Raw genomic sequence first — 57,671 nt, 5'->3', positions numbered from 1 at the left:
ACCCGATATGATCAGATCAGAGCTTGAAGAAGAACGAAACCATTGACTTGCGACGAAACACAACAAGCCGCACACAGCGACCCAACTTATTTTTCTCTGATCTTGCAGATTAACCTTCATGCCGTGTTGTCCTTCCCGGGATCACCTATCCTGAATTACATTAACCAAACTTAACAACTTACTACACAATTCGACAAAAAAACGTATTAACCAACGTTCAATTCACATGCATACACATGCTATCTGGTACATAATAACATTTAATTTTGTATCCGTGAACTAAAAATTAGTTACTCCTAGGAATATTTATTCATAAATCAAGAGATAAACAAGGCATTAAGAACTAAAAAAACATGGATCTCCAGTTAGAGTCCATGTTTTCCTAATTTGCAACTGTATTTTAGACTATATTATTTATCAAAATTCACTTCAGGTGTTGTCAATTTATCATAGAAATCAACCACATTGTCTTTGTCTTCCGATGAACGAAGCGCCATCGCAGAACGTGGATGCTCGTCCAATGCACCTGTGATCATGTAAGGCAGAATGTAGCCCCATTCTTCTTTTTCTCTAAGAGGTACCATCAGCTGTTCCAATACACCGAGTACTGGGCGCAGATTATATTTCGTACCTTTCAGATGAGCTACGAGCAATTCGGTTGGACAGTTTCCTGCCGCACGTCCCATACCATATACAGAAGCATCAAGCAGCTCAACTCCCAGTTCCGCCGCAACCAATGTGTTGGAGAACGCAAGCTGCATATTGTTATGGGTGTGAACGCCAAGACGCTTGTTAGGCAAGTGAGTCTTGAACTTCTCTACCAGGTATTTCACATCATTATGATCCAGGCTACCGTATGAATCGACAATGTAAACCACATCTACGGAGCTTTCTTTGATCAATTCAAATGCTTCCAGCAACTCATTCTCCATAACATTGGAGAGTGCCATAATATTCAGTGTTGTTTCATATCCACGATCATGGAATGTTTGGACCAGTGCAAGTGCCTTGTCTACATCTTTGCTGTAGCAGGCAACCCGGATCAGATCCAGCATGCTCTCGCTGCGAGGCAAGATATCATTCTCGTCCACACGTCCAACGTCAACCAGTGCAGACAGTTTGGTATTGCCTTTTTGAGGAATAACTTTACGCAGGAAATCATCGTTCAGGAAACGCCATGGTCCTGCTTCCTCGGCACCTTTCAGTAACTTCGGAGAGTTTTTGTAACCAATTTCCATATAATCAACGCCAGCTTCGTTCAACCCAGCATACAGCTGCTGAACAAAGTCCACGCTAAAGTCCCAATTATTCACCAGTCCGCCATCACGGATCGTACAATCTACAATTTTACAATGATTTGTCTTCATTAATGTCTGCTCCTTTTCTGACCAACTTGTGTATTCCTCTCATGATACTTGAACGTGACAAGAAAAGTAAAGGGATTCCGGACTTATTTACTTCGATAAGATTTCCAGATTCGATCAATCTCAACCATATCTGTTTGATCCGGAACCTTCCCTCCATACCGTACGCTGTTATACGTATCTGGCAGTCTCGCAGACAGTTCATCTTCTTCTAACTTCACACCATTCTGAATAATGGTCTGTGCAGCCTCGAGCGGAGTGTGCGTCCCCTGTATCCCCACTCCTCGATGAGTGGCTCTTTCTATCCAAGTCCGATAGTAATACCGAACACGTTCAGCATCCTGTGCAGGTATCATTTTTTTCTTCCGAAACCAATTCTTTCGAACTTTTGCTGGTGCATCAAGCGTCTCACTCACATCGATATATTCCGTCCGTGGTTCTGCCTTTTTTTCACCAGGTTGTAACATTCCCTTGAATCGGTCCATAAGTCTGTTTATCGTTTTTTGCCCCAACCTCAGAAGCAGCCATAGGATTGCTCCTGCTACAGCACACATCACTACCCATCCGAGGATGTTCCAGAAGACTGAGGGCTCGGATGGCGGCTCTCTCCAGTCATTCGGTATATTTAGCGGCTGATTGGGGTTATCCATTGGTAATTGTGGCTCCTCGCCGGATATCGGACCAAACCATCCCCTGATCCATGCAAGCAAGCGGTCACGTAGCGGCCCCAGCCAGGCAGCTAGACTTGGGAAAGCACCGATCGCGACGATGACAATAATCATCCACATGAACCGCTGATGATTCGCACGTGCAAAATCTCGTAATACCAATCTTCTCTTGCCGTCATTGAGCATTGCCTGATCTAGTTGCAACATATATCGTCCAACCAGCCAAAAGGCAAAGCTGATCACTCCCGCAATATAGATCCATATACTGTAAGTTCGAATCGGCTGCATGAATTCCAACGAGTTCGAAGCAATCATAAGCACGATCGCACTGATTACACCCATAATCTGCAAGCGCCATAACAACACAGAATGAAAGACTGGCTGGAAGGTCAGACCTGCATAAGCCGAGATGACGCCACACAGTACCAAGGTGATGATATCCGGCAACGGTAGAATGAGGCTCATCCCAACAACGAATGCGAAGATAAATCCTACGACGAGTGCCGTTACTCCACGAATGAATGAACTTTTCTCGCCAAAATCCGGAATTTTATGCTGAATGAATTGTCCCAGCCCACCCAGGAGTACCACCAGGATGAATAATATATACGGCAAATGTTCCATTGCATAGAATGAAGTGAGCGTAAATATCGGAAATAGGTATATAGCAGCCATCAAGACGGCAAGCATCGCTATAAGCCCCTTGGTTGTCGCTACATGTCTGTTCCTCATGCACTCACCGCCTTCGTATTCCCCTTAACGTCCTCTACTGGCAGAATCGTCACACGATGTCCTTGTTCGTGCAGACGCGCAAGCTCGTACTCCATAGCGGCAGACACATAGGATGTAATCAGCAGATAGCTGCGGATTTGCTGTGCTTCTTCATTCAGACGTACTTCATCACTCAGGAATTGCTCCATGGGCACCATGCATTTCAATTCTGTCTCAGCCATAGCTTCCAGTAACCGCTCCAGATGGGGCGTACCATAATCCGGCTCAATCCGAAGGGTATCGCGGCCTCCACCCACATGATAACCATTATGGGCAAAGCCTGCCGGCAATCCTCTACCAATGGCATCCACTGCAGCCGTAGCAGCATAACGAAGTGCCCGTTCAATCTTTTCCGGTCGCGTGACAACACTCCACATATCTGCTGATTCCTGAATGTTGACTACAATCCAGGATTGCGGATCAGCTGTCCATCCCTGTTTGTAGACTTGTAATTCACCTGTACGTGCACTCGCTTTCCAGTGAATACGATTCATAGGGTCGCCTGCGCCATAAGGCCGAACACCCAGAATCAAGAAAGGATCTTCAACGATCCATCGAGATACTTCCACTTCTCCCTGCCATACCTGATAAATTGCAGGAAGTTCCTCTACATTCACTAATGAAGGATACACGACCATAGACATTTGCAAAGGAATCGGTTTGGTGGAACGCCACACACCAAAGAGATCCCCCCCTGTCATCGTTGCTGTATTTAATGGATAAATTCCACGCTGAGTACATGTAAAAGGGTGTTTGCGCGTAATACGAGTAAATGGTTTTAACGTAAAAATACTCTTATGATTTTGATAAATTTCGCCTTGGCTAATATCCATACCTGAGCCGGAACGAAATACAAACGACACGGGCATCATCGATTCAAGTCTGAGCCACGGTACGGAGACTCGTTTCTCATTCGAGATCGTCTCCACCATCTCAAGTTCATCTCCAGCGTAACAACGCAGCTTGCTGAATTGTCTGCTGTACTTGAGGTTTCGCAGTGCAGGTCGTCCGAACCACACACCATGTATAACAACGACAATGCCTCCTACAAGGACAAGCCATAATAATGCCATAAGACTAACGCCCGCTTGTAGCGAGGTTCTCCGTTGGCACTTCTGTCTGATTCAGAAGTTCCTGGATGATACGCTCTGCCAAGCCTTCTTGTTGTCTGATCCGGTTACGGAATACAAGTCGGTGGGCGAGCACGGGTTCCGCCAGAACTTTAATATCATCCGGCAAAACAAAGTCTCTGCCATGAAGTGCAGCCCAGGCCTGACTCGCCTTGAGTAATGCCTGAGCTCCGCGTGGACTTACGCCAAGCGAGAGTTCGGGATGTTGCCTTGTCGCTTCGGTTAACTGAATGATATACCGCAGCAAATCTTCGTTGATTTGCACGGTTTTATACGTATCCTGCGCCTTCAAAAGTTCTTCACGACTGATCACTGACGTGAGATCATCAACAGAACGACTGGCTACCGTACGTCTCAAAATTTCTACACTCTCTTCACTGCTTGGATAACCCATGCGAATTTTCATCATAAACCGATCCATCTGAGCCTCGGGTAGTGGAAAAGTTCCTTGGTTATCCACGGGGTTCTGGGTGGCAATAACGATAAATGGCCGTTCCAGCTGTCTCGTTGAGCCGTCGATACTGATCTGGCGCTCTTCCATGCACTCCAACAAGCTTGATTGCGTACGCGGTGTAGCCCGGTTAATCTCATCGGCTAATACAAGATTAGCGAACAGAGGCCCCGGTCTGAATTCAAAATCACCTTCTTTTTGATTAAAAAAATGAATACCTGTTAAGTCAGAGGGCAACAAGTCCGGTGTAAACTGTATCCGCTGGAATGTGCAGTCCAATGAAGAGGCTACCGATTTGGCGAGCATCGTTTTCCCGGTACCCGGTACATCCTCCAGCAGCACATGTCCTGACGCTATGATCGCTGTCATCACCAACTCTATGGTATGCTCTTTACCCACAATTACTTTTCCCACGTGATCCATCAATTGTTGATTCATTCGTTCCATGTCTTGGATTTCCATCTGCATCTCATCCTTCCGTTATGGAGCTTATGTATTCGCATTCATTACTAACTATAACCCTAATTGGCAACATAAAACAAAGGAGTCGGCAAATGGCCAACTCCCTTATTCCCCGCTTTTCTCAATATACCAAGGGTAACATAATCATAAACCGTGTACCTTCGCCCTTTTTGCTATCGACAGAGATGGTACCTCCATGATTCTTGATGATCCGGTAACTCACCGAGAGTCCAAGCCCCGTTCCGCTCTCCTTGGTCGTGAAGAATGGATCAAACAGACGTACAAGCGTGTTATGGTCCATTCCTTGACCGTTATCCTCAATGGAGATCTGCACGAACTTGTTTTCCGTAGTGGTAGATATTCGAATTAGACCGGTATGCTCTTCGCCGACTTCCTCAATGGCATCCATTGCATTTTTTACCATATTCAAAATAACCTGCTTAATCTGTTTGACATCAATGGACACATTCAGCGGGGCATCCCCTTCATCCAGTATGATCTCGCACCCTTTCATTAAACCTTCACTTTCTGTCAGCAAGACCACCTCTTTGAGCAAAGAGTCAACGGACATCACGGTCTTCTGTGGAGCTGACGGTTTGGAAGAATTCAAAAATTCGTAGATGATGTCGTTCGCCCGATCAATCTCCGTTAGTATGATTCGAGCGTACTCGTCTTTGCCGAGCTGCAGCAAATGGGGTCTAAGCAATTGGATGAACCCACGGATTGCGGTCAACGGATTACGAATTTCATGAGCAATAGATGCTGATATCCGCCCCAGCATCGCAAGTTTGTCATTTTGATAAGCAGTCTGTTCAATTTGTTTATAATCAGATACATCCTTGACACTGAACAAGAAGTCGCCATCCATCTGATCACCATACGTTACAGTAACCAGCCAATGCCTTCCGTACTCATCAATCAATTCATGATAGCGCTTACGGTGAAAGATGGTTTCCCGATAGATTCGTAGAATTTTCTTTTTCTTGAATCGGCTCATTTGTGGATGATGCAGCATTTGCATCAGGGTACAGCCGCTCAATAGACTTCTTGGAAGCTCCAACAACTTTGCCATCTGAACGTTAATAAAGGTCAATACACCGTGACTGTCAAACAACATAATACCGCTATCCAGATGCTCCAGTACGTTTTCATACTTGTTGTAATCCAGATGCACAGGTGGGAATCCGTCCGTTGATTGAGGCACTGTATCCTGAAATTCACTAATCACGTCAGGTTCCTCCTTTTCACGTAAATGATAAACTTGCCATTCGGACATCATATCATCACAGAAACAGGAAGGGCCGATTTTATTTTTCATTACCGGTGCCCTTTCGTTGGGGGGTGAGCCGAAAATATGGATGGCATGTCCGGAACTCAAGCTGGACTATTCCCAAACACGAACATTTTTTGCTCCGCCTCTTTTGCAAGTCTGTTTTTATCATAGACAAGTTTATAGAAGAGAGTCAATCGGAGAAAGTGTCGAATGGAAATTATTTTAAAAAAAACCTCGAATTAGCCCCAGAACAAACGCACAAAAACGAAGCCGTCTCACCCCCTCGGGCAAATCAGCTTCGTTTTTAATATCTTTAACTTGTGATATATTCAAGATTATCTATAGTCCGGTCTTATTATGCTGAATTTTCAGTCTGCGCTGACTCATCACAGCTAATCGACGTTTAAGTTCGCTTTCCCACTTCTCGTCTTTGGTTTCTTTGGCGAGCCTTAGCAAATCCAGAGCCATATCAATCTGGCGCTGTACAATGACCATGGCGTCCTCACTCTCACGGTTCACACAGTTTTCGAAAATTGCATCCTCGTCTTCTGTAACATAATCTTGAAAGTCGATCTCAGATGCACCGTCACCATGCGCATATTCAGCCAGAATTTCATATTCGTTTTCAACTTTATAATGCACCTCAACCCGATGACACACCGGGCAAAACAGCAGGGGAACATTATGAACCTGGGTGCGGTAATGCTTCAGCGTGCCCTTCGTTCCAACCATACTTGCCCCACAACAGTAACTCATTTTTGTTCACCCTCCTTATTACGTGCCGGGACTTTTTTGTTAAAATGCAATCCCGTACACTTCCAGCACTTCCGAAAAGGAATAGTTCCATCAGTGTATCACATTCATGTACAGATTATAAATGCAGAGCACCGGAATATTTACCGGGTTTCCATACCCTATTCGCCTTAAAGGCCATCAATTCCTCTTTCAACAGATAAAAGAAGACTTTCTTCTAATATATTATTAACACGCTTAGCTGCTTGTTCAAACACTTTTGATTAACTTCGTGATAAATTTCGGCAAAAGGGTGCAAAAAGCCCTCAATCCCTAACGGGATGAGGGCTTGAACAAAAACCGTTCAAGTTAACCTGGCTTACAGGTTAGTGTCACCTGGTTTCCAGTTCATTGCACACAATCCGCCGGATTGCAGTGCTTGCAGTACGCGAAGTGTCTCTTCAACACTACGGCCTACATCGTTGTGGTTAACCACTTGATATTTCAATTCGCCTTCTGGATCGATGATGAACAAGCCGCGCAATGCTACGCCTTCTTCTTCGATCAGAACTCCGTAATCTTTAGCTACTTGCTTCGTGATATCGGAAGCCAGTGGGAAGTTCAATTGACCCAGACCATTGCTGTCTACAGGTGTATTGATCCATGCTTTGTGGCTGTGTACGGAGTCTACGCTCACGCCAAGGATTTCAGTATCCAAAGCTTTGAATTGCTCGGAAGCAACGCTCAAAGCTGTAATTTCAGTTGGGCACACAAATGTGAAGTCCAAAGGATAAAAGAAGAATACAAGCCATTTGCCACGATAATCGGACAGTTTAACGGAACCAAAATCTTGTCCATCTCCCGATACTGTTTCCATTGCGAAATCCGGTGCTGGTCTACCAACCAAACGTTCTGCCATAACTAAAAATTCCTCCTTTGGGATTATGTAAGCATCCTTACGGATTGCTCATCATCAAGAAAAACGCGAACGCTTTTCCTGTAATTAAAATGATTTGAACCTTGATAACAAGTACAAGTAAAATGTTATCATCCGGACTTGCCAAAGTCAAGATTATAAACATTATTTTTTTATAATAATTATAAATAAGGATTTTTCGTGGCAAAAATCAGAAAGGAACAGCCCTCTGTACATTCCATAACTGGAAACAAAGGGCTGCCATATTGGTGGTAATATAATTACGCCTGTTTCTGAATAGCCGCTACAATCAAATCGCCCATTTCAGTCGTGCTGATCGCTGTGCTCTTGTCTACAGCAATATCACTTGTGCGGTGTCCTGCGTTCAATACATCCGACACAGCTGCTTCAATGGCATCTGCACCTTCTGCATAACCAAAGGTCGTGCGGAACATCAACGCCAAAGAGAGAATGGTTGCAATTGGATTAGCTAGGCCTTGACCTGCGATATCAGGTGCAGAACCGTGTACCGGCTCATAGAGTCCGAAACTGCCTTCTCCCAGTGACGCAGATGCGAGCATACCGATGGAACCAGTCAACATCGCTGCTTCATCACTCAAGATATCTCCGAACATGTTCTCCGTTACGATGACATCGAAGCTGGCTGGGCGACGAAGCAATTGCATCGCGCAGTTGTCTACAAGCACATGCTCCAGTTCAACATCCGGATAATCTGGTGCTACCCGGTTAACGACTTCACGCCAGAGACGGGAAGTTTCCAATACGTTGGCTTTGTCTACAGAAGCCAGCTTTTTGCGACGTCCTTGCGCAATTTCGAATGCTTGACGAACGATCCGCTCTACTTCCGTTACATTATATGCACATGTATCTACAGCTTCTTCGCCCTGTGCACTTTCACGTCTGAACTTCTCACCGAAGTAAATTCCACCTGTCAACTCACGTACCACCATCAGATCTGTACCTTCAAGTACTTCCGGCTTCAGAGTTGAAGCATCCTTCAGGCAATCAAATACGACAGCCGGACGCAGGTTGGAGAACAATCCGAGTGCTTTGCGGATTCCCAACAGGCCTGTCTCCGGGCGAAGCTCCTTGCTGTTGTTATCCCATTTTGGACCGCCAACTGCTCCAAGCAAGACGGCATCTGCACTTTTACATACGCTCAGTGTTTCTTCAGGAAGAGGTGTGCCCTTCTCATCGATTGCAATTCCCCCGAACAACGCGTGCTCTGTCTCAAAACGATAACCGAATACTTCCTCCGTACGTTTAAGCACTTTCTCAGCCTCAGCTACGACTTCAGGGCCGATTCCGTCACCTGCAATAACTGCAATTTTTTTCACGTCTGCCATTGGGTTGTCCACTCCTTATATTTCACTCATTAATGATTCTTAATGAAACGTCTCATATTAACTCTCTCTTTTGTATCATATTCCAAGGTCATTTGACCAAGATATACAATCTATGACTTTAATAGATTTTACCTATAAGCCAATAGAGAATAGCCTTTCCAAGTTGTTCTGACCTCCCGGCTGAGTTAAAATATAGCTGAATTCAAATCAGGTACGCAGGAGGGATAAGCAACATGCAATATTCGTATTTGGGTAAATCTGGACTCAAGGTCAGCCGAATCTGTCTCGGTACCATGAATTTCGGGCCCGCTACAGATGAAAAAGAAGCTTTCCGCATTATGGATGCAGCACTCGATGCAGGCGTAAACTTTTTTGATACCGCTAACATCTACGGCTGGGGTGAAAATTCTGGGCTTACCGAAGAAATTATTGGACGCTGGTTCAATCAGGGCGGAGGCAGACGCGAAAAAGTGGTTCTGGCCACTAAAGTTTATGGCTCCATGCATGATGATACTGACGGTCCCAACAACGAAGCCGGCCTCTCTGCCTACAAAATCAGACGTCATCTGGAAGGTTCCCTCCGCCGCTTGCAGACGGATCATATCGAGTTGTACCAGATGCACCATGTAGACCCTGCCGTATCGTGGAACGAGCTGTGGGGTGCATTCGAGAATGCCGTTCACCAGGGTAAAATCGGTTATGTAGGATCGAGTAACTTTGCTGCATGGCAGATTGCAATCGCTCAAAGCGAAGCCAACAATCGTCACTTCCTCGGCCTGGTTTCCGAACAACATAAATATAGCCTCAACTGTCGTTTGCCTGAGTTGGAAGTACTGCCTGCCGCCAAACAGCTGGGTCTCGGCGTCATTCCATGGAGTCCACTGGATGGTGGATTACTGGGACGGAACGCTCTGCAGAAACTGGAAGGAACGCGCAGCGGAGGCATCGCTGGACGGATTGAGCAGCAGCAAACTCAGCTTGAAGACTTCGCTGCACTCTGTCGTGATCTCGGCGAACCGCAGGATACGGTGGCTTTGGCATGGGTTGCAGCCAATCCGGCAGTAACTGCCCCGATTATTGGACCACGTACACTGGAGCAGTTTGAGACCGCACTCAAATGTCTGGATGTGACTTTGGATGAAGCCGTGCTCAAACGTCTGGATGAGATTTTCCCGGGTCCAGGTGGACATGCACCTAATGCATACGCGTGGTAATCACTTGATAGCGTAATTCAATGCAAAAAGGTACCTATAAAATGTACTGTGTTTCATTGCTATAATCATATAAATACAAACAAAAGAGTCTGACCCTCGACAAGAGAGTCAGACTCTTTACGCTTCTCAGTGAACAGAGCATAGCAGGCAGAAAAATCCCTTATCCAAATAAGGAGTTAAGATAGATCATCCTGACAGATGCGTTCCAGCTTGAATTTCAGTTCACTAAAGAATTCGTGCTCACTGCACCGGAACCCTACAGGTTCACGTTAACACGGTTCGTATATGTCTTGCGTTTTTCAATCAATTGATTCAGGCCGTCCACATAAGCACGTGCACTTGCACCAAGTATATCTGTGCTTACGCCACGTCCTTGTACCGAAACCTGGTTTTGAGTCAGCACAACATGTACTTCACCCAATGCATCCTTACCATGCGTTACCGATTTGATGGAGTAGTCGGACAACGTTACGTCTTCCCCACTCACTTGGTCAATCGCATTGTAGATTGCATCTACTGATCCGTTACCCTCTGCCTGCTTCTCAAGCGTATCCCCATCAAGCATTGCAATGCGGACTTTGGCCGTTGGTACCGATTCATCTCCATACGTTACGAAGATGGATTCCAGTTTATACACCTCAGGTGCATCCTGCAATTTCTCTTCAATGACGGCGAGCAGATCTTCGTCAGTCACTTCTTTCTTCTTATCAGCCAAATCTTTGAACTGAGCGAAAGCACGATTCAACGCTTCTTCTTCCAACTCATATCCCAGATCAATCAAACGCTCACGGAAGGCATGACGACCGGAATGTTTACCCAGTACAAGCTTACTTTCCTTCAAACCGATAGACTCTGGTGTCATAATTTCGTACGTGGTTTTTTCCTTCAGCATGCCGTCCTGGTGAATTCCGGATTCATGTGCGAAGGCGTTCGCCCCAACAATGGCTTTATTGCCTGGCACAACCATACCTGTCAAACGGCTAACCAGACGACTGGTCCGTGCAATCTCAGACAACTGCAGTGAAGTTTTCGCCTGGAAAAACTCCTGACGTGTCTCCAGCGCCATAGCGATCTCCTCGATCGCCGTGTTGCCGGCACGTTCACCAATACCATTGATCGTACCTTCGATCTGATCGGCTCCGTTGAGAATAGCTGCAAGTGTATTGGCAGTAGCCATACCCAAGTCATTATGACAGTGGGCACTTAGCTGTACTTTTTCAATACCGTGCACATTCTCCTTGAGATGTTTAAAAATGTTTCCGTATTCATATGGGCTCAGATAGCCAACCGTATCCGGAATATTCACCACGGATGCACCTTCTTCGACAGCCATATTCACCATTTCCACGAGGAAATCATACTCGGTCCGACCCGCATCCTCAAGCGAGAATTCGATCTTCGAAAATGTTTTCTTCGCATAACGAATCGCGGAACGAGCCGTATCCAGGACCTGCCCTTTGTCCATGCGCAATTTATGTTGACGGTGAATAGGCGAAGTTGCCAGGAAAACGTGAATGCATGGGTCCTGTGCGCCTTTAAGTGCTTCCTTAACCGCATCAATATCTTGCTCTCTCGAACGGGACAAGCCAATTACAGTTACATTTTTGACCGCTTTTGCTACTGCATTGACAGCCGCCAGGTCACCTGGAGATGCCGCCGGGAAACCAGCTTCCATCCGGTCAATACCAAGCCGCTCGAGCTGATGGGCAATTTCCACCTTTTCACGAGTGTTCAGATTGACTCCCGGGGATTGCTCTCCATCACGCAGCGTTGTGTCAAATACATAGATTTTACGCACGCTTCGCACCTCCTGTACTTGTATTATAATGTTTCTCTGAACCAGCAATAGCGGCTCACGCATAAGCACGGCCGCTATTCCCAGTTAAAGCTCTAAGTTTACTTGAATACCTTAAAGTGCATATTCTATAAGTTAATGCTTACTTCTTGATCCAGTGCATCATCTCACGCAATTGTCCGCCAACCACTTCGATTGGGTGTTCAGCTTCGTTACGACGAGTTGCTGTCAAGAATGCACGTCCGGATTGGTTCTCCAAGATGAAGTCGCGAGCGAATTTACCTTGTTGGATATCCGTCAGCACTTCTTTCATTGCTTTCTTCGTATCTTCAGTTACAACGCGAGGTCCAGTTACGTAGTCACCGTACTCAGCTGTGTTACTGATGGAATCACGCATACTTGCGAGTCCGCCTTCATACATCATGTCAACGATCAGCTTCAGTTCGTGCAGACATTCGAAGTATGCCATTTCAGGAGCATAACCCGCTTCTGTCAATGTTTCGAATCCAGCTTTTACCAATGCACTCACGCCACCACACAGAACAGCTTGCTCACCGAACAGATCTGTTTCTGTTTCTTCACGGAAGGAAGTTTCGATAACCCCTGCGCGTGTACAACCGATACCTTTAGCATAAGCCAAACCGATTTCTTTCGCTTTACCTGTTGCATCTTGCTCGATCGCGATCAGGCCCGGTACACCAAAACCTTCCACATAAGTACGACGTACCATGTGACCAGGGGACTTAGGAGCTACCAGCAATACATCGCTGTTTTTTGGAGCAACGATTTGACCGAAGTGAACGTTGAAACCGTGTGAGAAGAGCAATGCAGCGCCTTCTTTCAGGTTTGGTTCGATTTCGTTTTTGTATACAGAAGCTTGAGTTTCGTCTGGCAGCAGGATTTGAACTACATCTGCGCGGCTTGTAGCTTCAGCCGGGGACAGAACTTCAAATCCGTCATTTTTTGCGGAGTCGAAGGATTTACCTTCACGAAGTCCGATGACTACGTTCAATCCGCTATCACGAAGGTTTTGGGCTTGGGCGTGGCCCTGGCTACCATAACCGATTACCGCAATCGTTTTTCCTTTCAATACGTTAAGCTCTGCATCCTGTTCATAATAAGTAGTTACTGGCATGTTTATAAGTCCTCCTTTTATTGTAAAGAACCCTTCATTAATGAGCGGGTGTCTCAAGGGACCGACTCGTTTGGAGTGTCCAAAGCATCGCTGGTCTGATCGATCCGTTCAGACACCCGCCCATTAATGCGGGAATGTAGCTATATTTTCAAGCGTTACATCACTAAAATGTTACATTACAACTGTTAAGGGACTGACATTCACCTAAGATCAACTATATATACGTTAGCTAACCGTCGTCCCTCTTCATTCATTATAACTTTATACGTTGCCACGTACCAATGCAGTTATGCCTGTACGGGACAATTCACGAATGCCATATGGCTTGAGCAATTCAATCATGGCATCAATTTTGTCCGTATCTCCGACCACCTGTACAATCAGACTGCCTGGCCCAACATCTACAACGGATGCGCGGAATGTTTCTACCACACCCAGAATCTCAGGACGCTCGGAAGGCTCTGCTTTAACTTTGATCAGGGCGAGTTCACGGGCTACCATCGGTTTCAGGCTAAAATCAACCACTTTAATAACATCGATGATTTTGTACAATTGTTTCTCAATCTGCTCCAGTGTTTTATCGTCACCAATGGTGACAATAACCATCCGGGAGAGTCCGGGTTCTTCCGATTGACCTACTGTAATACTCTCAATATTAAATCCGCGTCGACCGAACAACCCTGATACCCGCTGAAGGACGCCAGGCTGATCGTTTACCAGTATCGAGATCGTATGTCTTATCATTCGTCAGCATCCCCCATCAGCATTTGATCAATTGTCGCTCCTTGCGGAACCATTGGATATACATTTTCTTCCTTGCGCACTACGAATTCAACAACGACCGGTCCTGGTGTATCCAAGGCTTCCTGCCAAGCACGCTGGGCTTCTTCCTTGTTGGTTGCACGCAAACCTTTTACGCCATAAGCTTCAGCCAGTTTTACAAAATCCGGACTTCCTGCCAGATCAATATGGCTGTAACGGTTCTCATAGATGATCTCTTGCCATTGGCGAACCATTCCGAGTACCTGATTGTTAATGATCACAATTTTTACCGGTATATTGTTAATGGCACAGATCGCGAGTTCTTGGGAACACATCTGCATTCCGCCGTCACCGTTAATGGAGATAACGAGTCTGTCCGGATTGGCCATCTGAGCACCAATGGCAGAAGGGAATCCAAAGCCCATCGTTCCAAGACCACCCGAAGTTACCCATGAACGCGGTTGATTAAATTTATAATATTGTGCTGCCCACATCTGATGCTGTCCCACATCCGTAGTCACAATCGCTTCACCTTTGGTTGTATCATTCAGCATTTCAACAACCCACTGTGGTTTCAACACTTCGTCTGAATCGGTATAGCTATAAGGTTTCTCTTGTTTCCACTGTTTGATCTGGTCTCTCCATGCATCTGCACGCTCGGCACGTCCAACTTCTTTGTTGGCTATTTCCAGTACGGTCTTCACATCACCAACGATTGGAATATCGGTTGCAATGTTTTTACCAATCTCAGCCGGATCAATATCGATATGAACGATCTTGGCATGTGGAGCGAATCCATCCAGCTTACCTGTAACCCGATCATCGAAGCGTGCGCCGATATTAATCAGCAGATCCGCTTTTTGAATAGCTTGATTGGATGTGTACGTTCCATGCATACCTGGCATACCCGTCCATAATTCATGACCGCTTGGGAATGCGCCTAGACCAAGGAGAGTCGTTGTGATTGGAATACCTGTCTTCTCAACAAACTCGAACAGTTCTTCATGTCCTCCCGAGTATACCACACCGCCACCAGCCAGAATCATTGGACGCTCTGCTTCCTGAATGGCTTGAGCCAAACGGTCAACCTGCAGTTTGTTTGGTACTGTCCGTGGATTGTACCCTCTCAATATAACAGGTTCAGTTGTCGGTTCAAACAATGTTTTGTTCGCCGATACATCTTTTGGGATGTCGATCAGTACAGGACCTTTACGACCGGTATTGGCAATATGGAATGCCTCATGAATTACGCTGGACAGATCTTTTACATCTTTCACCAGGTAACTGTGTTTCGTGATTGGCATTGTAATCCCGGTAATGTCCGCTTCCTGGAAAGCATCTGAACCGATCAGGCTCGAAATAACGTTCCCCGTAATGACTACGAGTGGTACTGAATCCATATACGCTGTTGCAATACCCGTAACCAGATTCGTTGCTCCTGGTCCGGAAGTAGCGATGCAGACACCAACTTTGCCACTTGCACGTGCATATCCGTCAGCTGCATGTATTGCCCCTTGTTCGTGACGAGTGAGAACGTGTTTGAAATCCTCAAAACCATACATCGCATCGTAAATGTACAACACTGCGCCGCCCGGGTAACCAAATACGCACTCGACACCTTCAAGTAACAAGCTTCTCAGCAGAATTTCGGATCCGCTAATGACCTCCGGCTTCATCCATTTTTCACGTAATTCATCTGTTGACCGTACTTCTGGAATTTGAGCTCCCATCAGTCATCCTCCTCTCGGAATTTACACCATTCTGACATTTAAAGTTACAAAAAAAACCTTCCATCCCTGCAAACAAGTTCATGCTTGCGAGGGACGAAAGGTTATCGCTTCCGTGGTACCACCCAACTTTGCCCGAAATTTCGCAATAACGGACCTTACCAGGTATAACAAAACGATAGCTCAAACGAACACAGTCGTTTCCCATACCTGTTGTCTGTAACGCAGACATACGATTTTCCCTAATACGCGAAAGGAGTGACATCCAGTGCTTTTCAGGAAAACAGCTCCGAGGTGAGCTCGTATATAAGGGATAATGGTGGTGGTTTCAGCAATTCCAGCCACTCTCTGAGCAAAAGAGCCCTTAAAACTTCGTCCTCTTCATAGCCGATGAAATATTCTCGTTAAATGTTAGGAACATTATATGATTCCTCCAACCGATAAGTCAATACCTGTTTTGCATAAAAATTCAGAGAACCTTCCTTCCTCCCTCTACAACCTTTAACGTTGCCCTAATCCCGGTGCTTCATTCAGTCACCTTTTATCTTGCCTCGGGCATAGGATATACGAGCAGCACGACTGGTCCTGAAAGGAGGCTCCGTATGGTGATTCGGCAACGCACATCCAAGCTGGATGATGGCGCCATCATGAAGCTGATTGACACTCAACTTGTTCCTTTATCTCATATGAGCGAAAAGGAAATTAATAAAATCCGCAAAGAAATACCCCTGCGAATGAACAGGGGCATGACCTTTGTTGTCTCGCCGGAGCCAGATAAAGCTGCTGTGGCATTCATCCATTTTCTCATGCATGGGGAACTGCTCTATGTCGATATGATGGCCGTTAGTCCGAAAGAGCAACGCAAACGTTACGGGCAAACTTTATTGCTCAAAGCAGAGAGCTTTGCGGCATCCCGAGGTTGTCGAAGATCTAAAGTAATGGTGGATGAAGGCAATACCAAAGGACTTCAGTTTTATCAAAAAAATGGATACAGCGCCATTCGATACATCATGATAAGCCGCTGCTATGAATTGGAAAAGACTTTATAGAATGTCCTAGAAAAATCCTGGTGGTCGTGGACCCGGACCATAAGGACCGAATCCAGGCCCCGGGCCAAAACCGCCACCAGGTCCTCCAGGTCCACCATATCCCGGTCCGTAGCCTGGACCATAACCTGGGCCTGGTTTTGGTCCAGGTCCAGGTCCATATCCGGGACCGAAGCCGGGACCAGCGCCATAAGCATAAGGCAGTGTGGCTATAGCAAGTAGATCAAATAATACCAGTGGCAGAATCGCTTTAGTACGTACTTTTTTGCCATTCAGACGCTTCAGAACCAGTTTGTTGCCCGATACTTTTAACAGCTTTCCCGTAACCCGAGTGCCGTCTTTTTTGATTGCAACAATATTTTTGCCTATTAGTTTCATCGCTTCATCACGCGTAACTTGTTGTTTCATACTTTCCCCTCCTCCTCGGATCGTTCAAAACAGTGTATTCGTCCATGACCGAATTCGCCTGTTTCTTTGTCCCTACCTGAAAATATGGGTATCTGCACGAGAACCAAAGTAAACGTGAAAAAGTCGCTTGACAACTCTCAAGCAAACAAAAAAAGGCCCGCACAAGGCGGACCCTTTTATCAAGCTTTTGAATAATAAATTGACATGTTGCACGTAGCTACCTTTTACCCGGGTCATACGCTTCACCGAGTGCAGACGGAGCCGAAGAACGTCCAACCGCTGCAACGAGAACGATGATAGTAAGCAGGTATGGCAACATGAAAATAATTTCCTGGGGAATACTTTGTGACCATTCAAACAACTGCACATAGTTTCGGATTGCTTGTGAGAATCCAAAGAAGACAGCCGCACCAAACGCACCAATCGGATTCCACTTACCAAAGATCATAGCTGCAATGGCAATATAACCTTGGCCGGAAACCGTATTGTGTGAGAAAGTACCCGTAGTCGTCAACGTGATTGCAGCACCACCAATGGCAGCAAGCGCACCACTGATCATAACGCCAACATAGCGATAACGACGTACTTTAACACCAACTGTATCAGCCGCACTTGGATGTTCACCTACAGAACGAAGGCGCAGACCAAATGGCGTTTTGAACATAATGTAATACGTCAAGAATACGAACAGAATGGCCAGATATGTCGTTGGATATACGTTCTTGAAGAAGGCTTCTCCAAGCAAAGGAATGTCTTTCAAGAACGGCACATCAAACTTGCTGAAGCCTTGAACCAACGGTGAATCACCAGAACCTTCGAACAACAGTTTAACCAAGTACAACGTACTTCCTGCTGCCAAAAAGTTAATGACAATACCACTGATAATCTGGTCTGCCTTAAATGTGATAGACGCAACGGCATGAATCAACGATACCAGTATGCCTAATACAATCGCAAGCAGAACCCCCATCCAGGCTGACGTCGTTCCGCCCATACCCGCTTCTTGAGCATAATGCGCCCCGATACCAGCTGCAAAGGCACCAAAGACCATAAAGCCTTCAAGTCCAAGGTTCGTTACCCCTGATTTTTCCGAAAAAATTCCGCCGAGTGATGCAAAAATCAATGCCGTAGCAAAGACAAGCGTCGTATTGATAATTTGCCCAATTGTCAACAAGTCCATCTACAACACCTTCTCTTTCTTACGCTTCGAATAGAACGGTTTGAGTATCCAGCGCACGATGCCTTGTGCCGCAATGAAGAAGATAATCGAACCGATCACAATCCGAATAATCTCAGGCGGAACGTCCGCAGCAAAACTCATACCTGCAGATCCGTACGTGAGGGTACCGAACAACACTGCACCCAACAACACCCCAAACGGATGATTCAAACCAATCAGGGCAACTGCTATGCCGTCAAAGCCCGTACCTGGGGATCCCGACATGACAGTCTGGTAATGGAACACACCAAGAACCTGGAATGCACCACCAAGACCAGCAAGCATACCACTGATAAACATTGCTTTTACGATATTCCGGTTAACATGCATACCGGCATATTCAGCCGCATTAGGGTTGTAACCTACCGCGCGGATTTCATAACCTTGTTTTGTTTTCCACATATAGATATAAAAGAGCACAGCCATCACAAGGGCAATTAACGTCCCCATGTGTACACGGGAGTTGCCCATCAGTTCAGATAACCATGTGAGACTAATCGAAGCCGATTCGCTGATATCCACGGAGCGATTCTCGCCCTTTAACAGCAAGAATTGGCGTACGATAAGGTTCGCCAGATACAGACCAATCCAGTTCAACATGATACTACTGATAACTTCATTGACCCCACGTGCTGCCTTCAGATAACCAGCAATAGCTGCCCACAGACCACCAAACAAAGCACCGGCAATCAAAGCCAGTGGCACATGAAGGTAGATCGGTAAACCTGCAAACTTAACACCAACAAATGTCGCAGCGGTCATACCGACGAGAAATTGACCTTCTCCCCCGATGTTAAACAACCCTGCACGTGATGCAAATGCAAATGCAAGTCCAGTCATAATTAGTGGCGTCATTTCCCGTACTGCTTCACCAAAGTTGTACATGTCTCCAAATACCTTGGTGAACAATGCGCCGTAAGCCTCAATTGGATTGTAACCACCAATCAGCATGACAACTCCACCGAGAATTAGACCCATAATAATAGCTACTACAGGCAAAATAAATGAATCTCGCGTAAACCATTTCAATACGTTATTCATGCGCAGTACCTCTCTTTTGAGTGCTGCCCGCCATCATCAAGCCGAGCTCCCTATCATTGGTTTCTTCCGGCAGCACCTCGCCAACGATCTGGCCTTCATAGATGACAGCAATTCGGTCAGATACATTGATAATCTCATCAAGCTCAAATGAAATCAGCAGAACAGCCTTACCTTGATCACGCTGTGCAATCAGTTGCTTTTGCACGAACTCAATAGCCCCCACGTCCAAACCACGCGTTGGTTGCGCAGCGATAAGCAGTTCAGGATTTTTATCTACCTCACGGGCGATAATGGCCTTTTGCTGGTTTCCTCCAGACAAGGACCGAGCTTTGGTCTCGATGCTTGGTGTACGTACGTCAAACGCCTCAACAAGTCGCTTCGCCTGCTGTTTGATGGCATCGAAATTAAGGAACCCTTTACGGGTGTAAGGTGCTTTATAATACGATTCCAGAACGATATTTTCACTCACTGAAAAATCAAGTACAAGTCCGTGTTTGTGCCGATCTTCCGGAATGTGGGCTACACCCGACTCCGAGATATGGCGTGGAGAATGATTGGACAGCTCCTTGCCCTCCAAACGAATCGAACCACTTTCGACTTTACGAAGTCCGGTAAGGGCTTCAATCAATTCACTTTGACCGTTACCATCCACGCCTGCGATTCCAACAATCTCTCCAGCACGTACGTTCAGGTTAAGTTGGTTCAGTACTGCAATACCTTCTTTATTCTTGGCGGTTAGTTTGCTGACTTCAAGCACATTCGCTCCTGGTGTAGCCGGCTTTTTGTCTACTTTGAACGTGACATTCCGCCCCACCATTTTCTCTGCCAGTTCATTCGGATTGGTTTCCGATGTTTTAACCGAATCAATGACTTTACCCCGACGAATAATCGTTACCGTATCGGAGATTTCCATAATTTCTTTCAGTTTGTGCGTAATCAAAATAATGGACTTTCCTTCAGCTACAAGTTTCTTCATGATGATCATCAGTTCTTTGATCTCTTGAGGAGTCAATACAGCTGTAGGCTCGTCAAAAATCAGAATGTCTGCACCTCGATACAACGTTTTAACAATCTCGACACGTTGCTGCATTCCGACAGAGATATCATGAATTTTGGCATGAGGATTCACCTTGAGTCCATACTGTTCGGAAAGACGCTGAACTTCAGCGGCTGCTTTTTTATAGTTAATATTGAGACCCTTCGTTGGTTCAGATCCCAAAATAATGTTCTCTGTTACCGTGAACGGCTGTACAAGCTTAAAGTGCTGATGCACCATGCCGATGCCAAGATCGATTGCTCGGTTAGGACTGTCGATGATGACAGGCTTGCCATTCACTTCAATGGAACCTTCATCTGGCTGATAGAGACCAAATACAATATTCATCAACGTTGACTTACCAGCGCCATTTTCGCCCAGTAGCGCATGGATCTCGCCTTTACGAAGCTGAAGGCTGATGGCGTCGTTGGCAACAATGCCTGGGAAACGCTTCGTAATTTGTTTTAACTCAACGACGGGGGTTGCTGCACCCATGTAATCACCCTTATAACTGATATAGTGTGGTTCCGCAAACGAAAGAAAAGCTCCTACCGGAGCGTTGATACACAGTTACCTTGTACAATTGTTATTATCACTTGATCAAATGTTCCTGTTCTTGCAATCATAAGGCCGGTCTAGACCGGCCTCAATGATTATTCATTTGTGACTAAGATCAAAATTACTCCGTAGGAACTTTGATTTCGCCGCTGATGATTTTTTCTTTGTACTCTTCTACTTTAGCAAGGACATCAGCAGATACATTAGCAGTAGAAGTATCAGCAACACCTACACCGTTTTCTTTTAGGGTCAGGTTCTCAGAACCACCAGCAAATGTACCATCAACAATTTCTTGGTTTACGCGTTTAACCGCTTCGTCAACTTTTTTGATCATGGAAGTCAATGTGATCTCATCACCAAACTCAAGAGATTGGTCTTTGTCTACACCGATAACCCATACATCTTGACCTTGTTTCTTACGAGCACTTGCTTCGTTAAACACACCGTTACCAGTTGCGCCAGAAGCGTGGAAGATAATATCTACACCTTCATTGTAAAGTGTTGCTGCTGCTGCTTTACCCAAGTCAGGTTTATCGAATGCACCTGTGTAGTTAGAAATGAATTTAGCATCAGGGTTAACTGCTTTAACGCCTTCTCTGAATCCTACTTCAAACTTTTTGATCAGTGGGCTTTCCATACCGCCTACAAAACCAATTTTGTTTGTTTTTGTTGTCAGACCGGCAACAACACCAACCAAGAAGGATCCTTCTTCTTCAGCAAAAGTTACGGACTTAACATTAGGAGAATCCACTACGCTGTCAATGATCGCGAGTTTGGAATCCGGGTTTTGGTCAGCAACCGTTTTGATTGCATCAGCCAACTGGAAACCGATACCCCAAGTCAGATCATATCCACCTTTGACGAATTCGTTCAAGTTCGGAATGTACTCTTCATCGGATTTACTTTGCAGGTATTTAACTGCTACACCTGTTTCTGTTTCAGTCGCTTGCAGAGCTTCCCAAGCGGATTGGTTAAAGGATTTGTCATTAACTCCACCTACGTCAGTAACCATACCGATTTTGAGATCGGATTTCGCTTCAGTAGATGTGCCACCTGTATCTCCTCCGGCATTTGTTTCTTCTTTCGGTTTGCTACCGCAACCTGCGAGCATAACCGATACCGCCAGCAACATTACCAAAGACAAGCTGAGCATCTTTTTCATTTCTCTTTTTCCCCCTTAATGATATATCCTTCATTCCAATCCAGCCTACAATTGAACGGTTAACAGATAGCAAAAATGACTTTTATGCAGAATGTATGGTTTCTTCGACATTAAAAGCGCATTCTCACCCTTGAAGTATCCTATCATCTGTCGAAAAACCGAACATTATGACATGGAGAGAAAAATCTAGGACTAGCCTACTAGAGGTGATTATACAATCAACCAGTGTTAAAATCCAGATGTTTCATCACCAAATATCACATATTTTTGTTCTTTTTTTATTGAAAACGCTTAATAATTTAGCGTTTTAACACACTAACGTTACAGCGATGTGATGTTATATAACAAAAACATACCGCAGACTTTAGTGATGAATAGGATTTACCTGTTTTTATTTGTATTATTTCACCGTTCGTATTTTATGTATTCCCACGGACTGTTATTCACCCGTTATCTGGTTTCATTGTTCCCTTCCAGACTACAGCCTATTCGCTCTATTCATTCAGAGATTTACCGTTGGATTTCTTCCAAGCCGTAAAAAAAGCCGCCATATAGGTACGGCGGCTTGTATCATACAATTTAAGCGTTGATTTTGCCTTTAGCTACAGTAGCCAAAGAGTTGAACGCATTGATGTCGTTAACGGCCAGATCAGCCAACATTTTGCGGTTCATGTCTACACCAGCAAGTTTCAAACCATGGATCAGTTTGTTGTAAGACAAACCATTCATACGTGCTGCAGCATTGATACGAACGATCCACAGTCTGCGGAAGTTACGTTTCGTGTTGCGACGGTCACGGTATGCGTAAACCAGGGATTTCATTACTTGCTCGTTAGCTGTTTTAAAAATACGGTGTTTGGAACCGAAATAACCTCTTGCCAGTTTCAAAACCTTTTTATGACGACGACGTACTACAAAACCGCCTTTTACTCTTGCCATATTAAAGAACCTCCCAAATAAATATAAATGTATCCGTGGTATGTGTACGGCCGTAGCCGATCCCCCATACGGAATGTACTAATTAAATTAGCCTTTCAAGTTAGCCAAACCTTGTTTCAAACGTCTAACATCCCCGGCAGCCATAACTGGGTTACCGTTCAGAACGCGCTTAGCACGTTTGGATTTGTGGGAAAGCAAGTGGTTTTTGTGAGCTTTGTAACGAAGGACCTTACCGGAACCGGTAATTTTGAAGCGTCCTTTCAAACTGCTGTGTGTTTTCATTTTAGGCATTTTGTGTTTCCTCCTCCAATGTTATCAGGCTTTAGGAGCCAAGATCATGATCATACTGCGGCCTTCCAATTTTGGTTGACGTTCAACAGTACAAAGTTCTGCAACTTCTACCTTAACGCGTTCCAAAATCCGTTGACCAATCGCGGCATGTGCAATTTCACGTCCGCGATAACGAACAGAACATTTCACTTTGTCGCCTTCGTTCAAAAACTTAACTACATTACGAAGCTTCGTTTGATAATCGTGCTCCTCAATATTGGAACGGAACCATACTTCTTTAATATCAACAATTTTCTGGTTCTTACGGGCTTCTTTATCTTTCTTTTGTTGCTCATAGCGGAATTTGCCATAGTCCATAATACGACACACCGGCGGTTTAGCCTGTGGTGCCACATTGACCAGATCCAAATTCAGGTCAATCGCCATTTGCAGTGCTTCGCGAATGGGCGTAATCCCAATTTGTTCTCCTTCAGCTCCGACAAGGCGTACTTCCTTCGCCCGAATCTCATCATTAATCATGTGATCTTTACTAATAATCGTCCACCTCCAGGTCATTTTGAATATCCAGTTAAACAAAAATAAAAGGGATGCCGGTTAAGCTACCGACATCCCTGTAATCAACACAATTCTTCATGAGTATAAACTTCATAAATTATTGGGATCGTTGACCAGCCAACAGATTTGTTGATCAGGTGAGAAGTCGGACTTCTGCTTGTGATTCCATTGCTATTCGTTTTAAGGCACTTGAATACTATATCACCCACAAAACACTTTGTCAACATTCTTCATAACTTTTTTCGTAAATTATACAATTGTTATATCAGAAGTCAATAAAGTATCGCATGCATATCCTTACCCCTGCTTGCTCTGTACCTCATCCAACCGTACAACACGTGTATGTTGAGTGTGGCTCCACTGTTTGTTGTTCTGCGTAAAGAAAGCGTAGAACGTAATCGGGTACCAAGACAGCAGATAGATCGGGAACAAAATCAGATATAGATAAACTTTGGCAAAGGTAACCTTCTCCAGCGCCATGGACAGCAGGAACGTCAGAATGTTCAAACCAATAGCCACGAACCCAACCCATAACGGGAAGTATCCATAAATATTAGCAATGTGCGGACCGCTGAATATAGCCATGTCTACCCACATCACAGCCGTCATCAGGAACGTAAGCAATACCACATAGACATTGGCTCCATAGATAGCAAGGTCGAATTTTACCAGGCTTCTTTCCTTAATGGACTGCCAGAGCAGTGGGAAGAAGTATCTACGCGCAACTGTAAAGTGACCTTGCATCCAGCGCAGACGTTGTCTCGCTGAAGCTTTGAATGTTAATGGCTTCTCATCAAATACTTTGGCGTCATAGTTGAAAACAGGATACACATTACGTTGCACACTGCGCATCGTAAACTCCAGATCTTCAACCAGACTTGTTGCACCCCAGCCAATTTCCTTCAACAGATTGGTCTCGAAGCACATTCCGGTTCCACCGAGGAAATTCGCCATATTCAAGTTATGACGAGACAACTGCCACAAACGGTTGATGTACCAGTAAGATACACCGTAAGCTGCAGTGATCCAGGAATCCTCCGGATTTTTCGTATCAATGTATCCTTGGATAACACGCGAACCATTGTTCAAGTCATCATTCATCTCAAGCAAGAAGTTACGGTCAACCAGGTTATCTGCGTCAAACATAACCACTGCGTCATACTGACGCGGCAATTTCCACAGGTACTTAAGCATCCATTCAATGGCATACCCTTTACCTCTTAGATCAGCGTTGGTACGTACACAGGCATTCAACCCATGTTCTCTAACAATTTGAGCCGTTCCATCCGTACAGTTGTCACAGATGACAAACACATCGTACAGATCTTTCGGATAATCAAGTTGTTTTAAGTTCTCCATCAAGGCACCAATGACTTGTTCCTCATTGTGTGCTGCGACGAGTACAGCGAATGATTTTGTCGCCGGATAATGTTTCTTTTTCTTTTTCTTAATCAGACCGAACAGCGAAAACGTGAATTGGTACACGGCTAGCAGTGCCAGAATGACCTGCATCGTGACGAATATAGCGTCCAACATCGTTCTCTGTTACCCCCTTTTTTTCAAACCCAGTTTACTCAAGCATTTCTCTTCCTGATTCTGCATTTATATTTTTTTGTAATCTGCAGAATATGACCCTGTTCTTTTGTGTACTACGTGAATATATCAGGCAATGTTTCAAAGCTTGGTTGCTATCAGTTGGCTGCTTTATCGATTCTGTATTCTTTTCAGTCATTTGTCAAAACCCCAATTTCACTTTTTGAAGCAGAAATGTGATCTTTAAACGCTGAATAGACACTTCGTGATACCACAACCTCGCATTCATGCCTGTTATATCTTATTTTCAGCCGTTTACTTGATTTTTATTTCTAAAGTCCCTGCTTTTTTCATCAGCATGTTATTCTTCGTCAGAGGCTCTATAACAAATAACGCAAACAGACCTCAAAAAGTTTGAAACAAAACTCACATTTTTTTTACCTCATTTCAGCCATGTTGAATCATTGTATCTTTTTTGGCCGACCCAAGTCAAAAAGTTAAGATGGGTATATATCCACTCTTTAACATGAATTTTACGTTCTTTACATGGGTTCTCCTTGAAAAGGACAACATTTAAAAATATGATAAACATATACCTGAAATAACCTCAAGTTCACGAAAAACGGTTATATACTAATCAGGACGACACCGGATGCAGAAAATGACCGGAAATAATGCCGCCATCGCAGGCGGCCTGACTGGCAGGAGGCCAATATGAGCCGTTTATTCTTAAAGTTTCAAGACTACGATCGAAATGTTTTTATGTGGATCAACGGCCGACTTCATAATCGATTTATGAATTTCTGGCTGTATTATTTCACCCATCTGGGTGGAGCAACTTCTTCTATTGCAGTATCCTTGTTAATCTGGCTGCTTGCTCCAGCTCCATGGAGCACAACAGGACTCCAGGCTTGTATCGCTCTTGCGGTCAGCCACATCCCTGTAGCCATCGCAAAAAAATTGTATCCCCGCATTCGACCTTATCTGGCCTTGCCGGATACAATTACATTCCGTAATCCCCTGACGGACCACTCGTTTCCTTCAGGACACACAACTGCCATTTTTTCGGTCACGGTTCCATTTATGACCACTGATCCGATCTTATTGCTAATATTGTTGCCTGTCGCCATTATTGTCGGATTCTCTCGAATTTATCTGGGATTACACTATCCTTCCGATGTTCTGGCAGGTGCTACAATAGGTACTTTAGTCGCACTTGCAACAGTTGCATTCTGGTCTTAAAGCCGATATGTTAGACTCAGAAAAACCTAGCAGGAACAGGTGAAGTAAGCGTGGATAAAAAAAGAGTATTACTATTATCTGAAGGCTTTGGTACGGGTCATACTCAAGCCGCCTATGCATTGTCCAGCAGTTTGAGAAAGCTATCATCAGACGTTCAGACGAAAGTGCTGGAACTGGGAAGTTTTTTAAATCCCAAGGTTGCACCTCTTATTATAACAGCATACAAAAAAACGGTTACCAACCAACCCAAGCTTGTCGGATACGTATACAGACACCAATATAAAAAATCATTAAACCGGCTAACAACACTCGCGCTGCATAAACTGTTCTACACCCATACACGCAGTGTTGTGCGTCAGTTACGTCCCGATGTAATCGTATGTACCCATCCGATTCCAAGTGCTGTCATATCCAGACTGAAACGTCTGGGTGCACAGGTTCCTCTGTGCACAGTCATCACCGACTATGATGCACATGGGACGTGGATTAACCGTGAAGTAGATCTTTATCTGGTTTCTTCAGATGAGGTTAAGTCCAAACTATTGCTGCGTGGCGTGCCTGTAGACAAAATTCGTGTCACGGGCATTCCCGTGCATCCAAACTTCTGGGAGCATCCCGGACGAGAAGAGATCCGAAACAGATTCAACCTTAAGAACATGCCCACTGTTCTGGTGATGGGCGGAGGTTGGGGAATGCTTAGCGACAAGCTGGTTCATCCGTTGCTCACACGCTGGCATGAAGAGATCCAGATCATTTTTTGTCTGGGTCGCAATGACAAAGCACGGATCAGCATGGAACAAAACCCCATGTATCGTAAAGAAAACATCCATATTATCGGGTACACCAACGAAGTTGACAAATTAATGGAAGTATCCGACCTACTGATCACCAAACCTGGGGGAATGACATGCAGTGAAGGCTTGGCCAAAGGAATTCCAATGTTATTCCACAATCCTATACCTGGTCAGGAAGAAGAAAACGTCCATTATTTTACCGCAAGAGGTTTAGGAGAACCCATCACTTCGGTGGATGTAGTGGTCAAATGGATGAACAAGTTGCTGCACAACTACCCGGATGTCGTACGTAAACGTAAACGTCATCTGGCGGAAATCGCCAAGCTGCATCCGCTGGAGAGCGCTCAAAGCATTATCGATCTGTTAGAGAACGTTCGTCCTTCTTCCGCAGAAGAGGCCCATTCATAAATTTTTTATGCCTCTAATCAACGGCTTCAAACAAGCCTGCAACCACATTGAAAAGGTGCCTTCGGTTATGAGGGCACCTTTTCTATATGAAGGAAAGTACAAACTATTGAATGCCTGCTGTCTTCAAGTACTCCTGCCACTGCTTGGTGTACTCAGCCTGAATTTTTTCCAATCCGGCTTGTTTAGCCTTCTCCATAAATGTGTTCAATCCAGCCTCCACGTCTGCCACCAAACCTACATTAAGTGGATACAAATATTGTTTCTCCACTTGTTCCAATGCAGCCTTCTCTGCTTGATACGGGGTCCAGTCTTCAGCAAATCCGGTATAAATATCCGGCTTCTTGATTTTGTCGAGATCTTCGAACATGGTCAGGACATCATCAAAGGTTTTATCGTAGAGCATGAATTCGGGATTGCGCCAAGCCCAGCCATTCATGCCCTCACGCGGGAAGCCGTTCGTTTGTGCATCGCCCAACATTTTGTAATATCCATTGTCTACCTCAAAGTTTTTACCTTCAACACCGTATTCAGTCAACCAGTTATATCGTTTGTCTGTCACGAGCTTCTCGTAAAATGCCAACGCTCTTTCCGGGTTTTTACTGCTACGCGGGATCGCAAAGCCATTGTGGATCGGGTGAACCGGTTGTGCAAACCCTTTTGCATTCGGGTAAGGGAAATAAGCCAGTTTCCAATCTGGATGCGTAGACTGCACCTTGATTACATCTGCATTAAATTTGTTCGGGTTTTCCCCGGACAGAACTACAGCCGCTTTTCCATTTTGCAGCAATGAGTTGGAAGTATCTTTTACATTTAGTACGTTTTTCGGGAAAAATCCTTTGTCCATCCAGCGTTTATACGTTTTTAGATCTTCCAGATGTTGCGCAGATCCCCAGTAGGACGTCACGGTTGAAGGTGAGTCATACATAATATCCAGTCCATATGGAAGTTGACCTGCGGTATTAACCAGCTTGGATGTCAATTGACGGATACCATGAGTATGGTTAGCATTGCTATCCGCGATCGGAATCATATTGGGTTCGTTGGCCTTAATGCCTTCCAAATACGCTTCGAGTGTCTCGAGCGATTCTGGCTTCGGAAGATTGTACTTCTCACGCAGGTCCTCGCGGTACGCAATCCCCTCGGTTACATACTCAATCCAGGTGGATGGAACAGTATAGATTTTGTCATTGATTTTGACAGCATTCCACATGTCATCAGGGACATGAGCTTTCAGTTTTGGCGCTGCTTTTGGCAGCATTTCATCCAGTGCCAGGAACGCGCCCTTCTTGGCATAGGACTGGTAGAATGTCCAATCCGCTGTGAATATCAGATCGATCGGCTGCCCGGAAGACAGCAGCAGTTTATATTTTTGATCCCAGTCGGTCCAGGAGGTGTAGTTGAATTTCACATTGACGTTCAGATCAGCCTCAGCCAGCTTATTGATCTCGGATTCGATGACAGGCAGATCTTTGGGAGCATCCCCAAGCATGTAAAATTGAAGCGTTACTTTCTCGCCTTTGTTATCGGATGTTCCCCCTTGCTCACTTCCTTGCGTCGATCCCCCCGAACCGTTGTTACATGCGGCAAGCACCCCGGCGAACAACATTAGGGCAAGTACCAGAGACAGGTGCCGAATTGTTTTGTTACGCATACGCATCCTCCCTTTTTGTGGTGAACCTTTATATGTTAGCGCAGACTCGCCATGTTTCAGACCGGAGCTGATGCCAGCAGCCTGATATCCAGAGCGTGTTCACGTTCTAACCTTTCACTGCACCAATCGTAAGTCCTTTGACAAAGTAACGTTGTACAAACGGATACAGAAACAAAATCGGTCCCGTCACAACGATTGCCATCGCCATTTTGGTTGATTCCGTAGGCACATCCTGACTTAACGTGATCCCTGTGCCAATTGCCATCTGGTCAATAAAGGTAATCGTGTTCATTGTGTTATAAAGATAAAATTGCAGTTGATACATATCCGGATTGTTAATGAAAAGGGACGAGGTAAACCAGTCATTCCAGTATCCCAATGCCAGAAACAGACCTACGGTGGCGATCCCAGGCATCGCCAGTTTCAACACAATGCTGAAATAGATACGGAAGTCATTGGCTCCATCAATCTTTGCGGACTCAATCAACTCATCCGGGACTGCCGAACGAATGAAGTTTTTCATCAGGATAATGAGGAATGGCGTCATTAATCCCGGGAAAATCAGTACGGTGTACGTATCCGTGAGATTGAAGTAGTTCGCCAGCATAATGTACCAAGGTACAAGTCCCCCACCAAACAGGGTTGTGAAGTAGATAAAAAACGAGAACGTATTCCGATATTTAAAGTCTTTACGCTGGAGCACAAATCCGGCCATCGTGATGAGGAACAACCCTAGCGTAGTCCCCACCACCGTTGTAAAGACCGTCACTCCATAAGCCTTGAGGACCTGAGTCGGGAATTTGAACACCATTTTGTAACCTTCCAGGGAAAAGTCTGTTGGAAAGAGGTGATATCCATCCCTCACAATGGACTCGTTGCTACTGAATGAACCCGATAGAATAAGCAGAAATGGCAACAGGCACATAATGGATAAAATGATGATGAAACTGTAGGAAATCAGTTGAAACATGAGAGTAAATTCCGAATCTCTTAGATGCGTATTCGTACGTGTGTGAGTATTCATTGGCGTGTTCATGATCGTTCTCCCTTCTGCCCTGCGGGCCTTCTAGAACAAGGCGTAGTCCTCATTTACTTTGCGGATAATATAGTTGACGGTCATGATCAAAATGAATCCAAACAAGGATTGATACAGACCTGCAGCCGTTGCCATTCCGATATCAAACGTTACTTTCAGTGAACGGTACACATACGTATCAATAATATCTGTAGCGTTGTACAGCACCCCGTTGTTTCCGATCAGTTGATAGAACAGGTCAAACTGCCCCTTCATAATGCTACCGAGCGAGAACAGCAGCAGGATGACAAAAGTTGGTTTCAGCATCGGTACCGTAATGTACCAGATCCGCTGAAAAATATTGGCCCCGTCGATCCGGGCGGCTTCATAATACTCGTCACTGATCCCCGTTATGGCCGCCAGATAGATGACCATGCTGTATCCAAGATTTTTCCATAGATAAAAGATGATGATCAGAAACACCCAGATCCAGGGTGTGTTATAAATATCGACCGGGCCGGCCTCAAAACGTTTGAGCACCGTGTTCACAAAACCCGACTCGTAGTTGAACATGTTGTAAGCGATTACACTCAATAGTACAAATGAGATGAAATATGGCAAGAACATGACGGATTGCGTGATTTTTTTGAATAACCTGCCCCGGATTTCGCTAAGCATGATCGCACAGAAGATCGCCAGTCCGTTTCCTAATATAATGAAGGCGAGATTGTAGCCCACAGTGTTGGTTGTGAGCTTCAGCAGCATTCCGGATTGCCATAGGAACTTAAAGTTCTCCAGACCGACAAATGGACTGCCAAATAGTCCGCCTTCAAAATCATACCGGGTGAACGCATAATAGATACCGACCATCGGAAAATACGAGTTAATCAGAAAAAAGATCAGCGTGGGCAACAGCATCAGAAACATGATTTTGTTTTTGTTCAATTCTTTGAGCATGGCTCGATCCCTCCCGAATTTCTTGCGGTGCTGCGTGGTGGAGCTCTCTTTTTATTGTAGATGCACTCTCCGCTCACGGATACTGAAGCTTCCCGTCAGAAAATGAACGATTCTGCGAAATGAACTATGAACAAAACGAACGAACCATGAAATGAACAGACATTCACACGCATCCGTTCACAAATGTTGATATCGTGCATAGGCTGCACCTAGTGAACAATCCAGCGAAAGTTGAACTTTATGTAGATAAACCAAACCAAACGGCCTGTCCAGCATTGATGTAAACGCATACATAATATATAATTCAAGTTACTCTTGTTCTTCTGCACATCCAGATATGAAGTCTAGCGTATGTATATGAAGTTCTACGTTGTTCACCCAAAACAGGAGGTTCGAGGGGGAAGAAGAATGCGTAAACGTTCGGAGGACAGTCAGAAGGTCTTCTCACGGATTCTGATCGGCATTATTATCAGTACCGTTGCTACCTTACTTGTGGCTTCTTCTATTTTGTATGTCAACTATAATCGAATTGCTCTTCGCCAGGTGTATCGTACAGATATGAACAGTCTTACACAAACTAGTCGTGAAGTGGCCAAAATGACCGAGACTGCGAAATCTTTGTCATATCAGATTTATCAGGATTACACCATCTCTTCATTACTGCTGTATTCCAAACCAAATATTTATGAGATTACATCAGCGATGGAGCAGCTCGATAACTACCGCATGTCCCTCCCCTTTATTGAATCCATCTATGTCTATAACTCTAAAAATAATGAATTCTTTATCAGTTCCAACGAGCGCAATGGGCAGCAATCCATCTCGGAGATCGACGATCAGGGAATTACAAGCATCCTCCAACGCTTTCATGACTATAAACCTTTCGTCCCCATCCCGCGCACATATCAGGTCGGTTCTACTGAAGCAACAGAAGTTAACAGCTACACCTATCTCTGTTATGACACAGTCAATGACAACGCGAAACTAAACTATGCTGTCATTGTTAATATTAAGGATGATTGGCTCAGTCCGAATATGAATGCTGCGGATCAACCAGGCAGGACCTTTATCGTGAATGAGGATGGAGATCTGTTATCAGACTTTGGTGACCGTTCATTGATGAAGAATCTCTCCAGTGAAGCTTTTATGAAGCCGATTATGCAAGATACGGAGCATTCAACTTATTTTACGGAGAGGGTCGATGGCGAAAAATCACTCATCACCTATACCGCTCCCGATGACCTGGGATGGCGTTATGTGAGAATAACACCTTATGATCTGATTACCTCAGATATACGGAGTATGCGAACACATACCGTTCTGTTTTGTGTTGGGCTTCTCTTCGCAGGTTTACTGCTCTCTTACCTTGTGTCCCGTAAACTATATCACCCTATTGATAAGGTTCTTGTTCGTTTACGTGTGATGGAAGCAGAGCGACGGGGCAGTCTCCATCTGTTAAGGCAGGATTTTCTGCGAGGGGCCTTGCAGGGTCGCGAAACAGTAACTGGAGGGATGCTGGAAGAACGGATGAAGTTCTATGGTTCCTCCATCGATGTTCAGCGTGCTTCCAGACTGGTATTGTTGCGTATTGACCATTTTACCGAATTCTGCGAAACGTATCGTGATGAGACACAGCTTGTAAAATACGCCATGATGAACATCTGCACCGAGACAGCCGACCTCCACTATAATGCGGAAGCTGTGGATATGGGCGGTGATCTGATCACACTCATTTTCAACGAAAAAGCGGAATACCAGGAACTTGAGCAACCTGCCGATCACCGGATTGAAGAACTGCTGCGCATGATGCAAGCTGCTGTAATGACCCATCTGAAATGCTCCATCTCCTGTACAATTGGCACGGAAGAAGATTCTTTGGAAGACAGTATTGCATCCTACACCCGATCAGCCGAAGCTTCCCTGCATCGTTTGTTCATGGGACCGGGCTGTCTGATCCATACCTCTGACATTATGGCTTATCACGCCAAGGAGTACGCATTCCCGGCAGGTAAGGAAAGACAACTTATCGATTATCTGATGACAGGTAAGACGCAAGAAGCCAAGCAAGTCTATGCAGATATCGTCGGCGAAACAGCCGCATATCCCTTCACTGTCTTCCAGCTAGCCTTATCCCATCTGACGATGACACTGAACCATGTACGAAATACCCTTAAGAAGAATAATCAACTCACGCTCGATTCAATCTCGGATGGTCTAATGCTACCTGTCAAAGACGCCGAAGACATCGGCGAAGTACATGAATACTTCTATCGTATGTTTGATGAGCTTGGTTCCAAAGTTGAGGAGAAACGTACACTCAAGCACGAAGAGTTGATCCGTAAAATCAACGGTATTATTGAGCGGGACTATGCGGACCCCAACCTATGTCTAACTTCTATTGCAGATGAGCTTAGCATGTCGCCCATCTATGTAAGCAGACTCTACAAACAGCTCACCCTGAAGGGGCTCACGGACGTGATTAACGAAACCCGCATAGCCAAAGCCCAGCATCTGCTGGTAGAGACAGAAAATTCTGTTGCCGATATAGCCGAGAGAACCGGATTCACCAACAGTTCATACTTCTATCGCATGTTCAAAAAGTTCAATGGTGTTACACCAAATGATTATCGCCGCAAAGAATTTCACTCAGAGAACTTTTGAAATCATCTCGGAAGTGAGTGTATGGAGCATTGCACATGGATTGTTAATGCAAAAAAAGAGCGACCTGTGAGAATGAATCATTCCCCTCATGTGTCGCTCTTCTTTAATGAATTTAAGTTAGATTTTCGATTCTAGTCCTGATCTTGATCTTCACCAGACTCATCTGTTGCTTCGCGGACTTTATACTTGTCCAGACGTGTCTGCTGATACTCACGCAAGGCCTCTTCACCAACGATTACTTCAACGCGGTGAATGTTCATACCTTTACCCATGAATTTTTGCTCGTACTCCGTCATCACATGCTCTTCATTCAAGCCATCACGGTGAAGGTTCAAAGACAGATTCGTCATTTGCAGACCAAAGTCGGCAATGGCGTTGAGCGAAAAATCAAACAGCGTCTCCGAATCGGTTTTGAAATGAATCTGTCCTTTTGGATTAAGCAGTTCCGTATATTTCTTCAGGAAGCGCGGGTGCGTCAACCGGCGACGTGCATGCTTTGCTTTTGGCCAAGGATCGCTGAAGTTCAAATAAATGCGTTCCAGTTCTTCCGGCTCAAAAACTTCCTCGATCTGTTCGATATTTGCCAGCGCAAGCTTCAGGTTCGGAGGTGTCTCCACATCAGCCTGACTCCACGCATTACGAGCTTTCTCACTGGCACGACGCACCAGTTCATCATACATATCAATACCGATGAAATTAAATTCCGGATATTTATAACTCATTTGGCTGATAAATTGACCTTTACCCATACCAAATTCCACGAAAATCGGATGGTCATTGCCAAACAGTTCAGACCATTTTCCTTTAAGTTGCTTGGGGTCCAGTACAACAAGATCAACTTGTTGCTCCAGATTTTCTCTTATCCCTTTTCTGCCACGTAAACGCATTTTATTCCTCCGTTTGTCCCATACTTGTCTCTAACTTATTTTGCCGAAGAACTGGCAAATTGTAAAGAGCAATGAAAAGGGAATCTTCGGATCTGCCACTTTGGGCAAATCTCAAAGATTCCCTCTTCGATTTATTTGGAATTGGGGTCCAACTACTTTAGTAGTTCATAGTCTACCTTATCTTGGTGTGAAAAATCAAATGTCTTTTCAAAAGCATCGCGAACTTTTTGTCTTGCAGCCGCTTTCACTTTCGGATTGCCATTAAAACGAACACCTGTTAAAGCCAGTGCTTCTTCTGCCGTCAATTCAACAGACACATGATTCAATTCATTGTTTTTAACTTGGGAATTCATTCATATCACCTCACGGTATAGTATGGTCCATGACGTCAACGTTGATGCAAATGCTATGATGAATAATACCCATTGGATGGTGTCTGACGTTGATTTAAATATAACATAAGGTGTAAACTATAGCAAGGAGAAAACCTTGATTTTACGGCCTATTTTTGCGTTTCGGTTCCCTTTTTTTTTAGTTTTTTGATACAATGATAAATGTTCATGGAGACACCTATAATCGCTATCCCTCGTCTATGACGGAAATCGCATAGCGCTTCTTCTTTCGTTCACGTATGATTACTGTAATTAGACAGCCAAAGGAGTACCTCGAAAATGAATGCACCTGCATTACAGCCCCCACTATTGTGGGGAGATAAACGATTCCATACCTGGAATTATGAGATGCGAGATCAATTTAACAATAAGGTCTTCAAAGTGATGCTGGATGCTGGATTCACCTGTCCCAACCGAGATGGTTCCATTGCCAAAGGTGGCTGCACCTTCTGCAGTGCGCGTGGATCAGGCGATTTCGCTGGCAGCAGACGTGAAGATCTGGTCACCCAGTTCAATACGATTCGAGATAAACAGCACCTCAAGTGGCCTACAGCCCATTATATTGGTTACTTCCAAGCCTATACAAACACGTATGCTCCGGTTGAGGAGCTTCGCGAATATTTTGAAGAAATTTTAGAGCAGCCAGGTGTTGTAGGTTTGTCCATCGCGACACGTCCGGATTGTTTGCCAGACGACGTTGTTGATTATTTGGCTGAACTGAATGAGCGCACTTATCTGTGGGTCGAGATGGGGCTTCAAACGATCCATGATTCCACATCCACATTGATTAATCGGGCACACGACACGAAGTGTTACGAAGAGGCGGTTGAGAAACTGCGTCAACGGAATATACGTGTCTGCACACATATCATATATGGTCTGCCTCAAGAGACGCATGAAATGATGCTGGATACTGGACGTGCCGTCGCCAACATGGATGTACAGGGCATCAAGATTCACCTGCTGCATCTGATGCGCAAAACACCAATGGTGAAGCAATACGAAGCTGGTCTTTTACGTTTTCTGGATCAGGACGAGTATATCAAGCTGATCGTAGATACACTGGAGATGCTTCCCCCGGAAATGATTGTACACCGCCTTACAGGGGACGCACCGCGTGATCTGCTGATTGGACCGATGTGGTCCATGAACAAATGGGAAGTGTTGAACTCCATTGATCGGGAGCTGCGAGAACGGGATTCCTGGCAAGGTAAGTATTGGAGGCGAGCATAGATGGGCTTTCTTTCGGTTCTCAGCTGTGCTCATCAGTGGATTGCTTCCCGTCTGCAGCCAGGTGATCTGGCCATAGATGCAACGGTTGGTACAGGAGCAGACACGCTGTTTTTGGCACAACAAGTAGGCAGACGTGGTCAAGTCATAGGATTCGATATTCAAAGTGAAGCTCTCACGCTGGCACAGGCCCGGATTCGAAAACAAGATGACGAAGCCAAGCTTGGTTCCATCTCCATGCTTCAACTAAACCATGATCGAATGGCAGAAGCGGTGCCTGAGACATGGCCTGGTGCGGTTGGTGCAGTCATGTTTAATCTGGGGTACCTGCCTTCAGAAAGTGCAGATTCCTCCATCATCACCGAGACTGCCAGCACAATTGCTGCACTCGAGGCTGCACTCGCTTTATTACGTCCTCGCGGCATTATTACGGTTGTGCTCTACCCCGGTCATAACGGAGGCGCACAGGAAGCGTCAGCCGTATTGGAATGGTCTTCTGCCTTGCCTGTAGAACAGGCACAGGTTGTAATGTATCGCCAATTGCAGCGGGAGACTTCTCCTTTTCTGATTGGCATCGAGAAAAAATAATTTCCTTTGTTCACCAAATACAATAAACTAGACACAATCGCAAGGCGAGCTACATAACGGCTCTTTCTTACTGCGATCTGTGTTCTAAATCTACATATGCAAACGTATTCACTTGTTTGCTTATGGCGATTACATGCCCACGACTGATTAAAGCGATCCACCATTTCATATACTAGAGGAGAGATTACTGATGTCTACGCCATACCCATTAAAATTCCAACCTGAATTCAAAGAACGTGTGTGGGGCGGTCGTGCGCTGGAGCAATTCGGCCTTACACCCCCTGAAGGACATATCGGAGAAGGCTGGATGATAGCGGATCATCCAAACGGTACAACCAAGGTATTAAATGGAGCACTAGCTGGCAAGGGTCTGGATGAAGTTCGTGAACAACTGGGCACCGAATGGCTTGGAACCAAAGGCGTTTCCGAAAAAGGCGGACGCTTCCCTCTTCTGATTAAGCTGCTTGATTGCAACGATGACCTGTCCGTTCAGGTTCATCCTACAGACGAGTATGAGGCACTTCCTCCTGGCGAGCTTGGCAAAACAGAAATGTGGTATGTACTCGACGCAAAACCGGGCGCACATATCATCTATGGCTTGAATGAAGGCGTTGATCGTGCAACCTTAAAAGAAGCATTGGAGAACGGTACGGTGATGGATACCCTTCGTCAGGTACCTGTGGAAGCTGGTGATACGTTCTTTATCCCGGCCGGAACCGTACATGCGCTCTGTGCAGGTGTTGTTGTCGCCGAGATTCAGCAAAACTCGGATACGACTTACCGGATATACGATTACAATCGTCCTGGGCTGGATGGCAAACCACGTGAGTTGCATGTTGAGGACTCATTGAATGTCACCGCCTATGAAGGCGCAGGGGCCTCAACGATGAAAACCAATAACGCTACTCCCGGTGAATGGCTCAAGCTTGCGGAATGCCCTTATTTTGTGGTGGAAAAAGGGATTGTAACTGGACGTTGGGAACTCTCCACCAATCCTGACAGCTTCACGATTCTCGTTGTATGTGAAGGAGAAGGAACTTTGGAATGGGCACATGCTGCATCAGACAGCATTGAATTGAAAGCTGGACAATGTTATCTCTTGCCAGCCAATCTGGGTTCTTATACATTGAACGGGAATACCACAGTTCTTCGCTCTTATCTGCCATAAATCAAGCTTATATGTAACCTGTGAAGGAGGAATTACACGAGATGCAGGAATCTACCTTTGCCTTGGTCGCTAGTGAAGGTACCCGTATTCATGTGTACCGCTGGCTTCCCGATCCGGAATGTAACGTTAAAGGTGTAGTACAAATTGCTCATGGCATGGGCGAGACGGCAGCTCGATACGCCGAATTTGCCAACGTTCTTACCCAAAATGGGTATGCGGTCTATGCCAATGACCATCGGGGTCATGGCAAAACTGTGGAGAATGCCGAGTTACTCGGTAATGCTGGTGTCGATGCCTTCCGCTGGATGGCAAGTGATATGATTAATCTGGGTGAAGTAGCCGCCAAGGAAAACCCTGGGGTGCCCCTGTTTCTAATGGGACATAGCATGGGCTCATTCTTGGTACAACATCTCATGTACGCTGGTCATGAGCAGTACCATGCCTTTATTTTATCCGGGACAAACGGCCGACGCGGTCTACTCCGATTTGGAGAGAAGCTCGCCTTCTTGCAATGCGGTATTCAGGGTGCAACTCATCCCAGCATGCTGCTCAACGCGATTGTATTTGGTGGATTTAACCGCTCGTTCCGTCCTGCGACGACACCGTTTGATTGGTTGTCCCGGGACTCACAAGAGGTTCAACGATTCATTGATGATCCCATGTGCGGAGCGGTCTGTACCGCAGGTTTTTTCCGCGACTTCTTCAAATTGCTGCTCGAAGTTCATCTTCCACACAATATGGAGCGCATCCCCAAACACAAATCCGTATATCTGTTCTCAGGTGAGAAGGACCCTGTTGGACTTCATGGCAAAGGCGTTCTTAATCTGGTCTCCCAGTATAAGAAGCTTCATCTGGAGAATATTGAGTACCGCCTGTATCCAGGTGGGCGCCACGAAATGTTGCATGAGATCAACCGAACAGAAGTGGCTCAGCACGTTGTAGACTGGCTAGAGCAGAATACCCCTGACTCGAATTCAAATACAAACCATAGCCATACGAGCTCTACTGAGACGGCTGACTCTGTATAATAGGGTCAGAGAACACGATAGCGAAAGAAACCCCTGAATCGGATATACAGCTCACGCTGCACTCCAGTTCAGGGGTTTTCTTGTTAAGCGATATGAATAATAGCCATGATCAAACGTTATGGATTAACCCTCAATTAACAGAGATTCCGGGTCTTCAAGCAATTCTTTCACGGTCACAAGGAAACGTACTGCTTCACTGCCGTCGATAATCCGGTGATCGTAGGACAACGCGATGTACATCATTGGACGGTTCTCCATCCGCTCTGCATCAATCGCCACTGGACGAAGCTGGATCTTATGCATCCCCAGAATACCCACTTGAGGTGTATTCAGAATTGGCGTAGATAACAAGGAACCGAATGTTCCACCATTCGTGATGGTGAACGTTCCACCTTGCAGATCCGATAACGCCAGTGTGTTGGAACGAGCTTTGGATGCCAGGTCCGCAATGCTCTTCTCGATCTCGGCAAAGCCCAGACGATCGGCATCACGTACAACCGGTACAACCAGTCCTTCCTTCGCAGATACGGCAATACCGATGTCATAATACTTTTTGAGCACAACATCATCGCCATCAATCTCTGCGTTAATTGTAGGGAATTTTTTCAAAGCCCCTACAACCGCTTTGGTGAAGAAGGACATGAAACCCAGGTTAATCTCGTGTTTCTCTTTGAACTTGTCCTTACGGCGTTTACGTACATCCATGATCGCAGTCATATCTACTTCATTAAACGTAGTCAACATGGCTGCAGTCTGTTGAGCCTCTACCAGACGTTTGGCAATGGTTGCACGGCGGCGAGACATGCGTTGGCGCTCCACTGGTTTGGTATACGTGGAACTTCCAGTTGCCGGAGCACTAGGTGCCGCAGGAGCTTTATTCGCTGGTGGAGCAGCAGGAGCAGGCGCCTCATTGTTATGGCTCTTCACATCGTCCTGGTATACCCGTCCAATCGGATCTTTGCTCTGAACCTGATCCAACTCGATACCACGTTCACGCGCAAGCTTGCGAGCGGACGGTGAAGCCGTCTTGGCACTATCGGATGATTCCGGTGCCGCAGCAACAGGTGCTGTTGGTGTTGGTGCTTCAGGTGCAGGAGTTGCGGCCTTTTTCTCTTCAGCTGCTGCCGGTTCGGAAGCGGGTGCACCGCTTCCTCCTCCAGAACCAGCTGAGAGTGTACCGATCGTTTCACCGATCTCTACCGTCTCTCCTTCCTGACGGATGATCTTCTCCAGCACGCCACTTTCTTCTGCGCTGATCTCAATATTTACTTTATCGGTTTCCAGTTCAAGAAGAACATCACCTTGATTAACGGGTTCCCCTTCTTTAACCATCCATCTGGATACAGTTCCCTCAGTTATTGACTCACCCATTGCAGGTACTTTAATTTCGCTCACAGCTCTTACCTCCCCAGTGGAATATTATTCTTCGTCGTTTGTTTCAACGCAGATGTAATAATCTGTTGCTGTTCCATACTATGCACAAGCTGATAACCGCTGGAAGGACTTGCGTGTTCCGGGCGACCTTCGTATCTAACGGTTGTGCCTTCCGGGGCAACTTCACGAAGACGAGGCTCCATGTATGTCCAGGCACCCATGTTTTTGTTTTCTTCCTGTACCCATACCAGCTCTTTAACATTGCTGAAACGTGCGAGGATACGCTTAATCTCTTCTGCCGGGAACGGATATAGCTGTTCCACGCGAATGATGTGAAGCCATGACCAATCCGCTTTATCTTTTTCAATAGCATCTTCCAGGTCAATAGCAATCTTGCCACTGCACAGAATAATGCGCTCTACGCGATCCGGTTTTGTACCCAGTCCAGCTTGCTCAAGCACAAGCTCAAACTTGCCTTCACTGAATTCCACTGCTGGTGATGCAACACGCGGATTCCGAATGAGACTTTTCGGTGACATCATGACAAGTGGACGAGCATCTTCTGTTTCAGTCAATGAAGCTTGACGACGCAACAAGTGGAAGTACTGGGAAGCACTCGACAAGTTGGCAACCGTCATGTTGTCTTCTGCACAAAGTTGTAAGAAACGTTCAAGACGAGCACTTGTATGCTCAGGTCCCTGACCTTCATTCGCATGTGGAAGCAACATAACCAGACTGGATTTTTGAGACCACTTGGCACGACCCGCGGATACAAACTGGTCAAAAATTACCTGTGCACAGTTGGCGAAATCCCCGAATTGAGCTTCCCAGATAACCAGTGTATCGGGTGAATATACGTTATATCCGTATTCGAATCCAACAACGGATTCTTCAGACAACGGACTGTTATAGATCGCAAAGGATGCTCTTGCCTGTGGCAAGTGATGCAATGGGCAGAACTTAGCTCCATTCTCCGAATCATGCAGTACCAGATTCCGATGAGCGAATGTAGCGCGCTCGGCATCCTGTCCACTAATCCGAATTGGCTTGCCATCTGCCAGAATGGTTGCAAATGCGAGTGTCTCCGCAAGGCTCCAATCCACTTTTTCCCCTTCGTTCAGGGAAGTGCTCCGGCGCTGCAAAATGCGCTGTAACTTCGGATACACATTGAAGTTCTCAGGCCATTTCAGCAGATCGGCATTAATGCTGCGAAGATTCTCAAGCGGTACCGCAGTGGGAGTAATCGTAACAGCCTCCGGCTCACTGATTTTCCGTTGATAATATTCATGTACTTCATTTTTCTTCATCTGGTCATAAGCTTCTTTTAATCGGTTCATTACTCCATCACGAATGCTCGTAATGGATGCATCATCGATAACCGACTCCTGCTTCAATTGATCCTGATACAGGTGGCTTACCGTTGGATGGTTTTTCACCTTGTCATAGACGATAGGTTGAGTCGTTTCGGGATCATCGGTCTCATTATGGCCATAACGACGGTAACCGATCAAGTCGATCAAGAAATCCTTTTTGAAACGATTGCGATACTCTGCTGCCATACGAATGGCTGCAATACAAGCTTCCGGATTGTCTGCATTAACATGCACAATCGGAATTTCGTACCCTTTAGCAAGGTCACTTGCGTAGTACGTTGAACGTGAATCACTGCTATCTGTAGTGAAGCCCAGACGATTGTTTACGATAATATGGATGGTTCCGCCATTCTGATATCCTGGCAGAGCTTTGAAGTTAAGCGTCTCTGCAACGATCCCTTCTCCAGGGAATGCTGCATCACCGTGCATCAAAATGGTAGCTGCCTTCGTTACATCCTGCTTCGGATATCCTGGGTCACGACGGTCATCCTGAGCGGCACGTGCAAAACCTTGTACAACCGGATTGACATACTCCAGATGGCTCGGGTTATTCGCCAGAGTAAGGCGAGCCTGTACAGTTTCTCCGTCTTTTACAAAACGGTTTGCACCCATATGATATTTGACATCCCCCGTCCAACCGTAGTTGATTCCCGTCGAACCTTCCGAAGGAACCAAGTCTTTGTTCGGAGCATGATGAAATTCAGAGAAAATTTTGCTATACGGTTTGCCCAATACATGAGCCAATACATTTAACCGTCCACGGTGGGCCATACCCATCAAAATGTGGCTTGATCCGGCTTCTGCCATGATGCGAACAGCTTCATCCAGCATGGGTACAAGCACATCGTTACCTTCGATGGAGAAACGTTTCTGTCCAACAAATGTTTTGTGAAGATAATCTTCAAATTGCTCAACTTCTACCAAACGTTCCAGCAAAACCTTACGCTCTTTCGGCGTAAGTGGAGCTGGTGAAGTACGGGATTCCGCACGGCGATTCAACCACTCACGTTCTTGCACTTCGTGAACATGACTGAATTCATAGGCCATGGGTCCAGTGTATATCTGACGCAAACGTTGGATTGCATCCCAACCGGTTACTGTTTGCCCATCTGCACCTTCCCAGATCAGGGAAGCAGGTAAAGCTTTTAGATCTTCTTCGTTTAATTCAAAATGCTGAGGCTCCAGCAAAGACGTATCTGTGGCTTCACTGATTCCAAGCGGATCTATATCTGCAGCAAGATGACCATAGGTACGGATGTTCCATACCAGCTTACCCGCTGTAACCGCTTTCTGTAATAATTGAATGTCTACGTTCCCGGAAGCCATTTGGGCGTTGCCGGAATTCGAGGTTGTACGTGCATCCGTGCCAGACATCGGCGGTGCACCCCATTGTTCAAATAGTTCACGATAGGCCGGTGTAACCGAGCCAGGGTCTTGAGCAAATAATTCATATTGTTCCTGTACGTATCCCATGTTGGGGCCATAGTAACTTTCCCAGGGCTTCTTGTTGCCTTCCACGATCGTCATCGACGTTCCCTCCGTCTTGATTTAGTCATAAGTTTTTGACGGAAATCATTGACTAAGCCGTAATTTGCGTTCGTTCAACATTTTAAGCGAAATTTTTCATGAAGTCCAATAATCGTGCTGTTGGTGGTAGTAACGTTAGTCCGACGCTCCCGTCAAGGTTTGTCTGCGTTTTCAAAATCAAAGTAAAACAATGATTGTATATACCGTCGCACAGATGTCGAATACTGTCCTGATCCGTTCGAAGGTTACACTTTCTCCTCTTCTTCAAGTGAAGTCCATGTTCTAATATCTATTCTATAAACTTTTACGCTCAGGAGCATTTCCTATTTTTAGCTCAATTGATGCATAAATTAGATGAATCGAATAAATCGAGCAATTTGGATAGAACAACGAACGCTTAATTACAACAAAATAGGCATACGATCTCCCATTTTACCTCCTTAATTGAATTGTGGTCCATTATGTTCAAAAACAAACCGTCCAGTAAAACATTAACCAATTGACATCACATTCAACAAATATTTGGGGGTTTCTTCAGAAACCAACTGAAAAAAAGCTCGCCCAGCATGAACTATCCGAGCAGCTTCTTTAGGATTCAGCAAGATTGAGTTATCCAAATAGTTGATGATGCGCGCATTAAAGTGTACCTTCTGTACTTTGACTAATCATATGAGCTGCAAACGGTGTAAGGGAAAGATCTCTAACCTGCTCCAGTGTAAACCAGTCTGCACCGAGCGAATCTTCACCATCGGGTTCTTTTTTGATATGATCCGGCTGACTGGCTGCGGTCAAAACAACATCATACAACATCCCGATATGGTGCAGCTCTTCGGGCTCACCTTGATACACCCATTCCAGTACCGCAGACTCTGCAGAACGAATCATCACTTGTAGATGGGTCAGGCCCGTCTCTTCTTCCATCTCACGATGAAGAGCGGCCTCTGGCTGCTCACCAAATTCCAGCCTTCCGCCTGGTAAATCCCATTGCCCCTGATATGCTCCGCGAGCCTTATGAATTAACAGGAATTGGTCCTCCCAAGTGACCAAGCCATATACCCCCAGATGTGTATGCCGATTCATTTAAGGACTCTTCCTTTCGTCTTCGTCTTCCGTAACAGCATCCAGATCTATGGCCATACGGATCATATCCACACAGCGGATACCATCTTCTATAATCTCTTCCTCATAGTGCCTCACAAAGAAATCACGGTCGACCCCGATAATGCGAAAACCGCAGCGTTGGTATAACTTCAATTGATGAAAGCTGGAGTTGCCTGTCCCAATCTCGAGAATTCGGCATCCCAATCTGCGTGCAGCTTCCATCGCTTCCTTAATCATGTGTTTGCCTACACCTTGTCCCTGTAGTTCTTCCTGTACGGCAATATTAACAATCTCCGCAGTCTCCGGACGAGTCTTTAACAATACGAATTCCCCAACCATTTCTCCTTCGTACTCGGCAATAAAACAAACACCCCGACTCAGGTACTCATCCACAATTGCTTTTGAAGGATCAGCCATCAATAAAAGTTCGTATGGTCTCTCTTCTTCCCAGTCCAAAATCCGGAACGACAATTTCATGCCAATCTCCACCTTTTCATCGTACAATATTCATTTACGTCCTGTTTGCAGAAGCCTATGTATGGCAAATCCACAAATATATCATTTTTCATTTTCAACAAACTATTTTTTAAAATCTATTAAACACACACTACTGCCACAGACTAGTCATCTCCCATAAAAATAGTAACCTTCATTATATCATAATATTTGGATATAAATATATAGATATGGATGATACATTATGAGGCATTATTTTAATCCTAAACCAAGCTTAATGCACATGGATTAATTGCCCCATGTTTGCTCCTCCTTCTGACATGTTTTCTTATCCTGTCTCACTCTCTTCAAGAACAGAATCGCTATACATCATGAATGTCTCTTGCAGTGTACGTCCGGATGACTTCTCCCAGATCACACTCCGCTCAAACGTACCTTTTTGGAAAAAACGCGGGAGACGTTCAGCAAACCAATCCTGCATAGGCAGCTCAAAAACCCGCTTCATAGGCACCCATAACAGTTCGCCTTCGGGCGGATCTTGCAATAACTGACCCTCAAATGAAGTCGCCAGATAGTTAAATACCATGTAACGTAGTCCTTGTTCGGGATCACAGAACTCATCAAGACCTTTATACGTAATCTCATGAACAGCTAAACCTGTCTCCTCCAGAACCTCCCGCACGGCACCATCCACGATGCTCTCCGGAAAGTCTACCTTCCCCCCAGGAGCGATGTATCCCGGAAATCCTTTGCGATCCGGCCGATTCATCAGTAACACCTGATCATTCTTTTTGTCCCATACCATACACATCGTTAAAATCTCTATTCTGGTGTTCATATTCGTTCGTCCTCCTGCTAACATGCGCTTCTCTGCTGTACACTAACATTTCTGGGAATAACCTGTGTTTTCCTGCTTTATTCCCACTCAGATATATGCATACGAAAGGCGGACGCCCTGTACATCAGAAGCCCGCCTGTTTTGTGATATTCTATGTTGCCAATTTCTTAAGTTTGGAGTTCCAGTTATCTGTTCAATTCCGTAATCAATACCCGGCGTTCCTTCCATTCAGCCCGACGATAAGCCTGTTGCATACCGAATTTGCGAATACTCGCCTTTGGCACAGATTTATAAGGCAAAACAACCGTGAAGCCCTCATCAAACGGAAAAAAAGACAGCCCCACTTTTTCATTGGATAACCACTCCGCCTGAATTGGTTGTCTGGAGCAGGCATCAAACGTACAACTGAGACCTTCTGCAAAAAAATCATAACGCTCAGCAGGTGTTCCGGGTTCCTCCATACAGAGAAACAGACTTAGCTGATCACAAAACAACATGATTTCCACATCGCTTTGCAGCCTTCGTTTCAGCGCTTCAGCATCACCACCAAGTTGCTTCTCCCAACTCAACTGATGTTCACGTTCAATGTTCAGGTATTCCCGGATGTCTTCATCATCCTGGGCATTAGCCCCCAGATTTTTCTGAAACAGCTCCGTATACATCAGGCTGCATAATAATCCGGCGTAAAGGTTGTTCTGACGAACTTCTTCAATGCCTTTTTGGTAGAATACAAAACGCGGGCGCAATGGAAAGTCACGAAACGAATACGGCGATTGACTGTAATCATTCCAGAACGGAGACGAGTCCAGTTCGATCCAGCCCCGGTCATGTTCTTTGGCCGCCAGAATCAATTCATCCCGATGGGCAGGATCGGCTAATAATTCATTTTTCCAGTGGGAAGCCATCTCCCCGGCTACTAATCCATGCTCATGCTGTGCGGTCAAAACAAAATCATGCTCTCTCTCATATACGATCATTTGCTGTCACCCTTCCGCATGGTATACGTTGACTTTAACATAAATTGGGTTAAACTTTCCTATAAGTTGATTTTCGTAACGTTTGGACGAAAGGCAATTGGAACGGTCAAATGTAAAGGTGTTGTCAGTTTCCTGAAATTTGGTACACTAAAGATTGTGTCCACAATTATATTACATACAGAAAGCGGGATCTCATGAATTTATACTCTCCTTACATCGAGTTTAACCGCAAGGAATGGGCTGAACTTAAAGAACATCAGACCACTCTTCCACTGACGGAAGCCGAATTAGAACAGTTAAAGGGATTGAATGAAGAGGTATCGATTCAAGAAGTCGAAGATATATATTTGCCTCTTACCCACTTTATTGACCTATATGCAAGAGTTTCACGAGAGCTGAATCAACTGACGGCCTCCTTTATGAAAAAAGAAGCTCTCCCCACCCCCTACATCATAGGAATCGGGGGAAGTGTTGCCGTGGGCAAAAGTACAGCCGCTCGCTTGCTTCAGGCACTGCTCGCCAGAGGTAAGAATAAACCCAAGGTTGACTTGGTCACCACCGACGGTTTCTTATATCCCAACGCCGTCCTGCAAGAGAAGGGCATCATGAATCGCAAGGGATTCCCGGAAAGCTATGATATCAAATCCCTGATTCAATTCATGGGCGATGTGAAATCAGGCAAGCCCGAAGTGAAAGCACCGGTGTACTCTCACCTCGCCTACGATGTCATTCAAGGGGAAGAGAAGCAGATCTGTCAACCGGATATTCTCATTATTGAAGGTATCAATGTACTTCAGATCAAAAAAGAAACACCTTTGCTGGTCAGTGATTTCTTCGATTTTTCCATCTACATAGATGCGGAAGAAGAGCATATCAGACACTGGTACGTTGAGCGTTTCAAGCTACTACGCAATACAGCGTTCCAAAACACGGATTCCTTTTTCCATCAACGATTTGCCAATATTGATGAAGAAGAAACCGTTCGTACCGCCAACCAGATCTGGCAGGATATCAATGCGAAAAACCTGCATGAAAACATTTTGCCAACCAAAGGGCGTGCCAGGCTAATTCTGAAAAAGGAAGCCGATCATTCCATTGGGCAGATTCAATTACGCAAACTCTAGACAACATGCGTGTACATCTTGCTGTTGTCTCTAATTACCCTTAAAAGGAGAGAAAAACACATTGCAAACCCTGATTATACTCGGCAGTATTATGATGTTCCTGGCTGTTGCTTTGGGTGCTTTTGGCGCACACGCGCTCAAGCGCAAATTATCCGCTGACATGATCAAAATCTATGAAACCGGCGTTCAATATCACCTCATCCACGGACTCGGGATCATCCTGATCGGGTTGCTGGCAGACCGTCTTGAATCCTCTTCACTCGTTATGCTTGCCGGATGGCTGATGTTCGCCGGAATCATCCTGTTCTCGGGCAGCCTGTACACTTTAAGTGTAACGGGTGTTCGCAAATTGGGAGCCATTACCCCACTTGGCGGAGTCGCTTTTTTGGCTGGATGGGTTATGATCATGATTGCTGCATTGTAATATGCCTTGGATAAAGGAAAAGAGTGTTCTGGCTGATATACTATCGCTGGAGCACTCTTTTGTTGTTCAATCTGTCCAAATTCTTCGGATGGTGGGCATTCCTGCATCTGGCCGTTGCCTCTCCAGTACATACACATCCGGGTTAGAAAGATTGGCCCACTCTTGATAACCAAAGGATGGTTCATACTCCCGAATAAGCAGTGATAACAAGTTCCCATGTGTAACCACAGCCCCATGCTGTTCCGGTCTGCTCCACAACTCTTCCAGTAGTGCCAGCCCCCTTGCAGCTGCATTTCTCGAAGATTCCCCGCCTTCTTCCACCCAATCCACATCATCGTATGTACGTTTCAGTACATCCATCCAGTTAGGCAGATCAAGAGAGCTAAGTACCCTCTCCTGGAGACGTTCATCCGTATGTATATGTTGCAGCGTTGCTGTGCCCAGTGGCATGGCCGTCTGGACGGCCCTTTTCCATGGACTGGAGACAATATACGTTATAGCATGATGAGCCAAGATATCGGCAAGTTTTTCGGCCTGCCTGATCCCTTCATCAGTAAGCTCTGCATGGGGTTCCTGACCTGTGGCCTTGGCATGACGGATAAGAAAAATGGACTGCATAGCTATCACCTCCTATGGTGTTACCTACATGGAGTTCTTCTCAAGATATTGAAGTGCCCTGTACATCTTTTCCTGCTCTTCCGGTTGGCCTGATGAACTGAGGAAAGTGACCTGTTCCCCTGTTCGGTCTCCATGCTGAGCCACTAGTCCAAGCCGTTTCTGCAGATGGTTCACCGTGCCTGTACTGCCATCAATAATCTGAATATGATCTGGCAGAACCGTGCGCAGAATGGAGGTATAGAATGGATAATGCGTGCAACCAAGCACCACTGTGCCATACCCATGAAGATCGAGATCTGCCAGCTTGAACCGGAAATAATCAGTGATTTTACTCGGATCAAAATCCAGCTGTTCACACCATTCCACAAGTTCCGGCAACGCAATGGAATCCACACTGTGGTGATCATCAACACGCGATACCAGTTCGTTATACTTGGTTTGGCTCAAGGTGAGAGCCGTGGCAAATACAAGCACTCTCTTCCCACTATCCCGATTCATCTCCACAGCTGGTTTCACCGCAGGCTCCATGCCAATAATCGGGATATCGTACTTGGCGCGCAGATCTTTAACAGCCAGACTGGTAGCAGTATTACAAGCAATCACGATGGCTTGAACATCCTCCTGAACGATGGCTTCCACACAATCAAAAATATGTCCTCTAACCTCATCCGCAGACTTTGTTCCATACGGGACATGCAAAGTATCCGCATAATACAGGAATTTCTCTTCCGGAAACTGTTGTAATGCCTTATGCAACACGGTTAGACCACCGATGCCTGAATCAAAAAAAGCAATTTTCTTATTCAAGGATTTCACCTCTATAATGTATTCTTTTGGGTCCCAAGAACCTCTCGATGCTGCTCATGCTGACTGGAGGTGAGGTTTGTACTTCCGGCTCATCACACACTAGGATGATGAACCATTATTCTACATTCATTTTATACTGCCTAAGCCAGTCCTTACCACTATGCCACGGCTCCACAGGGCTGTGCTCTCCAAGCATTTCGCTACTTGCCTGAGCCATGATCCATTCCTTGAGACCGTTCTCCGGACTGGAATCGAGTTGCTGTAACAGGAGAAGAAGTCCTGCCTCACCCGTATTCAGGATGTCCTTGTAAACCTCCGGGTTACCAGCAATGTAATCATTGGGATTGCTGCTGGTCAGCAGGACAGGGTCACTAACCATCTGCTGCAGCTTGCTTTCGATAGTTGCTGATAATACTTGTTCTTCCGTCTGAGTCGAACATGCTGCTACCGTCAGTGCAATACACCCAGATAACAAACCCAGAATCAGTCTGCTGCGATTCACTGGACCACTCCTTTCAATAAGCAGTTAATGCAACAGGTTGGTCTGTAATACTCAAGTCCAGCTACAGAGCAATCTCCCATTTTTCTTCGGTAAGCTCCTGACCTGACAAAATCTGCTTACGGACTTCTATCACTTTAAAGCCGGAGGACTGATATAATCTACGTGCTCCATCCAAAGACACGTTGGTCCACAGGATGATAGACGTGTAGCCCTGTTCTTTTGCGTAAGAAACTGCCTGTTCAATCAGTTTCCGGCCCCACCCTGCACCACGCGCTTCCGGTTCGATCAGAAACCAGCGCAGTTGAGCCGTATGTTCATTCACCTGAGTAAGTCCTATGGAACCGGAAGCTGTCTGATCTAACTCAACAATCCATAACATCTCCCTCGCGTGATTGCCCGTAAAGCCAAACGAATTCACCGCATGGGTGATAAATTCAGCAAAGCTATCATCATAATTATACTCGTTTTGATAGATTCGGATATGCGCTTCAATGACATACTGAAGGTCCTTTTGTAGGAAAGTGCGGATCACTCAACATCACAGCCTTTCTTCAACCCCACAGTTGTGATACTAAAATCCACACCGAATTGAATTAGTCCCAGTTTACGGGCAACTTGCTGTGAAGCGAGATTATCCCAAGATGTACTGTAGATTGGCATGCGTCCACGCTCCTTGACATGATACTGCCAGCATTTTACCGTCTCCGCTGCATACCCATGTCCTCTATAACCAGTTGCCGTATATAGACTTGCTTCCGCCCCATGTTCGGAAATCCTTGCGGAACAACATACTGCCACAGCAGAATCACCAATCACAAAAGCGGAAACAGGCCATTTTTCATGCAATTGATCTGTTAATTCAGGGAAGTGCTCTGCCAGCAAATCACGCTGCTCCTGACCAATTAGTTGTACGTTCCGACTCCACTCGTCAGATGACTCAGGAAAAGCATAGACTGGTCCCATCCACACATGGCTAACTGGTTCAAAGGTTTCCACCTTGCGGATCAGTTTTGGAATATCCAATGGAAGCCCGCAATCCTTCCCCAACTCATTCATTAGTTCCGACGGTAACTGCTCATGGTAATAGATCAGTGAATCGGCAGAAGCCAGCCCGATAAAAATGGCCGGTGCCTGCCCACCCCCCGGTTCGTTAATGCTTAATAGACGGTGCTGCTCATTGATTGTATATAACGTGCTCGCCTGTATTTTCAACATTTCCATAGACGACAGGTTCGATGTAGGAGCCATAACTATGAAGTTAACCTTTGCAATAATCGTTTGCCTTCACTGCCTTTACCTGCTTCCTGCTGCTCCAGAAAATCGGATAATTCACGTAAATCAGACGGGCGATACCCAGCCCCACACCCACAATTATGAAAGGTATAACCATGACGATACAGCATCATCACTTTGGTCCATTGTTTGCTATCCTTTTGCTTGGGTGCCTGGAAATCCTGTCCCATGCTAGCCATAGACATAGTACATTGTGGACATTTATATTCGAGTTGTGACACCACTTCAGGGCTCAGGTCATATCTGGAAACTTGTTTAAATGATTTGCGACAGTTGAAGCAGGCATAGATGTCTTTGTATGGTCCTGACATGGCATATCTGCACATCGTCTGCACCTCCCTTAATAATTTCCATTATACGGGACTCCACACGCACATACGAATCGATTTTGCATAATTGCGAACATCCTCTTCACAAGAAACATTGATCTTGTACCGCAGCTTGTTTCCAAGCCTTACTCAGTTCTGCAATCGTTACATACCGCTGGGACCGATCAACATTCACCGCACGAATCACAACTTGATATAAAGCCTCTCCGGCATCCCATCTATCATATGAACGGTCTTTCTCACCGCCCAGCAGCGCAAATGCCATGGCTCCCATATTGAATACATTGGTAATTCCATCTATGGATGCACCTAACTCAAATTCCTCTGGAGACATAAAGCGGGAAGATCCCCACATACGTCCCATCGTATTGATAAAGGCGCCCTTCCGATACAGATCGATATCGCAAATTTTCATGAAGCTTTTGTCAAAATCATAGATCAGACTGCCGTCATACAGATCAACAGCCACATAACCTCTCCGCTCCACTTCGATATGAAAATCAAGAATTTGCTCCATCGCGCCAATCCGTGCCTTCACCGGAAGTTGTCTGAACTGGTAGTAGGGCGAACGAGGATCTTCATATTTGGCCGGAGGCGGAAATTTCCAATGATTATGGAGATTCTCTCCCTCCACCCAATCGAATACACAGACATACCCTTGGTCCGTTGCAAAATGATCCGTTAGTCGAATCAACGTGTCATGCGCCAAATCTTCGTAAAAGGACACAGATAATTTCAGATTACGAATGGCTTCCGGAGGACTCCCTGTATGATTCGCGTGAATTGTACGTGCCCCCGCATACTTTACGAACAATCTCTTGCCATCCTTTTGCACGATGCCGAAGGAGAGATTACCTGAATCCTGCTGATCAAATACGCGAAAGACCGTACCCATGGGCCGCAACCAATCAAAAGAATGATACTCTTTCAAGACAAAAGAAACACCGTCGACTTCAAGTTCAACTTGATCTGTCATAGAACTCCTCCTGTCGAGCCATCTTTAATGGATGTTGATTGCTCTGTATAGAAATAATTCATATGTGCCTCGTCATATCCCTGACCGTACACTTCCAGCGCGTTGCGCTCCATGCCATACACTTCAAATCCATATCGCTCATATAAACGTCTGGCTGATTCATTCGTAGTTACCACGCTCAGATTAATCTGCTTGATGCCTTCCAGATGTGTTCCTCTGTCCAGGACTTCCTGGAGCAATCGCGCTGCCAGACCGTTCCCCCGATATTGCGGAGCTACATAGACACCCCAGATCATGCCTTTGTGCCTGAGCTTCAGGCCATACTCCCTCTTGAAACCCATCATTCCCGCCAGTGTTCCTTCTGCTGTGTACGCCCCCAGAATATAATCATCGGGCTCATTATGTATGCGTTCCTGCACTTCATTCATGGGGATCTGAATGGATAATTCGAAGGAAGCTCCGAAGGCTTCAGGATGCATTTTGAGTGCTTCCAGTCGAAAAGGCCAGTATATGTCTGCTTCATCCCGGCGGATATTGCGAATAACGTACCTATCCTGCATATATCCCTCACTCATACTCAATCGCTCCCTGTATTTCATACGGATAATCAATCTGAAGTTTTACATTAGCCGCCGCTTCCTGTCCTGCCAGCAGTCCCACAACATAGATCCCCAGATCAATGGACGTGGCTACTCCACCGGCAGTAATTACATTTCCATCTCGCACGATCCGGCTCTGAATAACTTCAGCAACGTACGGCTGAAGCAGATCATAGGTATAAGGATGTGTCGTCGCTCTTTTACCCGACAAAAATCCAGCCGCACCCAGCAGAAGAGAGCCTGTGCACACGGATACCTTCAAGGGAACAGACTCCGCTTGTTTCAACCAGCCTACGAACGCCTCGTCATACCGAAGCTTACGTGTTCCCATGCCTCCGGGGACAAACACGAGATCATACTCTGCCAGGTCCGGCTTCACTCGATCCACCTTCAACGTCAAGCCAGACTCATCCGTGACCTGATCTGTAATCGCACAGGTTTCCCACGTCGTTCCTTTCGTTTGTTCAAAGAAATTCAACCGATTGATTACATCATAAAACCCTGCAAAATCAAGGAAAGTCAGTCCATCAAACAAAACAAATGCGATTTTCATATCTAAAAACCTCCAATAGTCTTATTTTGACGCGTTCCGATCCCGCTCCAACGCTTCCTTCACCCGGTCACGTACTGGCAGTTTGCTATTGATATGAAGAAGCAGGCCCACAATCACAAGAAGCAGAATAACAACAATGGTTTCAAACACGGGTCCACCCCTCTCAAGGAAATAGTGGCAAATGTGACCGACTCCTGAAGGTTGTAGTCTCTATTTTAGTCCGCGGGCAATGATCCATTCCAGCCATTTCCACGGTAGCAATGCTTTACCTATGATCAACACACGCGATCCTTTTCCCAGCGCATATCGGAGTCTTGGTGCACGCATTCGTGCAATTCGTCCGATCAGATCTGCTACCTCCTGTGGGTCAGGTGCCGTCTCGCTTGCATGTTGGGAATAACGAAGGACCGCATCCAGCTTATGCTTATACGGTGAGCCCTCGCTCCGGTGAATTTCCCCCAGACCCTTATTCCAGATCGGCGTGCGATAAGCGCCTGGTTCAACCAATACCACCCGAACGCCGAACGAAGACATCTCATGCCGCAGACTTTCCGTGAATCCTTCCACAGCGAATTTGGAGGCAGCATAGGGCGCATACCCTGGAAATCCGGACAAACCGCTGACGCTGGACAAGTTAATAATTAGCCCCTGCTTCTGTTCACGCATCACGGGAAGGACCGCACGTGTCACGGCGATTAACCCAAACAGATTCGTCTCCATCTGGCGCCGCCAATCCTCCATCGATACTTCCTCAATGAACCCCCCGACCGCAAATCCTGCATTATTCACCAGTATGTCGATGCGCCCATACACGTGAACGACTTTGGTTATAGCTGCTTGCACCGATTCAGAATCCGTAACGTCCAACTGCTCATACACCAAACGTTCTGTTATGCCTGCCTCTCCTGCAAGTCTGACCAACTCTTCTCTTCGATTCAGGTCACGCATGGTAGCAACAACAAGGTATCCCTGCTTGGCAAGAGTAATGGCCGTTAACATACCGAAGCCACTGGATGTGCCTGTGATGAGAGCCACGGGATCATATGCACCGGATGTTGATATTCTTTTTTCCTTTATTTCTTCATTTCTATGATCTTCTGTCTGCATCCGTTGCTGTCCATCTCCTATCTTGTATGTCACCACTGTCATTCAGCCACCTGCTCTCCCCCAATATTTTCTCACCAGCTTAATCAAGCTGTCTCTCCACCCTGCGTAGCTTGGTGACCCCTGGTTTGAAAGCATACGGAACGAATCTCACCTCTGGCAAAGTACAATCCATCCTGTCTGCCAACTTGTTCAATTCCTGCAACACATCAGCCTTTACTTGCCCCATTGCTGCATTTCCACCAAGTACTAGCGATACCTCCATCGTACCGTTCCCACGTTGCACCACACGATAATGTTCAATATCGGGCGAAGCCGCAATGACGGCGCGGGTAACGAAATCTGGAAAGACAGGTACCGGCACCCCCGTATGCAGTTGAGTAAAATAAAGCGTATCATCACAGCGGCCTTCAATCCGCTCAATAGCTGTAAACAAAGAACCGCAGGCACATGGCATCGCCGCCTCGGTCAGAATATCATTCAGCAGATACCGAATGATCGGCTGTGATGTTCTGGAGAAGTCCGTAATAATGGGCATGAACCGGCGGGTGGCGGAATCAATGTACTCTTTTTCAATATGGACTATATCTTCATTCAAATGCAGTGTGCCATAACGACAGGTCGCACCCAGGAACCCTTCTGTACACTGGTAGACTTGATGAATGGTCTGTCCAAAGACCTGCTCCAGCACCTTACGATCCAGGGGGTCCAGCACCTCGGCAACCGAGATAATTTTATCCGGTACAGCGGTCAATTGACCTGCAACATAGGCATCTGCCAACAGACGCAGCATGGATGGAGGAGCTACCCACACCGTAGGCTGGTACTCTTCCAACCGTTTCACCAAGGTCTCCACACGCTCCAGCAGATCAAAGTACTGAAACTGCAACTTGCCACGCTGTACCGATTCATACAGATTACTGTTGGCCCGCAGGAAAAACGCAATCTTGGCAGGTTTCCACAGTCCACCAGGCAGCAACTTGGCCAGCACCGTGCCCGTCCACGCATCCTGCTCCCGATCACTTACCAGAAATATCCCCCGGTTCCCTGACGTACCCGAGGACAATCCAACAGTCACTCCCTGAATGGAGGGTTTGAAGTCACGCGTTTCTTCGCTCTCACCTGCAAGAGCCAACGCTTCGTCCTTGGTAATGCCCACCGTATTCAGTGTATCGAAGTTCTGCATCATGATTGATTTGTCTGTCAACGGAAAGCTTCTCCAGTTGGATGCGTCCACGCCACCCCACCATTTCCGGTAAAACGGAGATCGGGCGCGGATCTGATGGACATGTCGAATAATCCGGCGCTCTTGCCAGCGCTCCAGTTGTTCTCGCGTTTTCCATGTTCGCAGCCCACGTGCAAGCGCATAATGAACCACAATACGAAGTGGATTGCTCATAAGCCCTGTCCTCCTGTGCCCCAAGCGTCCAGCACATCTCGACAATGACTTGGCACAATCCGAATGTGGGGGAACTGCTGATGCAGCTGAACCAACTTGTCAAAGTTACGGTGGTATGCCTGTCGATCAGACATAATGATACCCGCGATCGCATGAGGTCTGCGCTGTTCACGAAAAGCCCGACTCGACCACACTGCGTCCGCGCACAGGAAATAATCATGTTCTTCTGTACGCAGCAGGAGTCCCATCATACCTTCCGCATGACCGGATACATCCACCCCCAGCAGACTGCCATCGCCAAAGATATCGTAGACCTCATCAAAAGGGAACTCCTCTCCAGCTCTCGTCCATCGCTCAGGCTGACGCGTAACTGGCAATGATATGGCCACAAAATCATCAGGCAATAATCCAGACAGATAACCTGCCTTCACAGCTGCAATCGGACCAAGTGAGCGCACAGCATCATAAGCTCTGGGCAGATAGATGAATTGTGCCTCCGGGAAATCCCGTACACCCGCGATATGGTCACCGTGAAAATGGGAGAGGATGATATACCGGATATCCGAAGCTTCCAGCCCAAGCCCAGCCAAAAAATGAACGGCACTATCCTCTTCACGATAGACTACCGGTGTAATATGACGATACAGTGCATTGGGCAGATGAGCCGTTTCCTTGAAAAAACGGGAGCTATATCCCGTATCCAGCAGGATTGGTCCATGTA

At 45.9% G+C, this 57,671-nt stretch carries 57 protein-coding genes (2 of these 57 cut by a window edge); 11 read left to right on the top strand and 46 right to left on the bottom strand.

Translation table 11 applies throughout. The annotated features are described in order from the left end of the window. The 9 genes from MHH93_RS08335 to leuB all read right to left on the bottom strand — a co-directional run. Nucleotides 1-120, bottom strand: the beginning of a protein-coding gene (locus MHH93_RS08335; RefSeq protein ID WP_500053648.1) for a bifunctional diguanylate cyclase/phosphodiesterase. The gene continues 2,007 nt to the left of window position 1, outside the view; the window shows 120 of its 2,127 coding nt (coding positions 1-120); the start codon lies at nt 118-120; its stop codon lies beyond the left edge, outside the window. Nucleotides 121-410: 290 nt separating this feature from the next. Continuing rightward, nucleotides 411-1,367 carry an aldolase catalytic domain-containing protein gene (locus MHH93_RS08330; RefSeq protein WP_192134670.1) on the bottom strand — a complete coding sequence of 319 codons (957 nt, stop codon included), beginning with the start codon at nt 1,365-1,367 and terminating at the stop codon, nt 411-413. A gap of 83 nt (nt 1,368-1,450) precedes the next feature. Then, on the bottom strand, nt 1,451-2,764 hold the full coding sequence (locus MHH93_RS08325; RefSeq protein ID WP_500053647.1) for a hypothetical protein: 1,314 nt from the start codon (nt 2,762-2,764) through the stop codon (nt 1,451-1,453). Next, complete coding sequence (locus tag MHH93_RS08320; RefSeq protein WP_500053646.1) at nt 2,761-3,876, bottom strand: DUF58 domain-containing protein; 1,116 nt, start codon at nt 3,874-3,876, stop codon at nt 2,761-2,763. Before MHH93_RS08320 ends, MHH93_RS08325 begins: the two co-directional genes overlap by 4 nt. A gap of 4 nt (nt 3,877-3,880) precedes the next feature. Continuing rightward, nucleotides 3,881-4,846: an AAA family ATPase gene (locus MHH93_RS08315; RefSeq protein WP_192134664.1), complete on the bottom strand. Its 966-nt coding sequence runs from the start codon at nt 4,844-4,846 to the stop codon at nt 3,881-3,883. 121 nt (nt 4,847-4,967) lie between these two features. Continuing rightward, complete coding sequence (locus MHH93_RS08310) at nt 4,968-6,074, bottom strand: ATP-binding protein (RefSeq protein WP_500053645.1); 1,107 nt, start codon at nt 6,072-6,074, stop codon at nt 4,968-4,970. 384 nt (nt 6,075-6,458) lie between these two features. After that, the gene (locus MHH93_RS08305) at nt 6,459-6,875 is read right to left on the bottom strand and encodes a hypothetical protein (protein ID WP_017689649.1); all 417 of its coding nucleotides are present in this window, start codon (nt 6,873-6,875) and stop codon (nt 6,459-6,461) included. A 355-nt stretch (nt 6,876-7,230) separates the two neighbouring features. Next, entirely contained in the window at nt 7,231-7,770 is a 540-nt protein-coding gene (locus MHH93_RS08300) for a peroxiredoxin (protein WP_036610146.1), read from the bottom strand. Nucleotides 7,771-8,048: 278 nt separating this feature from the next. Next, nucleotides 8,049-9,134, bottom strand: coding sequence for a 3-isopropylmalate dehydrogenase (gene leuB / locus MHH93_RS08295; protein WP_253432739.1), 1,086 nt, complete (start codon nt 9,132-9,134; stop codon nt 8,049-8,051). 233 nt (nt 9,135-9,367) lie between these two features. Here leuB and MHH93_RS08290 point away from each other — a divergent pair, with 233 nt between their 5' ends. Beyond that, the gene (locus tag MHH93_RS08290; protein ID WP_500053644.1) at nt 9,368-10,348 is read left to right on the top strand and encodes an aldo/keto reductase; all 981 of its coding nucleotides are present in this window, start codon (nt 9,368-9,370) and stop codon (nt 10,346-10,348) included. A gap of 256 nt (nt 10,349-10,604) precedes the next feature. On the opposite strand, the gene MHH93_RS08285 is transcribed toward MHH93_RS08290, so the two are convergent. From MHH93_RS08285 to ilvB, 4 genes are all read right to left on the bottom strand, one after another. Next, complete coding sequence (locus tag MHH93_RS08285) at nt 10,605-12,146, bottom strand: 2-isopropylmalate synthase (RefSeq protein WP_500053643.1); 1,542 nt, start codon at nt 12,144-12,146, stop codon at nt 10,605-10,607. Between the two features lie 139 nt (nt 12,147-12,285). Further along, nucleotides 12,286-13,278 carry a ketol-acid reductoisomerase gene (gene ilvC / locus MHH93_RS08280; protein ID WP_192134654.1) on the bottom strand — a complete coding sequence of 331 codons (993 nt, stop codon included), beginning with the start codon at nt 13,276-13,278 and terminating at the stop codon, nt 12,286-12,288. Nucleotides 13,279-13,539: 261 nt separating this feature from the next. Further along, nucleotides 13,540-14,022, bottom strand: coding sequence for an acetolactate synthase small subunit (gene ilvN / locus MHH93_RS08275; RefSeq protein ID WP_024628317.1), 483 nt, complete (start codon nt 14,020-14,022; stop codon nt 13,540-13,542). Further along, the gene (gene ilvB, locus MHH93_RS08270) at nt 14,019-15,770 is read right to left on the bottom strand and encodes a biosynthetic-type acetolactate synthase large subunit (protein WP_091032851.1); all 1,752 of its coding nucleotides are present in this window, start codon (nt 15,768-15,770) and stop codon (nt 14,019-14,021) included. The genes ilvN and ilvB overlap by 4 nt, the downstream gene beginning before the upstream one ends. A gap of 602 nt (nt 15,771-16,372) precedes the next feature. Between ilvB and MHH93_RS08265 the strand changes: the two genes are divergently transcribed. Further along, nucleotides 16,373-16,816: a GNAT family N-acetyltransferase gene (locus MHH93_RS08265; protein WP_237176231.1), complete on the top strand. Its 444-nt coding sequence runs from the start codon at nt 16,373-16,375 to the stop codon at nt 16,814-16,816. A gap of 6 nt (nt 16,817-16,822) precedes the next feature. Here the strand turns inward: MHH93_RS08265 and MHH93_RS08260 are convergent, their stop codons facing one another. The 9 genes from MHH93_RS08260 to MHH93_RS08220 all read right to left on the bottom strand — a co-directional run bounded on the left by MHH93_RS08260 (nt 16,823) and on the right by MHH93_RS08220 (nt 25,558). Then, a complete protein-coding gene (locus MHH93_RS08260; RefSeq protein WP_500053642.1) occupies nt 16,823-17,221 on the bottom strand; it encodes a hypothetical protein in 399 nt (132 codons plus the stop codon). A gap of 217 nt (nt 17,222-17,438) precedes the next feature. Further along, on the bottom strand, nt 17,439-18,401 hold the full coding sequence (locus MHH93_RS08255; protein WP_192134648.1) for an ABC transporter permease: 963 nt from the start codon (nt 18,399-18,401) through the stop codon (nt 17,439-17,441). Continuing rightward, nucleotides 18,402-19,481 carry an ABC transporter permease gene (locus tag MHH93_RS08250; protein WP_500053641.1) on the bottom strand — a complete coding sequence of 360 codons (1,080 nt, stop codon included), beginning with the start codon at nt 19,479-19,481 and terminating at the stop codon, nt 18,402-18,404. It lies immediately after the preceding gene. Then, nucleotides 19,474-21,012, bottom strand: a complete 1,539-nt coding sequence (locus tag MHH93_RS08245) for an ABC transporter ATP-binding protein (RefSeq protein WP_500053640.1) — start codon at nt 21,010-21,012, stop codon at nt 19,474-19,476. Before MHH93_RS08245 ends, MHH93_RS08250 begins: the two co-directional genes overlap by 8 nt. A gap of 184 nt (nt 21,013-21,196) precedes the next feature. Further along, on the bottom strand, nt 21,197-22,237 hold the full coding sequence (locus MHH93_RS08240; protein ID WP_500053639.1) for a BMP family lipoprotein: 1,041 nt from the start codon (nt 22,235-22,237) through the stop codon (nt 21,197-21,199). Between the two features lie 579 nt (nt 22,238-22,816). Next, entirely contained in the window at nt 22,817-23,176 is a 360-nt protein-coding gene (gene rplT, locus MHH93_RS08235) for a 50S ribosomal protein L20 (protein WP_017689664.1), read from the bottom strand. Between the two features lie 87 nt (nt 23,177-23,263). Beyond that, nucleotides 23,264-23,467 carry a 50S ribosomal protein L35 gene (gene rpmI / locus MHH93_RS08230; protein WP_017689665.1) on the bottom strand — a complete coding sequence of 68 codons (204 nt, stop codon included), beginning with the start codon at nt 23,465-23,467 and terminating at the stop codon, nt 23,264-23,266. Between the two features lie 24 nt (nt 23,468-23,491). Beyond that, nucleotides 23,492-23,986 carry a translation initiation factor IF-3 gene (infC, locus tag MHH93_RS08225; RefSeq protein WP_017689666.1) on the bottom strand — a complete coding sequence of 165 codons (495 nt, stop codon included), beginning with the start codon at nt 23,984-23,986 and terminating at the stop codon, nt 23,492-23,494. A gap of 333 nt (nt 23,987-24,319) precedes the next feature. Next, complete coding sequence (locus MHH93_RS08220) at nt 24,320-25,558, bottom strand: glycosyltransferase family 2 protein (protein WP_076209221.1); 1,239 nt, start codon at nt 25,556-25,558, stop codon at nt 24,320-24,322. 711 nt (nt 25,559-26,269) lie between these two features. On the opposite strand from MHH93_RS08220, the gene MHH93_RS08215 reads away from it, so the two are divergent. Both MHH93_RS08215 and MHH93_RS08210 read left to right on the top strand, forming a co-directional pair. After that, entirely contained in the window at nt 26,270-26,797 is a 528-nt protein-coding gene (locus tag MHH93_RS08215) for a phosphatase PAP2 family protein (protein ID WP_500053638.1), read from the top strand. A 50-nt stretch (nt 26,798-26,847) separates the two neighbouring features. Further along, nucleotides 26,848-27,999 carry an MGDG synthase family glycosyltransferase gene (locus tag MHH93_RS08210; RefSeq protein WP_500053637.1) on the top strand — a complete coding sequence of 384 codons (1,152 nt, stop codon included), beginning with the start codon at nt 26,848-26,850 and terminating at the stop codon, nt 27,997-27,999. A 103-nt stretch (nt 28,000-28,102) separates the two neighbouring features. Here the strand turns inward: MHH93_RS08210 and MHH93_RS08205 are convergent, their stop codons facing one another. The 3 genes from MHH93_RS08205 to MHH93_RS08195 form a co-directional block, all read right to left on the bottom strand. After that, on the bottom strand, nt 28,103-29,656 hold the full coding sequence (locus MHH93_RS08205) for an ABC transporter substrate-binding protein (protein WP_500053636.1): 1,554 nt from the start codon (nt 29,654-29,656) through the stop codon (nt 28,103-28,105). A 100-nt stretch (nt 29,657-29,756) separates the two neighbouring features. Beyond that, nucleotides 29,757-30,620: a carbohydrate ABC transporter permease gene (locus MHH93_RS08200; RefSeq protein WP_370511436.1), complete on the bottom strand. Its 864-nt coding sequence runs from the start codon at nt 30,618-30,620 to the stop codon at nt 29,757-29,759. Between the two features lie 96 nt (nt 30,621-30,716). Continuing rightward, a complete protein-coding gene (locus MHH93_RS08195; RefSeq protein ID WP_017689672.1) occupies nt 30,717-31,622 on the bottom strand; it encodes an ABC transporter permease in 906 nt (301 codons plus the stop codon). Between the two features lie 408 nt (nt 31,623-32,030). Here MHH93_RS08195 and MHH93_RS08190 point away from each other — a divergent pair, with 408 nt between their 5' ends. Next, on the top strand, nt 32,031-34,283 hold the full coding sequence (locus MHH93_RS08190; RefSeq protein ID WP_500053635.1) for an AraC family transcriptional regulator: 2,253 nt from the start codon (nt 32,031-32,033) through the stop codon (nt 34,281-34,283). Nucleotides 34,284-34,414: 131 nt separating this feature from the next. On the opposite strand, the gene trmB is transcribed toward MHH93_RS08190, so the two are convergent. Together trmB and MHH93_RS08180 are read right to left on the bottom strand one after the other, a co-directional pair. Beyond that, nucleotides 34,415-35,170, bottom strand: a complete 756-nt coding sequence (gene trmB, locus MHH93_RS08185; RefSeq protein WP_500053634.1) for a tRNA (guanosine(46)-N7)-methyltransferase TrmB — start codon at nt 35,168-35,170, stop codon at nt 34,415-34,417. Between the two features lie 152 nt (nt 35,171-35,322). Then, a complete protein-coding gene (locus tag MHH93_RS08180) occupies nt 35,323-35,523 on the bottom strand; it encodes a hypothetical protein (RefSeq protein ID WP_036610190.1) in 201 nt (66 codons plus the stop codon). 318 nt (nt 35,524-35,841) lie between these two features. Between MHH93_RS08180 and mnmL the strand changes: the two genes are divergently transcribed. From mnmL to MHH93_RS08160, 4 genes are all read left to right on the top strand, one after another. Then, nucleotides 35,842-36,795, top strand: coding sequence for a tRNA modification radical SAM protein MnmL/YtqA (mnmL, locus tag MHH93_RS08175; RefSeq protein WP_500053633.1), 954 nt, complete (start codon nt 35,842-35,844; stop codon nt 36,793-36,795). After that, on the top strand, nt 36,796-37,380 hold the full coding sequence (gene mnmM, locus MHH93_RS08170) for a tRNA 5-(aminomethyl)-2-thiouridylate-methyltransferase MnmM (RefSeq protein WP_500053632.1): 585 nt from the start codon (nt 36,796-36,798) through the stop codon (nt 37,378-37,380). It abuts the gene before it with no gap. A gap of 190 nt (nt 37,381-37,570) precedes the next feature. Continuing rightward, the gene (locus MHH93_RS08165; protein ID WP_500053631.1) at nt 37,571-38,548 is read left to right on the top strand and encodes a type I phosphomannose isomerase catalytic subunit; all 978 of its coding nucleotides are present in this window, start codon (nt 37,571-37,573) and stop codon (nt 38,546-38,548) included. 41 nt (nt 38,549-38,589) lie between these two features. After that, entirely contained in the window at nt 38,590-39,576 is a 987-nt protein-coding gene (locus tag MHH93_RS08160; protein WP_500053630.1) for an alpha/beta fold hydrolase, read from the top strand. A 123-nt stretch (nt 39,577-39,699) separates the two neighbouring features. Here the strand turns inward: MHH93_RS08160 and odhB are convergent, their stop codons facing one another. The 6 genes from odhB to MHH93_RS08130 all read right to left on the bottom strand — a co-directional run bounded on the left by odhB (nt 39,700) and on the right by MHH93_RS08130 (nt 47,222). Next, on the bottom strand, nt 39,700-40,971 hold the full coding sequence (odhB, locus tag MHH93_RS08155; RefSeq protein ID WP_500053629.1) for a 2-oxoglutarate dehydrogenase complex dihydrolipoyllysine-residue succinyltransferase: 1,272 nt from the start codon (nt 40,969-40,971) through the stop codon (nt 39,700-39,702). Nucleotides 40,972-40,976: 5 nt separating this feature from the next. Next, nucleotides 40,977-43,850, bottom strand: coding sequence for a 2-oxoglutarate dehydrogenase E1 component (locus MHH93_RS08150; RefSeq protein WP_500053628.1), 2,874 nt, complete (start codon nt 43,848-43,850; stop codon nt 40,977-40,979). Between the two features lie 636 nt (nt 43,851-44,486). Beyond that, a complete protein-coding gene (locus MHH93_RS08145) occupies nt 44,487-44,930 on the bottom strand; it encodes an NUDIX domain-containing protein (protein ID WP_500053627.1) in 444 nt (147 codons plus the stop codon). Then, the gene (locus MHH93_RS08140; RefSeq protein ID WP_500053626.1) at nt 44,931-45,428 is read right to left on the bottom strand and encodes a GNAT family N-acetyltransferase; all 498 of its coding nucleotides are present in this window, start codon (nt 45,426-45,428) and stop codon (nt 44,931-44,933) included. Nucleotides 45,429-45,735: 307 nt separating this feature from the next. Continuing rightward, on the bottom strand, nt 45,736-46,245 hold the full coding sequence (locus MHH93_RS08135; RefSeq protein WP_500053625.1) for an 8-oxo-dGTP diphosphatase: 510 nt from the start codon (nt 46,243-46,245) through the stop codon (nt 45,736-45,738). Between the two features lie 185 nt (nt 46,246-46,430). After that, complete coding sequence (locus MHH93_RS08130) at nt 46,431-47,222, bottom strand: DUF3891 family protein (protein ID WP_500053624.1); 792 nt, start codon at nt 47,220-47,222, stop codon at nt 46,431-46,433. A gap of 194 nt (nt 47,223-47,416) precedes the next feature. On the opposite strand from MHH93_RS08130, the gene coaA reads away from it, so the two are divergent. Together coaA and MHH93_RS08120 are read left to right on the top strand one after the other, a co-directional pair. Continuing rightward, nucleotides 47,417-48,346, top strand: coding sequence for a type I pantothenate kinase (gene coaA / locus MHH93_RS08125; RefSeq protein WP_440387817.1), 930 nt, complete (start codon nt 47,417-47,419; stop codon nt 48,344-48,346). Between the two features lie 61 nt (nt 48,347-48,407). After that, complete coding sequence (locus MHH93_RS08120) at nt 48,408-48,770, top strand: DUF423 domain-containing protein (protein WP_017689687.1); 363 nt, start codon at nt 48,408-48,410, stop codon at nt 48,768-48,770. Nucleotides 48,771-48,836: 66 nt separating this feature from the next. Here MHH93_RS08120 and MHH93_RS08115 read toward each other — a convergent pair whose 3' ends face one another. The 13 genes from MHH93_RS08115 to MHH93_RS08055 form a co-directional block, all read right to left on the bottom strand. Beyond that, nucleotides 48,837-49,388 carry a histidine phosphatase family protein gene (locus MHH93_RS08115; RefSeq protein WP_500053623.1) on the bottom strand — a complete coding sequence of 184 codons (552 nt, stop codon included), beginning with the start codon at nt 49,386-49,388 and terminating at the stop codon, nt 48,837-48,839. Between the two features lie 24 nt (nt 49,389-49,412). Then, nucleotides 49,413-50,195, bottom strand: a complete 783-nt coding sequence (murI, locus tag MHH93_RS08110) for a glutamate racemase (RefSeq protein ID WP_500053622.1) — start codon at nt 50,193-50,195, stop codon at nt 49,413-49,415. Nucleotides 50,196-50,310: 115 nt separating this feature from the next. Further along, the gene (locus tag MHH93_RS08105) at nt 50,311-50,697 is read right to left on the bottom strand and encodes a hypothetical protein (protein WP_500053621.1); all 387 of its coding nucleotides are present in this window, start codon (nt 50,695-50,697) and stop codon (nt 50,311-50,313) included. Between the two features lie 61 nt (nt 50,698-50,758). Next, nucleotides 50,759-51,229, bottom strand: a complete 471-nt coding sequence (locus MHH93_RS08100) for a GNAT family N-acetyltransferase (protein ID WP_500053620.1) — start codon at nt 51,227-51,229, stop codon at nt 50,759-50,761. Further along, nucleotides 51,226-51,945 (bottom strand): GNAT family N-acetyltransferase, encoded by a 720-nt coding sequence (locus tag MHH93_RS08095; RefSeq protein WP_500053619.1) that lies wholly within the window; start codon nt 51,943-51,945, stop codon nt 51,226-51,228. Before MHH93_RS08095 ends, MHH93_RS08100 begins: the two co-directional genes overlap by 4 nt. Before the next feature lie 2 nt (nt 51,946-51,947). Then, nucleotides 51,948-52,316, bottom strand: coding sequence for a hypothetical protein (locus tag MHH93_RS08090; RefSeq protein WP_500053618.1), 369 nt, complete (start codon nt 52,314-52,316; stop codon nt 51,948-51,950). Between the two features lie 85 nt (nt 52,317-52,401). Further along, the gene (locus MHH93_RS08085; protein ID WP_500053617.1) at nt 52,402-53,295 is read right to left on the bottom strand and encodes a serine/threonine-protein kinase; all 894 of its coding nucleotides are present in this window, start codon (nt 53,293-53,295) and stop codon (nt 52,402-52,404) included. After that, nucleotides 53,292-53,870, bottom strand: a complete 579-nt coding sequence (locus MHH93_RS08080; RefSeq protein ID WP_500053616.1) for a GNAT family N-acetyltransferase — start codon at nt 53,868-53,870, stop codon at nt 53,292-53,294. The genes MHH93_RS08085 and MHH93_RS08080 overlap by 4 nt, the downstream gene beginning before the upstream one ends. Then, nucleotides 53,863-54,447, bottom strand: a complete 585-nt coding sequence (locus tag MHH93_RS08075) for a DJ-1/PfpI family protein (RefSeq protein ID WP_500053615.1) — start codon at nt 54,445-54,447, stop codon at nt 53,863-53,865. Before MHH93_RS08075 ends, MHH93_RS08080 begins: the two co-directional genes overlap by 8 nt. 21 nt (nt 54,448-54,468) lie before the next feature. Beyond that, nucleotides 54,469-54,597, bottom strand: coding sequence for a hypothetical protein (locus tag MHH93_RS08070; RefSeq protein ID WP_500053614.1), 129 nt, complete (start codon nt 54,595-54,597; stop codon nt 54,469-54,471). Between the two features lie 60 nt (nt 54,598-54,657). Beyond that, nucleotides 54,658-55,554 carry an SDR family oxidoreductase gene (locus MHH93_RS08065; RefSeq protein ID WP_500053769.1) on the bottom strand — a complete coding sequence of 299 codons (897 nt, stop codon included), beginning with the start codon at nt 55,552-55,554 and terminating at the stop codon, nt 54,658-54,660. A gap of 79 nt (nt 55,555-55,633) precedes the next feature. Next, nucleotides 55,634-56,950 carry a F390 synthetase-related protein gene (locus MHH93_RS08060; protein ID WP_500053613.1) on the bottom strand — a complete coding sequence of 439 codons (1,317 nt, stop codon included), beginning with the start codon at nt 56,948-56,950 and terminating at the stop codon, nt 55,634-55,636. Next, a protein-coding gene (locus MHH93_RS08055) for an MBL fold metallo-hydrolase (protein ID WP_500053612.1) crosses the window boundary here: on the bottom strand, nt 56,947-57,671 show its 3' portion. 136 nt of this gene lie beyond the right edge of the window; the window shows 725 of its 861 coding nt (coding positions 137-861); the start codon falls outside the window, past its right edge; it ends in the stop codon at nt 56,947-56,949. Before MHH93_RS08055 ends, MHH93_RS08060 begins: the two co-directional genes overlap by 4 nt.

Source organism: Priestia sp. FSL H7-0729 (assembly GCF_038005685.1).
Lineage (GTDB): Bacteria > Bacillota > Bacilli > Paenibacillales > Paenibacillaceae > Paenibacillus.
This window is presented reverse-complemented; position numbering and strand designations above follow the sequence as displayed.

Bases quoted from the DNA above. Each gene is read 5' to 3' on its own strand.
- MHH93_RS08330 (WP_192134670.1), bottom strand. From the start codon at position 1,367: ATGAAGACAAATCATTGTAAAATTGTAGATTGTACGATCCGTGATGGC.
- MHH93_RS08325 (WP_500053647.1), bottom strand. From the start codon at position 2,764: ATGAGGAACAGACATGTAGCGACAACCAAGGGGCTTATAGCGATGCTT.
- MHH93_RS08320 (WP_500053646.1), bottom strand. From the start codon at position 3,876: ATGGCATTATTATGGCTTGTCCTTGTAGGAGGCATTGTCGTTGTTATA.
- MHH93_RS08315 (WP_192134664.1), bottom strand. From the start codon at position 4,846: ATGGAAATCCAAGACATGGAACGAATGAATCAACAATTGATGGATCAC.
- MHH93_RS08305 (WP_017689649.1), bottom strand. From the start codon at position 6,875: ATGAGTTACTGTTGTGGGGCAAGTATGGTTGGAACGAAGGGCACGCTG.
- MHH93_RS08300 (WP_036610146.1), bottom strand. From the start codon at position 7,770: ATGGCAGAACGTTTGGTTGGTAGACCAGCACCGGATTTCGCAATGGAA.
- leuB (WP_253432739.1), bottom strand. From the start codon at position 9,134: ATGGCAGACGTGAAAAAAATTGCAGTTATTGCAGGTGACGGAATCGGC.
- MHH93_RS08290 (WP_500053644.1), top strand. From the start codon at position 9,368: ATGCAATATTCGTATTTGGGTAAATCTGGACTCAAGGTCAGCCGAATC.
- ilvC (WP_192134654.1), bottom strand. From the start codon at position 13,278: ATGCCAGTAACTACTTATTATGAACAGGATGCAGAGCTTAACGTATTG.
- ilvN (WP_024628317.1), bottom strand. From the start codon at position 14,022: ATGATAAGACATACGATCTCGATACTGGTAAACGATCAGCCTGGCGTC.
- ilvB (WP_091032851.1), bottom strand. From the start codon at position 15,770: ATGGGAGCTCAAATTCCAGAAGTACGGTCAACAGATGAATTACGTGAA.
- MHH93_RS08260 (WP_500053642.1), bottom strand. From the start codon at position 17,221: ATGAAACAACAAGTTACGCGTGATGAAGCGATGAAACTAATAGGCAAA.
- MHH93_RS08255 (WP_192134648.1), bottom strand. From the start codon at position 18,401: ATGGACTTGTTGACAATTGGGCAAATTATCAATACGACGCTTGTCTTT.
- MHH93_RS08250 (WP_500053641.1), bottom strand. From the start codon at position 19,481: ATGAATAACGTATTGAAATGGTTTACGCGAGATTCATTTATTTTGCCT.
- MHH93_RS08245 (WP_500053640.1), bottom strand. From the start codon at position 21,012: ATGGGTGCAGCAACCCCCGTCGTTGAGTTAAAACAAATTACGAAGCGT.
- MHH93_RS08240 (WP_500053639.1), bottom strand. From the start codon at position 22,237: ATGAAAAAGATGCTCAGCTTGTCTTTGGTAATGTTGCTGGCGGTATCG.
- rplT (WP_017689664.1), bottom strand. From the start codon at position 23,176: ATGGCAAGAGTAAAAGGCGGTTTTGTAGTACGTCGTCGTCATAAAAAG.
- rpmI (WP_017689665.1), bottom strand. From the start codon at position 23,467: ATGCCTAAAATGAAAACACACAGCAGTTTGAAAGGACGCTTCAAAATT.
- infC (WP_017689666.1), bottom strand. From the start codon at position 23,986: ATGATTAATGATGAGATTCGGGCGAAGGAAGTACGCCTTGTCGGAGCT.
- MHH93_RS08220 (WP_076209221.1), bottom strand. From the start codon at position 25,558: ATGTTGGACGCTATATTCGTCACGATGCAGGTCATTCTGGCACTGCTA.
- MHH93_RS08215 (WP_500053638.1), top strand. From the start codon at position 26,270: ATGAGCCGTTTATTCTTAAAGTTTCAAGACTACGATCGAAATGTTTTT.
- MHH93_RS08205 (WP_500053636.1), bottom strand. From the start codon at position 29,656: ATGCGTATGCGTAACAAAACAATTCGGCACCTGTCTCTGGTACTTGCC.
- MHH93_RS08200 (WP_370511436.1), bottom strand. From the start codon at position 30,620: ATGTTTCAACTGATTTCCTACAGTTTCATCATCATTTTATCCATTATG.
- MHH93_RS08195 (WP_017689672.1), bottom strand. From the start codon at position 31,622: ATGCTCAAAGAATTGAACAAAAACAAAATCATGTTTCTGATGCTGTTG.
- MHH93_RS08190 (WP_500053635.1), top strand. From the start codon at position 32,031: ATGCGTAAACGTTCGGAGGACAGTCAGAAGGTCTTCTCACGGATTCTG.
- trmB (WP_500053634.1), bottom strand. From the start codon at position 35,170: ATGCGTTTACGTGGCAGAAAAGGGATAAGAGAAAATCTGGAGCAACAA.
- MHH93_RS08180 (WP_036610190.1), bottom strand. From the start codon at position 35,523: ATGAATTCCCAAGTTAAAAACAATGAATTGAATCATGTGTCTGTTGAA.
- mnmL (WP_500053633.1), top strand. From the start codon at position 35,842: ATGAATGCACCTGCATTACAGCCCCCACTATTGTGGGGAGATAAACGA.
- mnmM (WP_500053632.1), top strand. From the start codon at position 36,796: ATGGGCTTTCTTTCGGTTCTCAGCTGTGCTCATCAGTGGATTGCTTCC.
- MHH93_RS08165 (WP_500053631.1), top strand. From the start codon at position 37,571: ATGTCTACGCCATACCCATTAAAATTCCAACCTGAATTCAAAGAACGT.
- MHH93_RS08160 (WP_500053630.1), top strand. From the start codon at position 38,590: ATGCAGGAATCTACCTTTGCCTTGGTCGCTAGTGAAGGTACCCGTATT.
- MHH93_RS08150 (WP_500053628.1), bottom strand. From the start codon at position 43,850: ATGACGATCGTGGAAGGCAACAAGAAGCCCTGGGAAAGTTACTATGGC.
- MHH93_RS08145 (WP_500053627.1), bottom strand. From the start codon at position 44,930: ATGAATCGGCATACACATCTGGGGGTATATGGCTTGGTCACTTGGGAG.
- MHH93_RS08140 (WP_500053626.1), bottom strand. From the start codon at position 45,428: ATGAAATTGTCGTTCCGGATTTTGGACTGGGAAGAAGAGAGACCATAC.
- MHH93_RS08135 (WP_500053625.1), bottom strand. From the start codon at position 46,245: ATGAACACCAGAATAGAGATTTTAACGATGTGTATGGTATGGGACAAA.
- MHH93_RS08130 (WP_500053624.1), bottom strand. From the start codon at position 47,222: ATGATCGTATATGAGAGAGAGCATGATTTTGTTTTGACCGCACAGCAT.
- coaA (WP_440387817.1), top strand. From the start codon at position 47,417: ATGAATTTATACTCTCCTTACATCGAGTTTAACCGCAAGGAATGGGCT.
- MHH93_RS08115 (WP_500053623.1), bottom strand. From the start codon at position 49,388: ATGCAGTCCATTTTTCTTATCCGTCATGCCAAGGCCACAGGTCAGGAA.
- MHH93_RS08095 (WP_500053619.1), bottom strand. From the start codon at position 51,945: ATGGCTCCTACATCGAACCTGTCGTCTATGGAAATGTTGAAAATACAG.
- MHH93_RS08090 (WP_500053618.1), bottom strand. From the start codon at position 52,316: ATGTGCAGATATGCCATGTCAGGACCATACAAAGACATCTATGCCTGC.
- MHH93_RS08085 (WP_500053617.1), bottom strand. From the start codon at position 53,295: ATGACAGATCAAGTTGAACTTGAAGTCGACGGTGTTTCTTTTGTCTTG.
- MHH93_RS08080 (WP_500053616.1), bottom strand. From the start codon at position 53,870: ATGAGTGAGGGATATATGCAGGATAGGTACGTTATTCGCAATATCCGC.
- MHH93_RS08075 (WP_500053615.1), bottom strand. From the start codon at position 54,447: ATGAAAATCGCATTTGTTTTGTTTGATGGACTGACTTTCCTTGATTTT.
- MHH93_RS08065 (WP_500053769.1), bottom strand. From the start codon at position 55,554: ATGCAGACAGAAGATCATAGAAATGAAGAAATAAAGGAAAAAAGAATA.
- MHH93_RS08060 (WP_500053613.1), bottom strand. From the start codon at position 56,950: ATGAGCAATCCACTTCGTATTGTGGTTCATTATGCGCTTGCACGTGGG.